This window comes from Microbulbifer sediminum, from assembly GCF_021729035.1.
GTDB lineage: Bacteria > Pseudomonadota > Gammaproteobacteria > Pseudomonadales > Cellvibrionaceae > Microbulbifer > Microbulbifer sediminum.
On the sequence record NZ_JAJSAP010000002.1, the window covers coordinates 519045 to 572920 of the forward strand.

At 61.2% G+C, this 53876-nt stretch carries 51 protein-coding genes; 17 read left to right on the top strand and 34 right to left on the bottom strand.

Going from position 1 to position 53876, the window contains the following annotated elements:
- Positions 1 to 307: 307 nt before the first annotated feature.
- From LVD11_RS04930 to LVD11_RS04965, 8 genes are all read right to left on the bottom strand, one after another.
- Positions 308 to 700: a glycine zipper family protein gene (locus LVD11_RS04930; RefSeq protein ID WP_237056948.1), complete on the bottom strand. Its 393-nt coding sequence runs from the start codon at positions 698 to 700 to the stop codon at positions 308 to 310.
- 247 nt (positions 701 to 947) lie between these two features.
- Positions 948 to 1652 (bottom strand): hypothetical protein, encoded by a 705-nt coding sequence (locus LVD11_RS04935; protein ID WP_237056951.1) that lies wholly within the window; start codon positions 1650 to 1652, stop codon positions 948 to 950.
- A complete protein-coding gene (locus tag LVD11_RS04940; protein WP_237056953.1) occupies positions 1645 to 2160 on the bottom strand; it encodes a DUF2878 domain-containing protein in 516 nt (171 codons plus the stop codon). The genes LVD11_RS04935 and LVD11_RS04940 overlap by 8 nt, the downstream gene beginning before the upstream one ends.
- Before the next feature lie 24 nt (positions 2161 to 2184).
- On the bottom strand, positions 2185 to 3450 hold the full coding sequence (locus LVD11_RS04945) for an SAM-dependent methyltransferase (RefSeq protein WP_237056955.1): 1266 nt from the start codon (positions 3448 to 3450) through the stop codon (positions 2185 to 2187).
- A complete protein-coding gene (locus LVD11_RS04950) occupies positions 3447 to 4238 on the bottom strand; it encodes a DUF1365 domain-containing protein (protein ID WP_237056957.1) in 792 nt (263 codons plus the stop codon). Before LVD11_RS04950 ends, LVD11_RS04945 begins: the two co-directional genes overlap by 4 nt.
- Complete coding sequence (locus LVD11_RS04955) at positions 4238 to 5488, bottom strand: NAD(P)/FAD-dependent oxidoreductase (protein WP_237056971.1); 1251 nt, start codon at positions 5486 to 5488, stop codon at positions 4238 to 4240. Before LVD11_RS04955 ends, LVD11_RS04950 begins: the two co-directional genes overlap by 1 nt.
- A gap of 158 nt (positions 5489 to 5646) precedes the next feature.
- Positions 5647 to 6426 carry an SDR family NAD(P)-dependent oxidoreductase gene (locus LVD11_RS04960; RefSeq protein WP_237056973.1) on the bottom strand — a complete coding sequence of 260 codons (780 nt, stop codon included), beginning with the start codon at positions 6424 to 6426 and terminating at the stop codon, positions 5647 to 5649.
- Positions 6427 to 6447: 21 nt separating this feature from the next.
- A complete protein-coding gene (locus LVD11_RS04965; protein WP_237056975.1) occupies positions 6448 to 6879 on the bottom strand; it encodes a nuclear transport factor 2 family protein in 432 nt (143 codons plus the stop codon).
- 161 nt (positions 6880 to 7040) lie between these two features.
- Here LVD11_RS04965 and LVD11_RS04970 point away from each other — a divergent pair, with 161 nt between their 5' ends.
- Positions 7041 to 7676, top strand: coding sequence for a sigma-70 family RNA polymerase sigma factor (locus LVD11_RS04970; protein ID WP_237056977.1), 636 nt, complete (start codon positions 7041 to 7043; stop codon positions 7674 to 7676).
- The gene (locus tag LVD11_RS04975) at positions 7673 to 8380 is read left to right on the top strand and encodes a ChrR family anti-sigma-E factor (RefSeq protein ID WP_237056986.1); all 708 of its coding nucleotides are present in this window, start codon (positions 7673 to 7675) and stop codon (positions 8378 to 8380) included. The genes LVD11_RS04970 and LVD11_RS04975 overlap by 4 nt, the downstream gene beginning before the upstream one ends.
- Before the next feature lie 106 nt (positions 8381 to 8486).
- Here the strand turns inward: LVD11_RS04975 and LVD11_RS04980 are convergent, their stop codons facing one another.
- Positions 8487 to 12035, bottom strand: coding sequence for an indolepyruvate ferredoxin oxidoreductase family protein (locus tag LVD11_RS04980; RefSeq protein WP_237056988.1), 3549 nt, complete (start codon positions 12033 to 12035; stop codon positions 8487 to 8489).
- Between the two features lie 231 nt (positions 12036 to 12266).
- Between LVD11_RS04980 and LVD11_RS04985 the strand changes: the two genes are divergently transcribed.
- Entirely contained in the window at positions 12267 to 12752 is a 486-nt protein-coding gene (locus tag LVD11_RS04985; RefSeq protein ID WP_237056990.1) for an Lrp/AsnC family transcriptional regulator, read from the top strand.
- Positions 12753 to 12826: 74 nt separating this feature from the next.
- Here the strand turns inward: LVD11_RS04985 and LVD11_RS04990 are convergent, their stop codons facing one another.
- Entirely contained in the window at positions 12827 to 13057 is a 231-nt protein-coding gene (locus LVD11_RS04990) for a DUF2905 domain-containing protein (RefSeq protein ID WP_237056992.1), read from the bottom strand.
- 93 nt (positions 13058 to 13150) lie between these two features.
- On the opposite strand from LVD11_RS04990, the gene LVD11_RS04995 reads away from it, so the two are divergent.
- Positions 13151 to 14821 carry an amidohydrolase gene (locus LVD11_RS04995; protein ID WP_237056994.1) on the top strand — a complete coding sequence of 557 codons (1671 nt, stop codon included), beginning with the start codon at positions 13151 to 13153 and terminating at the stop codon, positions 14819 to 14821.
- Positions 14822 to 15005: 184 nt separating this feature from the next.
- On the opposite strand, the gene LVD11_RS05000 is transcribed toward LVD11_RS04995, so the two are convergent.
- The 8 genes from LVD11_RS05000 to LVD11_RS05035 all read right to left on the bottom strand — a co-directional run bounded on the left by LVD11_RS05000 (position 15006) and on the right by LVD11_RS05035 (position 24733).
- Positions 15006 to 17243 (bottom strand): M3 family metallopeptidase, encoded by a 2238-nt coding sequence (locus LVD11_RS05000; protein WP_237056996.1) that lies wholly within the window; start codon positions 17241 to 17243, stop codon positions 15006 to 15008.
- Between the two features lie 389 nt (positions 17244 to 17632).
- Entirely contained in the window at positions 17633 to 18685 is a 1053-nt protein-coding gene (locus LVD11_RS05005) for a glycosyltransferase (RefSeq protein WP_237056998.1), read from the bottom strand.
- 13 nt (positions 18686 to 18698) lie between these two features.
- The gene (locus tag LVD11_RS05010; protein WP_237057000.1) at positions 18699 to 19391 is read right to left on the bottom strand and encodes a YrbL family protein; all 693 of its coding nucleotides are present in this window, start codon (positions 19389 to 19391) and stop codon (positions 18699 to 18701) included.
- The gene (locus tag LVD11_RS05015) at positions 19388 to 20428 is read right to left on the bottom strand and encodes a glycosyltransferase family protein (protein ID WP_237057002.1); all 1041 of its coding nucleotides are present in this window, start codon (positions 20426 to 20428) and stop codon (positions 19388 to 19390) included. Before LVD11_RS05015 ends, LVD11_RS05010 begins: the two co-directional genes overlap by 4 nt.
- Before the next feature lie 332 nt (positions 20429 to 20760).
- Positions 20761 to 21450, bottom strand: a complete 690-nt coding sequence (locus LVD11_RS05020; RefSeq protein ID WP_237057004.1) for a glutathione S-transferase family protein — start codon at positions 21448 to 21450, stop codon at positions 20761 to 20763.
- 30 nt (positions 21451 to 21480) lie between these two features.
- Complete coding sequence (locus LVD11_RS05025) at positions 21481 to 22872, bottom strand: class II 3-deoxy-7-phosphoheptulonate synthase (protein WP_237057012.1); 1392 nt, start codon at positions 22870 to 22872, stop codon at positions 21481 to 21483.
- Between the two features lie 96 nt (positions 22873 to 22968).
- Entirely contained in the window at positions 22969 to 24159 is a 1191-nt protein-coding gene (locus LVD11_RS05030) for an amino acid aminotransferase (RefSeq protein ID WP_237057014.1), read from the bottom strand.
- 79 nt (positions 24160 to 24238) lie between these two features.
- Positions 24239 to 24733, bottom strand: a complete 495-nt coding sequence (locus tag LVD11_RS05035; protein ID WP_237057016.1) for a MarR family winged helix-turn-helix transcriptional regulator — start codon at positions 24731 to 24733, stop codon at positions 24239 to 24241.
- Positions 24734 to 25577: 844 nt separating this feature from the next.
- Here LVD11_RS05035 and maiA point away from each other — a divergent pair.
- The 3 genes from maiA to LVD11_RS05050 all read left to right on the top strand — a co-directional run bounded on the left by maiA (position 25578) and on the right by LVD11_RS05050 (position 29141).
- Positions 25578 to 26207, top strand: a complete 630-nt coding sequence (gene maiA / locus LVD11_RS05040; RefSeq protein ID WP_237057018.1) for a maleylacetoacetate isomerase — start codon at positions 25578 to 25580, stop codon at positions 26205 to 26207.
- A gap of 501 nt (positions 26208 to 26708) precedes the next feature.
- Entirely contained in the window at positions 26709 to 27812 is a 1104-nt protein-coding gene (locus tag LVD11_RS05045) for an NADH:flavin oxidoreductase/NADH oxidase (RefSeq protein WP_237057019.1), read from the top strand.
- 147 nt (positions 27813 to 27959) lie between these two features.
- A complete protein-coding gene (locus tag LVD11_RS05050) occupies positions 27960 to 29141 on the top strand; it encodes an MFS transporter (protein ID WP_237057021.1) in 1182 nt (393 codons plus the stop codon).
- Between the two features lie 120 nt (positions 29142 to 29261).
- Here the strand turns inward: LVD11_RS05050 and LVD11_RS05055 are convergent, their stop codons facing one another.
- Positions 29262 to 30263: a mechanosensitive ion channel family protein gene (locus LVD11_RS05055; RefSeq protein ID WP_237057023.1), complete on the bottom strand. Its 1002-nt coding sequence runs from the start codon at positions 30261 to 30263 to the stop codon at positions 29262 to 29264.
- 138 nt (positions 30264 to 30401) lie between these two features.
- Entirely contained in the window at positions 30402 to 31571 is a 1170-nt protein-coding gene (locus LVD11_RS05060) for a dipeptidase (RefSeq protein ID WP_237057025.1), read from the bottom strand.
- Positions 31572 to 31672: 101 nt separating this feature from the next.
- Between LVD11_RS05060 and LVD11_RS05065 the strand changes: the two genes are divergently transcribed.
- Positions 31673 to 32149, top strand: a complete 477-nt coding sequence (locus LVD11_RS05065; RefSeq protein ID WP_237057027.1) for an LEA/WHy family protein — start codon at positions 31673 to 31675, stop codon at positions 32147 to 32149.
- A gap of 167 nt (positions 32150 to 32316) precedes the next feature.
- On the opposite strand, the gene LVD11_RS05070 is transcribed toward LVD11_RS05065, so the two are convergent.
- From LVD11_RS05070 to LVD11_RS05085, 4 genes are all read right to left on the bottom strand, one after another.
- On the bottom strand, positions 32317 to 32703 hold the full coding sequence (locus LVD11_RS05070) for a hypothetical protein (RefSeq protein WP_237057029.1): 387 nt from the start codon (positions 32701 to 32703) through the stop codon (positions 32317 to 32319).
- Positions 32696 to 33250, bottom strand: coding sequence for a sigma-70 family RNA polymerase sigma factor (locus LVD11_RS05075; RefSeq protein WP_237057031.1), 555 nt, complete (start codon positions 33248 to 33250; stop codon positions 32696 to 32698). The genes LVD11_RS05070 and LVD11_RS05075 overlap by 8 nt, the downstream gene beginning before the upstream one ends.
- Before the next feature lie 12 nt (positions 33251 to 33262).
- Positions 33263 to 34147 (bottom strand): DUF6249 domain-containing protein, encoded by an 885-nt coding sequence (locus tag LVD11_RS05080; RefSeq protein ID WP_237057034.1) that lies wholly within the window; start codon positions 34145 to 34147, stop codon positions 33263 to 33265.
- A gap of 66 nt (positions 34148 to 34213) precedes the next feature.
- Positions 34214 to 34462 (bottom strand): hypothetical protein, encoded by a 249-nt coding sequence (locus tag LVD11_RS05085; RefSeq protein WP_237057036.1) that lies wholly within the window; start codon positions 34460 to 34462, stop codon positions 34214 to 34216.
- Positions 34463 to 34582: 120 nt separating this feature from the next.
- On the opposite strand from LVD11_RS05085, the gene LVD11_RS05090 reads away from it, so the two are divergent.
- The 3 genes from LVD11_RS05090 to LVD11_RS05100 all read left to right on the top strand — a co-directional run bounded on the left by LVD11_RS05090 (position 34583) and on the right by LVD11_RS05100 (position 36481).
- On the top strand, positions 34583 to 35185 hold the full coding sequence (locus LVD11_RS05090; protein ID WP_237057038.1) for a DUF924 family protein: 603 nt from the start codon (positions 34583 to 34585) through the stop codon (positions 35183 to 35185).
- Positions 35185 to 35802, top strand: coding sequence for a LysE family translocator (locus LVD11_RS05095; RefSeq protein ID WP_237057039.1), 618 nt, complete (start codon positions 35185 to 35187; stop codon positions 35800 to 35802). The genes LVD11_RS05090 and LVD11_RS05095 overlap by 1 nt, the downstream gene beginning before the upstream one ends.
- A 361-nt stretch (positions 35803 to 36163) precedes the next feature.
- Positions 36164 to 36481, top strand: coding sequence for a YebG family protein (locus tag LVD11_RS05100; RefSeq protein ID WP_237057041.1), 318 nt, complete (start codon positions 36164 to 36166; stop codon positions 36479 to 36481).
- 144 nt (positions 36482 to 36625) lie between these two features.
- On the opposite strand, the gene LVD11_RS05105 is transcribed toward LVD11_RS05100, so the two are convergent.
- From LVD11_RS05105 to LVD11_RS05140, 8 genes are all read right to left on the bottom strand, one after another.
- Positions 36626 to 37015, bottom strand: a complete 390-nt coding sequence (locus LVD11_RS05105) for an MAPEG family protein (protein ID WP_237057043.1) — start codon at positions 37013 to 37015, stop codon at positions 36626 to 36628.
- Between the two features lie 107 nt (positions 37016 to 37122).
- Entirely contained in the window at positions 37123 to 38421 is a 1299-nt protein-coding gene (locus tag LVD11_RS05110) for an amidohydrolase family protein (protein WP_237057045.1), read from the bottom strand.
- Positions 38421 to 39848 carry an amidohydrolase gene (locus LVD11_RS05115; RefSeq protein ID WP_237057047.1) on the bottom strand — a complete coding sequence of 476 codons (1428 nt, stop codon included), beginning with the start codon at positions 39846 to 39848 and terminating at the stop codon, positions 38421 to 38423. Before LVD11_RS05115 ends, LVD11_RS05110 begins: the two co-directional genes overlap by 1 nt.
- Positions 39849 to 39965: 117 nt before the next feature.
- A complete protein-coding gene (locus LVD11_RS05120) occupies positions 39966 to 40262 on the bottom strand; it encodes a helix-turn-helix domain-containing protein (RefSeq protein WP_237057049.1) in 297 nt (98 codons plus the stop codon).
- 261 nt (positions 40263 to 40523) lie between these two features.
- Positions 40524 to 40820: a hypothetical protein gene (locus LVD11_RS05125; protein ID WP_237057051.1), complete on the bottom strand. Its 297-nt coding sequence runs from the start codon at positions 40818 to 40820 to the stop codon at positions 40524 to 40526.
- Between the two features lie 166 nt (positions 40821 to 40986).
- Complete coding sequence (locus LVD11_RS05130) at positions 40987 to 41547, bottom strand: GmrSD restriction endonuclease domain-containing protein (RefSeq protein WP_237057052.1); 561 nt, start codon at positions 41545 to 41547, stop codon at positions 40987 to 40989.
- A 72-nt stretch (positions 41548 to 41619) separates the two neighbouring features.
- Positions 41620 to 43095, bottom strand: coding sequence for a M14 family metallopeptidase (locus tag LVD11_RS05135; RefSeq protein ID WP_237057054.1), 1476 nt, complete (start codon positions 43093 to 43095; stop codon positions 41620 to 41622).
- 111 nt (positions 43096 to 43206) lie between these two features.
- Positions 43207 to 43842, bottom strand: coding sequence for a TetR/AcrR family transcriptional regulator (locus LVD11_RS05140; protein ID WP_237057056.1), 636 nt, complete (start codon positions 43840 to 43842; stop codon positions 43207 to 43209).
- Positions 43843 to 43996: 154 nt separating this feature from the next.
- Between LVD11_RS05140 and LVD11_RS05145 the strand changes: the two genes are divergently transcribed.
- Positions 43997 to 45247 carry an NADH:flavin oxidoreductase/NADH oxidase family protein gene (locus LVD11_RS05145; RefSeq protein WP_237057064.1) on the top strand — a complete coding sequence of 417 codons (1251 nt, stop codon included), beginning with the start codon at positions 43997 to 43999 and terminating at the stop codon, positions 45245 to 45247.
- Here the strand turns inward: LVD11_RS05145 and LVD11_RS05150 are convergent.
- A complete protein-coding gene (locus LVD11_RS05150; RefSeq protein WP_237057069.1) occupies positions 45240 to 46013 on the bottom strand; it encodes a L,D-transpeptidase family protein in 774 nt (257 codons plus the stop codon). The genes LVD11_RS05145 and LVD11_RS05150 overlap by 8 nt on opposite strands.
- A 200-nt stretch (positions 46014 to 46213) precedes the next feature.
- On the opposite strand from LVD11_RS05150, the gene LVD11_RS05155 reads away from it, so the two are divergent.
- The 5 genes from LVD11_RS05155 (at position 46214) to LVD11_RS05175 (ending at position 52790) form a co-directional block, all read left to right on the top strand.
- Positions 46214 to 46609 (top strand): DUF1622 domain-containing protein, encoded by a 396-nt coding sequence (locus LVD11_RS05155; RefSeq protein WP_237057070.1) that lies wholly within the window; start codon positions 46214 to 46216, stop codon positions 46607 to 46609.
- A 97-nt stretch (positions 46610 to 46706) separates the two neighbouring features.
- Entirely contained in the window at positions 46707 to 47579 is an 873-nt protein-coding gene (locus tag LVD11_RS05160; RefSeq protein WP_237057071.1) for a DMT family transporter, read from the top strand.
- A gap of 94 nt (positions 47580 to 47673) precedes the next feature.
- Positions 47674 to 48330 (top strand): NAD-dependent epimerase/dehydratase family protein, encoded by a 657-nt coding sequence (locus LVD11_RS05165; protein WP_237057072.1) that lies wholly within the window; start codon positions 47674 to 47676, stop codon positions 48328 to 48330.
- A gap of 182 nt (positions 48331 to 48512) precedes the next feature.
- A complete protein-coding gene (locus LVD11_RS05170; RefSeq protein ID WP_237057073.1) occupies positions 48513 to 49628 on the top strand; it encodes an efflux RND transporter periplasmic adaptor subunit in 1116 nt (371 codons plus the stop codon).
- A 3-nt stretch (positions 49629 to 49631) separates the two neighbouring features.
- Positions 49632 to 52790 carry an efflux RND transporter permease subunit gene (locus LVD11_RS05175; protein WP_237057074.1) on the top strand — a complete coding sequence of 1053 codons (3159 nt, stop codon included), beginning with the start codon at positions 49632 to 49634 and terminating at the stop codon, positions 52788 to 52790.
- Between the two features lie 112 nt (positions 52791 to 52902).
- Here the strand turns inward: LVD11_RS05175 and LVD11_RS05180 are convergent, their stop codons facing one another.
- Entirely contained in the window at positions 52903 to 53745 is an 843-nt protein-coding gene (locus LVD11_RS05180) for a S1 family peptidase (protein WP_237057075.1), read from the bottom strand.
- Positions 53746 to 53876 lie beyond the last annotated feature (131 nt).

Genomic DNA, 53876 nt, shown 5'->3' on the forward strand with positions numbered 1-53876 from the left:
GGGAAACCGCCGCCTGCGGCGCCCCCGGGAATTCATTCACGATCGCGGCCAGCGACCGCTGGCCGCGATCGTTTTACCCTGCCTGCCTTCATTTCTTCACGGTCACAGGCCGCCCCTGCATCACCTCCGGCGATTGCACCGCACCTTTGTGGGAGAGGCCCCTGGCCAAAGGGGATTGGGCGACAAGCCAACTTTCCCGGCACATAAAAAAAGAGCCGGGCGACTGCCCGGCTCAAGCCAAGTCCTGTGAGATTGCCGAATATCAACAGGCTGTGATGAATCTTTGACCGCCACTAATCGAAAAAGATCAATTTAGGACGCGATATCCGCGACCGCGCAGACAATTCCTGACAATGCGCCCTTCCTCGCTGTAGGAGCTGCCCACGCCGGAAACCCCACCCAGCAGGGCACCGGCGCCGGCGCCAGCTGCCGCCGCGCTACTGGAATCCCCGACAATTGCGCCCAGGGCACCACCCAAAAGTGCCCCACCCGCAGCCCGGGTCACTCCACGGCGCCCGGCATCGGCTCGGGCGTAATAGGCCGTCGAACGACAATCCGCCAGGTCAAGCTGGTACTGACGCATATTTACACCATAAGTATCAATCACGACTCCGCCGGCCCCGGGAACCTGTTCCTGGGTAACACACCCAGCTGCCAGCATCGTGCTGAGCCCTACGGCAGAAAGAAATGCAGACTTCATCGCGTTACCTCAATTGAAGAGTTGATGCCTGCCACCGTGCGCCGGGTTCAGCCCCTGCGACGCGGCCAGTGCAAACATGTCGCCTCTTTCTACTTAGGTTTAGCTGTAAGTCGAAGTTCGCGCCAGTCAGCACAACAAAAAAATTGCCTGCCTGGTATCGGAAAAACGGGTTTCGGGTGAAATTGGCTTGTCTGTAACGGCAGTGCCGCCACCTGCCAGGAATCGCCTTGCGGAGATGCCCACCAGCCTATTGGTAGAAGTAGTCAATACGCAGGCGCTGGCTCTCGCCACGGTCATCCAGAAGATTGACGATGCCTTCAAACCGCTGCAGCTGGCGCTGATCTGCTCCGTAAACGAGGTAGAGGTGTCCTGCGAACATCCGCAGCAGCGCCTGCGCCAGGTCTATCCGGAGGCACAGGTTTCCCTGGGCCTCGCCCTGGCACTCCGCCTTTCGCGCACGCAGGGTGACGGCACGGCCATGCAGGGGCGAGGCAAACTTGAACTCCACCGATTCCCCTGCCGAAAGCCGGTCCCAGTTGTTCCTGACAAATGGATCGAAACCGGCATCGATCACATCGATATCATTACCATCGACACTCTCGGTCTCCCAGCCTGAGTCCCGGCTCTCGCGGTAGCGCATTTCCCACTGGCCGTCCCGGCGACGAACAATACGCTCCTCACCATGGCGGTAATCGCGCTGGATTACTTCCGGCCGCGGTGTATTACGCGGCTCTTCGCCGGGGCGGGTAACAAGGGACTTTTCCGCAATGCGATGCCCGCGGGGATTGTAGTAGAGAACCCGGGTCCGGTTATTCCGGGTCGGGAGGTAGTACTCGCAGTAGACGAGCTGATCGCGGCCGGGCTCGCGGGCCAGGCCGATGGCCTGTACCTCGCCCTGGTAACCGCAGTGCGCCGCCGCATTCACAGCCATTGCCGCCAACAGACTAAGCATAACCAGCCTCGGTAAAAATCCGGCGCCGCGATAACCAGGTGGTAAACGGCAGGAACAGTACCCAGATACATACGAGGACGAGCACAGGAACGATCACCGGCTGGCTGAACTCCACCGTGCCATTGAGCCAGGCGCCGGTCCAGTAGCTGAACGGCCCAAATATGCCGCCAAGTACTGCCGCCAGCCATCCGCTCTTCTGCAGGAAAAACATGCTGTACCGGAGCGCCGTGGCAAAGTTTACCCAAAGTAATAATAGCCAGGCAGGAGGAAAGGGTGAGCCATTATCATTGCTCAGCAGGCCACTGGAGAATACCAGCGTATCCACACTGGCTCCGCAGAGCCAGACAGTGGCAACCCAGAGCCATTCATTGCGCTTGTTGGCAACGATTCGGAGGTGAAAAAAGAGATTGGCCGCGGTGAACGCAACAATCACCCAGACACTGTTCACCAGCACACACAGTGGCCACGCAACGTCGAACAGCACGGCGTTCGCAATAATCCGCCACATGGCCAGCTCCCGTGCGCTGCGCAATCAGCCCGGTAGCGCCCGGCAGCGCGGCTTGGCAAAGACAAACTGGGCCGTGCTGATCACGCGCTCGAGGAAGCCTCCTTCGCAGTAACAGAGGTAAAAATCCCACATACGGATAAAACGATTGTCAAAGCCCTGGCGGCGAACCTCATCGATACGGGCGAAGAAAGCATCGCGCCAGGCACTCAGCGTGCGCGCGTAATGAAAGGTAATGTCCTCAAGGCCGACAACCTGCATATCCGTATTCTCAGCGATATGATCCGCCACCACCTGGTTGGACGGCAGGCAGCCACCGGGGAAGATATAACGCTGGATAAAATCCACCTGCTTGCGATAACGATGGTATCGCTGGTCCTGGATTGTAATGGCCTGCATCACCATCAACCCGTCTTCTTTCAGCAGGCGACTGCAACGGGAGAAGAAATCCTTGTGATACTCATGGCCCACAGCCTCGATCATCTCGATGGAAACCAACTTGTCGTACTGCCCCTCTAGGTCTCGATAATCCTTCAGCAGCAACGTGACCTGTTCCTGCAGTCCCTCGCGCTCCACCCAGGCGCGCGCATGCTCGTACTGTTCCCTGGAGATGGTTGTGGTGGTCACGCGGCACCCATAGTTCTTGGCCGCATAGACCGCCATGCCACCCCAGCCAGTGCCGATCTCGAGCAGGTGGTCACCCTCATGGAGCTGCAACTTGTTACAGATTCTTTCCAGCTTGTTCAGGGATGCCTCTTCAAGGCTCGCTGATGAAGACGGAAACACCGCCGATGAGTACAGCATGGTGGGATCGAGAAACAGCTTGAAGAAATCATTGCCAAGATCGTAGTGGGCGGAGATATTCTTACGAGAGCCGGCGCGGGTATTGGCATTGAAGCGGTGCAGGATACGCAACGCAAATTTCTGCAGGAAACTCCAGCGGGAATCCATATTCTCCAGCATGGCCATGTTGTTGACCATCAACCGGATAACATCCACCAGGCAGGGAGAGGTCCAGGCACCCTGCATATAGGCCTCACCCGACCCGATGGTGCCATTGAAGAGTACGTGTGTATACGTCACCTCATCCTGGACGCAGATCCGGGCGCAAACCTCCGCGTCCTGCTCCGCCTCGCCAAAACGGTATATTTCACCGCCCTCTTCCACCACCAGGTGTCCGCGCTTGATCCCAGCGAGCTTGCCCAGCACCAGCCTCCGGGCGAGCTGCGTGGTCCAGTTCGACTGTGCGGAGTCTTCAATTGTACCGGGCTGGCCCGCTTCAACAGATTTCATTGGCGTTTTTCTCCTGCATCGGCCCGAACGCTGCGATTCGGATGGGTGAATATCGGCACGCGCTTGAGCCACAACCTTAATGCCTGCCAATAAATAGCAGTGATGACCTTTACGGTCATCAGTGGATATTGGATTAGCGTGAGATTCAACGTGCGCGGGGAGAGCTCCTCGCGTTTAAGGCTCAGGGTGGCGTCAAAAACAGGCTTACCGTCCTGCAGGTTCTGCAGGAAAATCGACAGGCGCTCCCCCGGGGTGACACTGCGCCAGCGGTATGCCTGCTCCATAGGCATGAACGGGGAGACATGAAAATCCTTGTCGAACTCCCCCTTCTGGACACTCGATGACCTGCCGCGTATCCCCCCGTCGCGACAATCAAGTACATAACTGTGACGCTCATTCCAGGGCGTGTTGTGCACATCCAGCATCACCCATTGAACATCCTTGCCACTGCGATCAAAACAGTAATAAGTACTGATCGGGTTCATGTTGTACCCAAAATACCGCCAGTTGGCTAACACCCGCACTGGCCCCTGCGGACGCTCGCCGGTTTCCTCCTGCACACGACGACGCACCGCCTCGTCGACACCGAGGGCCGGATCACCGAAGAAGTCCTCACGCCGGAAACGTGCCGGTGCCCACCGACTGCGCGACCACAACGGGCTCATGGCCAGCACCTGCTCCAGCTCTCCCAGGTCGAGATATACCATGAAAACACGGTAGCGAAACCGGTGCCCCCGCGGTGCGAGGCGACGGTGCTGCACCCAGCCACTGTAGATGGCACTCTCCATCAGAGCGTTACCCCGAACGCCTCGGCAACCCGCATAGCACTGTTCACGCCATCCTCATGAAAGCCGTTATCCCAGTAAGCACCGCAGTACCAGGTGTGATTCTGCCCATTGATCGACTCCCACTGTTTCTGTGCCTGCATCCCCGCCACCGAAAACTGGGGGTGGGCGTATTCGAACCGCCGGATCACCTTCTCCGGATTGATCTTATCGTCCGCATTCAGGGTGACACAATAAGTCTGCTCACACTCCAGTCGCTGCAGGATATTCATGTTGTAAGTCAGCACAGGCAGCCTGTCCTTGTCCCCCTGGAGGCGATAATTCCAGCTGGCCCAGCTCCGTTGACGCCGGGGCAACAGGTCGGTGTCGGTATGTAACACCACCGAATTCTCGGCGTACGGAATGGCTCCCAGAACATCGCGCTCTGCGTGCGTCGGTGTATCCAGGCATGCCAGGGCCTGGTCGGAATGGCAGGCCAGGACCACGGCATCAAAATCCAGGGCCTCACCAGCGGCCGTGTGCACGGTCACTCCATCAGAGCCACGAATGACACTGGCAACTGGCGTGGAGAGCCGGATTCGCCCGGTAAACTCCTTCACCATGGGCCCGATATATTTCCGCGAGCCCCCCTTGATCACCCGCCACTGGGGCCGGTTGGTGATGTTCAGCAGGCCGTGATTGAAAAAGAAGCGCACGAAAAAACTGACAGAGAAATCCAGCATCTGTGACATGCTGGCCGACCAGATGGCCGATCCCATCGGTACCAGGTAGCGGTCGGTGAATTCGGCAGAGTAGCCGTTGTCCCGCAGATACTGCCCCAGGGTTAATTGGTCGCCGAGCCTGCCGTCGCGCCAGTCGCGCACAGCTGCGCGATTGAAGCGCACAATATCCCGCAGCATTCGCCAGTGCCCAGCACTGAACAGGTTACGGCGCTGGGCGAACAGGCTGTCGAGGTTGTTGCCAGCGTACTCAAAAGACTCCCGGTCGGAACAGACGCTGAAGCCCATGTCCGTGGGCTGGGAATCCACGCCCAACCGCTCCATCAACTTGATGAAGTTGGGGTAAGTCCAGTCGTTGAAAACGATAAAGCCGGTATCGATGGCCAGGCGATGATCGCCCTCATCGACATCCACGGTGGCGGTATGCCCTCCCAGGCGATCCGCAGCCTCAAACAGGGTGATGTCGTGCCTCTTGTTCAACAGGTAGGCGGCGGTCAGGCCGGAAATACCGCTGCCTACAATCGCTATGCGCATCCAGGATTCCTTATTATTCAACCAGCCACCACCGCCATCCCCGGCTGCGCTGACTTCACGTCCAAAATACAAGCGCAGGAGTACCTGCCCTCATGCGAAGCAGGCCGGCCTGCAGCCGGCAACGAAGCATCCCTGTTCCGCAACTCCCCATGACTCTGTCACTGCCGCGCCGCCAGGGATCTGATCCGGGTCATCCTGGGCGCGGAAAAACGAAACCAGAGGGAACGGAAAAAGCCGAAAAACCGCAGTGGCCAACTGAGCCGCCAGGGAAAATCGATTGTGCTCTTGCCACGCAACAGGCCCCTCTCGATGCACTCAGCAGCTTCTTCCGGGGTCATCAGGAAAGGCATCTCGAAATCATTGCGCTCTGTCAGCGGTGTATCGATAAACCCCGGACGGATATGCACCACTTTCAGGCAGGTGCGGGACAGGTCTGCACGCACGGCGTCGAGGAAATAACCCAGCGCCGCCTTTGAAGCGCCATAGGCTTCGGCCCGGGGAAAACCAACCACTGACGACAGGCTCCCGACCGCGGCGAAGACCGGCGCCTTGCTCCGGGCGAGCAACGGCAGGGCCTGACGGAGGGTGTTGATAGCCCCAAAAAAATTGGCGTCGAAAACCCGCCGGTAGCTGGCGCTGTCGAGCCGCAGGCCATCGTCGTATTCGCAAGTGCCGGCACACGCCACCACCATATCCAGGTGATCGGTGAGCTCTGCCAGCTCTGCGCCCACACGGTCCATACCCTCATCGTCGCTCACGTCACAGGAAAGCAGGCGAATCCGCGTGGGTGCTGCCTTCTGAACCTCCGACAGGGACTCCTTGCCGCGACTGCTGATGATGACAAAGTTGTTATGTTCCGCCAGGCGCCGGGCCAGGGCCTCACCGATTCCGGAGCTGGCGCCGGTAATCCAGACAGTTTTCCCTTCTATTGCGGTCAAAAAAACCTCCTGTCGCTAACGTCAGCCGGCCGCACGGGCCATGCGCGCCTTGATGCCTCGCACAAGGGCACCAACTACGGGCACACGCTCGTACACCATGGCGCCGACATCGTAAAAGTCTTCGTGGTAGTGGATACGCTTACCGAAACGCAACAGGCTGCAGCCCCGTAATTGCAGCGGCCGCCCACCATTCAGCGAGTGGTGTGCGTAATGCATCACCCACGGCAGGCAGGCACTATCATCGGCATCGACAACCTGCCCGAACTCGAACCGGCAGCTCTTGAGCCCCCGGCTCATACCGTCGAAATACGCCTGCAGTGCCTCCAGTCCCTCCACCCGGTGTATGGGATCACAGAACACGACCGAAGGGTCATAGATCTGGCCCAGATCTCCTGTATCCGCCTCGAGAAAGTCCCGGTAAAACGACTGCAGCTCCCCGATCAGGCCGTTCATGCTGTCACCCTGTTGATATTTCCGGAATAGTACGCCGATGGCCACTTATCGGATCATCACCGAACTGATAGCCGATTTAAACGGAAATTCCCATATAAACGGTGATCCACCCGCCTCCACCCCACGTATCCGGGATCGACAAACGCGGAAAGACCGATAAGATGGCTCTAGCAACACGGAAAGACACCAACACCGGAACCACTGTGCAGCAGACCCAGAATCGCGATGATGACTGGAGCAAATTGCTTGTACTGGTCGGCACCCGCCAGGACCGATCAGCTTTCGAGCGCCTGTTCCATCATTACGCTCCCCTGATCAAGGGCTTCCACTACAGTCGCAGCGCCCAGGCTTTCTCCTCAGAGGCAGCCGACGAGCTGGTGCAGGAAGTCATGTTCCGGGTCTGGCGCAAGGCGGCCAGCTTTGACCCTTCCCGGGCATCGGCCAATACATGGATTTACACCATCATGCGTAATTGCCGGATCGACATGCTGCGCCGCAACAGCCGGCGGCAGGATGCGGATGGCTGTGATGTGGAAGTGGACGATATCTGGGACGAGTCGCCGGAAAGCCAGCCACTGCTGGTGCTGCAGCACAGGCGCAGCCAGAGGGATATCTCTGAAGGCCTGCGCAGTCTCCCGGCCGAGCAGAGTCACGTGCTGGAGAAGGCCTATATGGAAGGCAAGTCTCACAGTGAAATTTCCACTGAACTGGGACTACCGTTGGGTACGGTCAAATCCCGCGTAAGACTGGCTTTAAAGAAGCTTGAAGCGATCTTGAGCAAACAGGGTGCATCATGATTCGACACCATCCCGACAACAACCTGCTGGTTGAGTACGCCTCCGGCAGCCTGCCCTGGGCCATGAGCCTGGCAGTGTCAGCGCATCTGCAGCTGTGTCCGCAGTGCCGGAGGGAGAACGAGCACCTGAACCATATTGGCGGCGGCCTGCTGGAAGGGTGCGAACCCCAGGAAACGACAGGCGATGCCCTGGATCGACTGATGCAGCGCATCGATGCCGAGCCGACTGCCGGTGGCGCCACGGGGCCCGAGCGGGCACCAGAGTCGCCAAAAAGCCGCTCACGCAATACCCGGGATGATCGCGACCCGGCCCTGGCGCGCCTGCCCCGGGTAATCCGCAAGCTGATTGGCGACAACCGACCGCTGAAATGGCGCCGCGTGTCCCCGTCCCTGAAGACCACACGGCTAACGACCGGGCAGGACCGCTATGAAGTAGCGTTCCAGCGTATCTGCCGCGGCGGTAAGGTGGTCGAACATGACCACCGGGGGCGCGAGGTTACCCTGGTGTTGTACGGCAGCTTTTCCGATGCCGACGGCGTCTACACCCCCGGAGACTTCCTCCTGCGGGAGCCCGGCGAGGTACACCAGCCCATTGCCACCCAGGACCAGGAATGCCTGTGCCTGTCGGTGGTGGAGGCTCCCGTGCACGTGAAGGGGCCCCTGGGCTGGCTGGTGAACCCACTGCTTTCCTTCCGACCTGCATAATGGCCTGCGCCCGGGATTAAGCCATTTCCCGGGGGTAAAAAGGCAACAAAAAGGGCGGGCCGCGCAAGCGGCCCGCCCTTTTCATTCCGCCGATCACTATTTCGCCCTATGGTGACTTTTCCGCCTCGGCCGGGGAACGGGTCATAACCGTGGCACCACCCCGGGCCTGGTGTTTACCGGAAGTGAACTGTTCCAGCAGCTGCTCCCAGCGGCCACGCACAGCGGAGAACTTTCGCTCACGCACATGGCCATAGCCACGCACCTGTTGCGGCAATGACAACAGCTCGAGGGCTGTATCCAGGTTATCCGCACGCAGCTCCTGCGATACCACCTTCACCGCCCGCGCCACCTGGCGCGCCCAGCGGCGCTCCTCGCGGCGCTCACGGGTATAGCCGAAGATATCGAATACCGTCCCACGCAGCACACGTCCCTTCGCCAGCAGTGGCATCAGCTTGCCCACCCAGGGCCCCAGCACCATCTTTTGCACGCGCCCGGCACTGTCCGGCCGCGCCAGCAGTGGTGGCGCCATATGAAAGCGCAACTTGTAGTCGCCGGTAAACGTCTCCCGCAGCTGGCGCTGGAAATCCTCGCCACTGTAGAGCCGGGCCACCTCATACTCGTCCTTGTACGCCATAGCCTTGAACAGGCTGCTGGCCGCCGCGCGGGTCAGGCGCCCATCCCCCTGGGCCATCGACTGCTCGGCCCGGCGCAGCCGGTCCAGGGTACGGGTGAAAAACGCCGCGTAGGATTCGCTCTGGTAGGCAGTCAGCTCAGCACTCAGGCGTGCCAGCAGCGCGTCCAGGCTCTCTTCCGCTTGCTGGATCTGCACCGGTTGCTCGGGCACCAGCAAACGGTCGATGGCCCCGGGGTTGGCCACCAGCAGGCGGCCTGCCCGGAAGGCCCGCAGGTTGTTTTCCACCGCCACACCATTCAGCTCGATGGCACGCTCCAGGGCCGCATCGGCAATCGGCAGCAGGCCCTGTTGGCAGGCGTAGCCCATCAGCATCAGGTTACTGGAGACGGTATCGCCAAACAGTGCCTGGGAGTAACGGTTGGCATCGAAGGCAAAGTATTCGGCGCACAGCGACTCGATACTCTGCTGGGTGGCATCTGCCGGGAATGCCAGCTCGTTGTCCCGCACGAAAGCCGCCACCGGCACTTCGGCAGTATTGACCAGGGCTCGCACCCTGCCCTCGGCCATCTTGGTTCGCTGGCCGGCAGCAGTCACCATATCGCAACCCAGCACCAGCTCGGCGGCGCCATCGCGAATACGCGCGGTGGTAATGTCCTCCGGCCGCGCCGCCACTTTCACGTGCGCCACAACGGCACCGTTCTTCTGGGACAGACCGGTAAAGTACAACGTGGTACTGCCCTTTTCTTCCAGGTGCGCGGCCATGCCCAACAGGGCCGCCACCGTAAGCACCCCGCTGCCACCAATACCGGCCACGAGGATACTCAGGGGTTGCTGCAACTGCGGCTGCGGCGCCTGCGGCAGGCGGGCGATTTCCGCGTCCAGGGATTCGGCCAGCGACTGCACCGGAGGCTTTTTCAGTTCGCCGCCTTCCACGCTGACAAAGCTGGGGCAGAAACCGTCGGCACAGCGCATGTCCTTGTTGCAGCTGGACTGGTTTACCTGGCGCTTGCGGCCATAGGCTGTCTCCAGGGGCTCCACCGCAATACAGCTGGATTGCTCACTGCAATCGCCGCAGCCCTCGCACACCCGGTGGTTGATCAACAGGCGGGTCGCCGGGTCGGGCATCTGCTTTTTCTTGCGCCGGCGGCGCTTCTCCGCCGCGCACACCTGCTCGTAAATAATGGCGGTAACGCCCTCCACTTCCCGCAGGCGACGCTGGACCGCGTCGAGGTCCGCGCGGGGCACGACCTGCAATGCACCCGGCAACTCGCTCCTGTGCTCTCGCCAGTGGTCCTCGTGCTCGGTGACCAGCACCACTTCCCCGACACCCTCCGCCAGCAACTGGGCTGCCAGCGTGGGCGCGGTGACCTCTCCATCAGCCGGCTGGCCACCGGTCATGGCCACCGCGTCGTTGAGCAGGATCTTGTAGGTGATATTGACCTTGCTGGCCACCGCCTGGCGGATGGCCAGCAGGCCGGAATGGTTATAGGTGCCATCGCCCATATTCTGGAAAATATGATTGGCACTGGAGAAACGGTGCAGGCCCACCCACTGGGCCCCCTCGCCGCCCATATGGGAGTAGGTGTCGGTGCGCAGCCCCTTGCCCAGCGCCATGATATGACAGCCGATCCCGGCACTGCCCAGGCTGCCCTCCGGCAGCTTGGTGGAGGTGTTGTGCGGGCAGCCGGCGCAGAAAATTGGCTCACGGGCCAGCAGCCCGGCGGCTTTCGCCGGGGTATCAGCACCCAGTTTCTGTGCCACCGGCAGCAGCTTCGCGGCCAGCTCGGTATCTCCCAGCCAGCGGGCGATGGCTTTAGCCACCTGGTCCGGGCCAAACCCCCAGATCGCCGGTAGCAGGTCATTGCCGGCCAGGTCTTTCTTGCCCACAACCTTTGGGCGTTCTCCGTCCGCCCACCCGTACATCAGGTTCTTGAGCTGGTCCTCAACCAGCGGGCGCTTCTCCTCCACTACCATCAGGCGCTCCATGCCCGCGGCAAACTCACGCATGCCACGTGGCTCCAGCGGCCAGCTCATGGCCACTTTGTAGATGGAGATTCCCGCCCGCTGCAGGTCCGCCTCGGTCAGGTTCAGCAATTTCAGCGCCTCCAGCAGGTCACCGTGGGCCTTGCCCACAGTGACGATACCGAAGCGCTTGCGCGCCGCTTCCACTACGGTCTTGTCGAGGCGGTTGGCATAGGCGAAGGCCTGCGCTGCCGGCAACCGCTCCTCCAGCATACGGCGCTCGTATTCGAGCCGTTCCGCCGGCCAGTTCAGGTGCGGGTCGTAATTGAGCCCATGGGGCGGGACAGTAAAATCGTTGGGTAAGACGAATTGCGGCAGGTCAGGCACCAGCAGTGAGGCACCGCTTTCCACCGTCTCGGTGATGGTCTTGAAGCCCACCCACAGCCCTGAGTAGCGCGACAGGGCAATGCCGGCCAGGCCGAGGGTCAGGTATTCGTCTATGGTTGCCGGGAACAGGAGCGGCATCATCACCGACTCGAAGATCTGGTCGGTGTTGTGGGAGAACATTGAGGACTCGGCCGTGTGGTCGTCGCCGCAGAGGGCCAGCACACCACCGAGACGGGATGTACCCTGGACATTGGCCTGGCGGAAGACATCGGCACTGCGGTCCACACCGTGCCCCTTGCCGTACCAGATGGCAAAGACCCCGTCGCGGGTAGCCTGCTGGCGATAGTGGTCCAGCAGCTGGGTTCCCCAGATATTGGTGGCCCCCAAATCCTCGTTGATACCGGGCTCGAAATGGATGTCGCGCTCCGCCAACAGCGCCTTGTGGCGCCAGAGGGCCTGGTCGTAGCCGCCCAGCGGAGAACCGCGGTAGCCGGAGATATAACCGGCGGTGTTAAGACCCGCCTGCTCGTCCAGCTGCTTCTGCATGATCGGCAACCGCACCAGCGCGTCTATGCCGGTGAGAAAGACCCGCCCCTCGTCGCGGGTAAATGCCGCCTTGAGGGAATACTCGCGATCGAAGCCCAGCTCCTGGTCGCTCTCTACCATTGCCATGGGTACACCTGCTTATGATTATTACTATCGGCACAAAATTAACACCGCCCCCATAAGCAGGTCATACCAAATTGAACAGGAATACGGCATAATACAGCCACAAGTCACCAAAGACTGTCGAGTAGCTGCAACAAATCATCAATTTAAGGCGCTTAACGGACACTTGCGAAGACACTGGAGACAGACTACCGCAGGCCGGTCGCGCCCCCCGGAGAGAGAATCAGCAACACCATGGCCTACGTTCTGGACGCCATCGACAAGAAGATCCTGGAGATACTGCAGGAAGACGCCACCATCCCCAATATCGAGTTGGCGGAAAAAGTGTGCCTGTCCCCTTCCCCCTGCTCCCGCCGGGTAAAGAACCTGCATGAACAGGGCTTTATCAAGCGTGCAGTGACCCTGCTGGAACCGCAGATGGTGGGCCTGCCGGTCAGTGTATTTATCCAGGTGACCCTCAACCACCAGGTCAAGAAAGAGCTGCAGGACTTCGAGTCAGTGATCGAAAAGTGGCCCGAGGTCATGGAGTGCTACCTGATGACCGGTGATTTCGACTACCTGTTGCGGGTGGTGGTACCGAACCTGCAGGCATACCAGGAATTCCTCGACAAGAAGCTGACCGAATTGCCGGGTATTGACCATATCAAGAGCAGTTTTTCCCTGAAACAGGTGCGCTACCGCACCGAGCTGCCGCTGGAACAACTGCTGGAACAGGAATAACACTCCCACCGGGCCGCCCCGCTGCGGCCCTTCCCTTTCCTTACTTGCGGGCCAACAGCATCGCCGTCCCACGCTCAGCGCCGGAACAGGTTGAGCAACAGGCTCAGTACCACACTGATGACAATCATCGATGTGATGGGAATAAATACCCGACTGCGCCCCGACTCAAAGCGGATATCCCCGGGCAGGCGACCGAACCAGGTGAACAGCCCCGGCGCAAAATGCATCAAGACCCCAATCACCAGCAAAATACAGCCGGCAACAATAAACCAGCGCGACATCATTTCTCCCGTATCTATGGCCATGTCCTGTCAGGCTCCTCCGCAATTGCCACGTAAAAGCAGCCATTGCTACTATCGGACACACCCACATGCAGGTCAAAAACAAGGCTAATAACCATGCACCGATCCCGACCAATCACCGCGATGGTGGCTGCACTCGCGCTTACTGCCATCTCCGGCGGTACTTACGCCACCACCCTGATCCACAATGTCAGCGGCTACCAGGCCACCGAGCATAAACTGGAGCGTTTCGAGGCGCTCGCGTTCGACGAGGGCAAGGTCCTGGCAACCGGGAATTACTCAGCGCTGGCAAACCGCTTTCCGGACGCCGACAAGATTGATGGCCAGGGTAAGACGCTCATACCGGGCCTGATAGACGCCCACGGCCACGTGCTGGAACAGGGCCTGCTGCAGCAACGGCTGGAACTTCGCGATCTCAGGCTTGAAGAGACTCTCGATGCAATCGTGGAATTCTCTAAAGGCCTGGAGCCCGGAGACTGGCTGATAGGGCGCGGCTGGAACCAGGTGCTCTGGCCCGGCAAGACGTTCCCCACCCGTGCCCAGCTCGATGCGCTGGAAATCGACAACCCCATATGGCTGCGCCGTATTGACGGCCACGCGGGCTGGGCCAACAGCGCGGCACTGGAGCTGGCCGGTATCGACCGCGACACCAGGGCGCCAGACGGCGGCGAAATCCACCGACTGGAGAATGGTGAACCCAGCGGCATACTGGTGGACAACGCCATGGCCCTGCTGGAGCAAGCCATCCCCGCACCATCACTGCAGGACAAGAAAGCCGCACTGTCCGAGGCGTTCGAGCTATCGCTGTCTTTGGGCCTGACGGGTATCCACGATGCGGGCATCGACCGGGAAACCCTGGCAGCGTATCGCCAGCTGGCAGCAGATGACGCGATTCCGCTCCGCGTCTACCCGATGATCTCCGTGGAAAGCGACAACCTGCGCGAACTGCTGGCCGCGGGCCATATCGGCAAACCCGAGGACCGGCTTTACGTGCGCAGCATCAAGCTGTCAGCCGACGGCGCCCTGGGCAGCCGCGGCGCAGCCCTCCTGGAGCCATACCATGACCGCCCCGGCGAGAAGGGGCTGCTGCTCTACCCGGAGAGTGAAATCCTCTCGCTCCTCGAGCTGGCCACCAATAATGATTTCCAGGTCAACGTCCACGCCATCGGTGATCGCGCCAACCATATTGTGCTCGACCACCTGCAGACGCTGCACAAAAAACGCAACCAGAAACCCTTCCGCCACCGTGTGGAGCACGCCCAGGTACTGAAGCTGGAGGATATTGCCAGGTTCCCCGCCCTCAACCTGGTTGCCTCCATGCAACCAATCCATGCCACCAGTGACAAGAACATGGCTGGGGATCGCCTGGGCGAAAAGCGTCTGGAGGGCGCCTACGCCTGGCAGAAATTCCTGGACCAGGGCACCCGTATCGCCTCAGGTTCTGACTTTCCGGTGGAACCGGTCAACCCGCTTTACGGTATTCACGCCGCTGTGACACGCCGGGACCGGCAGGGCCAGCCGGCAAAAGGGTGGCGCATGGAGGAAGCGATGGACCTGGAGGAGGCCCTGCGCTCATTCACTCTCGACGCCGCCTATGCCAGCCACCAGGAAGCGCTAACCGGCAGCCTTGAGCCCGGCAAGTTCGCCGACTTTGTATTGCTCGAGCAGGATATTTTCAAAATCGACCCGCAGGATATCTGGCAGGTGAAAGTCGCAGAAACCTGGGTGGAGGGCGAGCGGGTTTATCGCCACAACAAGCAGCAATAGAACACAACGCAGGTAAGCGCAGCCCGTAGCGGCGATCAGCCCACTGCCTCGATTCCACTCATTCGCGGCCATGGGCCGCGCCTACAATTGTGGCGGAGCTGTTGCCGGCCCCCTCCTGAGACGGGCGCAAAAAAAAGCCGCGGCGCTTGCGCACCGCGGCTTTTTTGGGGCGGAATACCTATCCTCAGTCTTTTACTGCAATGGTGGTATTTTCCTTTTCAGACTCCTTCCCCGGCACCGGGAAACCTCGATCGCGCATCAGCGCGCCGATCTCGGCGTCGCGGCCGCGGAACGCGCGGTAGGCTTCGGCCGGATCGACCGCGTTACGCGGCGCGAACAGGTGCTTGACCAGCTTGTCTGCCACTTCCGGATCGTAGAAACCACCTTCGGCTTCGGCGAAAGCCTCTGCCGCATCGGAGGTCAGTACGTCAGCCCACATGTAACCATAGTAACCGGCGGAGTAACCCTCACCGGAGAAGATATGGCCAAAGTGCGGGGTACGGTGACGCATTACCAGCTCGTCCGGCATGCCCAGCTCTTCCAGGGTCTCGCGCTCAAACTTGTCCGGATCGATACCCTCCGGGTCTGCAGTGTGCAACTTCATGTCCACCAGCGCGGAAGCCAGGTATTCGGTGGTGGCGAAACCCTGGTTGAACTTGGAAGCCTTCTTGATCTTGGCCACCAGTTCCTCGGGTATCGGTTCACCGGTCTTGTAGTGCACCAGGTAGTTATCAATCACCTCGTCGGTGGACAACCAGCGCTCCAGCAACTGTGACTGGAACTCGGTGTAATCGCGCACGCCACTGTTCAGCGTCGGGTAGGTGACGTTGGAGGACAGGAAGTGAAGCGCGTGACCGAACTCGTGGAAGAAGGTCGAGGCATCGTCCCAGCTCACCAGTACCGGCTCGCCCGGGGCACCCTTGATAAAGTTGGAGTTATTGGATGCAAGGACATTGGTCTTGCCATCGAAAGTGGTGTGGTCGCGGTACATGGTCGCCCAGGCGCCGGACCGCTTGCCGGCACGGGCAAACGGATCCAGGTACCACAGACCGATGTGTTCACCGGAAGACTTGTCGGTTACTTCCCAGACTTTTACGTCCTCGTGGAAAACCGGCACGCTGCCCTCTTCTACCGGGCTGAACTCAAAGTTGAACAATTCGCCGGCAACATAGAACATCGCCTCGCGCAGCTTGTCCAGCTGCAGGTACTGCTTCACTTCGTCAGAGTTCAGGTCGTACTTGGCCTTGCGTACTTTCTCGGCGTAGTAACGGTAATCCCACGGCTTGATGGTGATATCCGCACCGGACTCGTCAGCCAGCGCCTGCATGTCGGCCACTTCTTCCTCGACGCGGGCCACTGCGGCAGGCCAGACGGCCTCCATCAGCTCCATGGCACGCTGTGGGGTCTTGGCCATACGGTCCTGCAGGCGCCACTGGGCGTAATTCTCGAAGCCCAGCAGTTCCACACGCTCATCGCGCAGCTTCAGGATCTCGGCAATGATCGCGTTGTTATCGTGTTCGCCACCATTGTCACCACGGTTGTAGTAATTGCGCCATACTTTCTCGCGCAGTTCGCGGTTCTCCGAATAAGTCAGGAACGGGTCCATTGAGGAGCGGGTATTGGTGATGGCGTACTTGCCCTTCTCACCCTTCTCTTCCGCCAGGGCCGCCGCAGCTTTCACAAAAGATTCCGGCAGGCCCGCCAGCTGGTCATCACTCAGGAACAGGGTGTAACCCTCTTCGTCGGCGAGTACATTATTGGCAAACTTGGTATGCAGCTCAGCCAGGCGCTTGTTGATTTCCGCGTAGCGTTCCTTCGCTTTTCCATCCAGGGTCGCACCATTATTGGCGAACTGGTTGTAGGTCAGCTCAACCACACGCTTTTGCTCGCTATCCAGGTCAGAATCATTACGCGCATCGTAAACAGCCTTGACCCGCTGGAAGAGCGCATCATTCTGGATGATCTTGGACTGGAAAGAGGCCAGCTTTGGCGCCAGCTCACCCTGCACTTTGCGGAACTCCGGGGTCGACTTGTTGGCCGCCCAGATGCCGTAGTAGGCAAAAACGCGGTCCAGCTCTGCACCGCTGCGCTCAAGCTCGGCAATGGTGTTCTCAAAGGTGGCCGGTTCCGGGTTGGCGGCAATGGCGTCGATCTCGCGCAGGTTTTCCGCCATGGCGAACTCCATCGCCGGCTTCAGGTCCTCGACCCGCATCTTGTCGAACGCCGGCACACCGCCATAGGGCCCGGTCCACTCGGCCAGCAGCGGATTGCTGGCAACCACAGAGCTCTTCGCGTCGGCAGCTGCACTCGCCTGGACCTGTGCATTCTCGTCGACTGCCGGGGCCTGTGCGGCCTCCTTGCTACAACCCGCAGCAGCGGCAATGGCTGCTGCGACGGAAAGCGCGATCAGTGATTGGCGCATCGGCTAAATCCTCTCTTGTTAGAATACCGTCACATGTAAAGCCTCGAGTTTAACCGGATTTTTGCGCCAGCCGCCATTCACCCGGTCGCGATCCCCCTCCCGGCGCGCTAAAAGGACACTTTTTCAGGATGACTCCCCCTGTGGTGGCAAACAATTGCGCAGGAGGTTTGTTTCGGCGTTAGTTGTGTCTTATGATAACGACTTAACAAGTGCCTATATAAAGGGTTGCGCATAAAGGCTGCGAGGGCCCACCGTTACAGCCCTGGCTCCATCCAGCGGGTTGCTGGCCAGGTAACCCGGTACATTAGTGCCCCCGAGCCAGCTTCCTGACTCGAGTAAAAGACCCGGTAAGCCTGGCAGTGCATCACCCGGCTCCCAGCCGGGCCCCATCACGGCCTGAGCTTCAGCGTACTGAAGAGTTCCAGGTACTGCCTGATAATCACCTCCCGGCTGAACTCTTTCGAGTAGCGCGAGAGCCCCGCCTCTGAGAACTGTCTACGCGCGGCCTCATTCCTGATCAACCCGTTAATTGCATCAGCCAGGAGGCGCGGTTGATCCACAGGGGTGATAATGCCGGTCTCCCCGGACTCGATTAACTCTCCCGGACCCTGTGAGTCGGTGGCAATTACCGGGCAGCCATGGGCCCATGTCTCCATAATCACGGATCCCAGTCCTTCGTATCGTGAAGGGCAGACGAAGATGTCGGCGGTCCGCATCAGCGCAGTCACATCCTCACGCCAGCCAAGGAAACGGACTCGCTCACTCAGCCCGAGTTGCCGGCTCAGCGCCTTCAGCGACCTTTCCTCCGGACCGCCCCCGGCCAGCCAGAGGATGGCATCCGGCACCTCTGCAAGTGCCTGCAGTAACGTGTCGAACCCCTTGTTGACATGGAGGCGGCCGGCGGCAAGCAGTAGCGGTCGATCAGGGGGCGTATCAAAACTGTCCCGTGGCAGCGCCTTCACCTCCCCCTCATCCGCGAAATTGGGGATATGGAAGACACGATCCGCAGGCACCCCACCACGAACAAGGTAATCGCATATCCCCCTGGAAATACCGACCCAGTAATCACAATGACGATAATATTTCAGGTTGTAGTAGTGACCGAGCCTACTGACAAGGGTGTAGTCGCCCCGGGGGGTCAAGTTGGTGGCACGGCTCATCCAGGTGAGCACAATATCCGGCCGGAAGGCATGCAATGCCCGGCGGAACCGAAAACGGTCAAGCTGGTGAAGTGGGCCACCAAAACGGAAGCCCTCCGCGCTCACGCCGCCACTTCTCAGTGCCTGCAGGCGGTGATCGTGACCCCGGATAAAGGCTTTCTGGGTAATCGCGCCCGTTTGCTCCAACCCCCTGGCCAGGCGCGTAAAGAAGTTTTCAGCCCCGCCCTGGTAGGCTCCCGCAAGAGCCTGGGCAATGCGTAGGGGTTCCTTGCTTGCAGCCATGTAGATATCCGTATCATCGGGTAGACAGGCCATCGTGCATCAGCAGCCCGTGATATCCGGGAAACCTGTCCTGGTGCCGCTGGCCAAGTAATGTCTCGATGCGTCCGTGCATGACGGCCACTTTTTTTTGTATTTTTTTCCGCTGGAAAACGGTTGGTAGCAAGCGCATCGGCACCAGTCCCGCGCTGCCCAGCCCATCAATGACAACCAGCCGCCTTATGCGGCCCTGGTCGTCTCGTTGCACCACAATATTGTGGAGAAGGAGATGCCTTGAAGGCACAAGGTTTTTCTCCCAGAAAACAGCCAGGGCCTCTACTGCCCCACGGCATTCTTCAGTCAACCCTTCATCCCAGATCACCTTTTTCAGGGTCTGGGAAATTGCCCCATTCGCATCCCGAATCAATTCCGAGACCAACCCCGGCCCCATGTCGGTCTCGACAAACCCGAAGCAGCGGCTTACATGCCGGAAAACAAGCTCACCGTATTGCTTCCGCAGAGCAGTCATCACCCGCATTTCCTCAAGGTTGTCATCAAAAGAAGACAGCGGCTTGAGATTTTTAGGAAAACCTTTCTTACGCCGGCGATCTGCCAGCGTGAAATCCGGGCGCCTGACCTTGATACATCGCGAGGCGTCCCCGGGGTGAATAAAGCACAGGCGGTTACCGCCCTGGGCGAAAGGTTTTTCAGGAGTCAGCAGGATGCTCATTGAGTTGCCGCTCCCGGGATGATATCGCGGGCCCACACATAATCGTGGGAAAATGGGCGCAGCAGGGATGCCTCGACGATATATTGCGCGTACAAGCGGGAATTCATCTCCGTATGGAAGAAGTCCCGTGCCCGCGCGGCCCAGGAGCGCCGCTTTGCGTCATCATTGTGGAACTCCCGTACCTTTCTCAGCAGATCCTCACGGTCATCAAAATACACAACAGACTCCGCGGGCAATAGCTCATCGAAGCGAGGGCTGCTATGGGTGAACTGGAGAATACCATTACCTGCCAACTGGGCCATGCGGGCAGAAGAATACCAGTAATGCCCCTCCTGCCGGTTCAGGTTAAGGCCCATCCGGGTGTTTGCCAGCGCCCGGTCGTAGTCGCGGCCCCAGACCGGTGGTTCGCCGAAACTGCCATACGTCCTGAAATTCAACTCACCCTGAAGGGAGTCCCTGAGCCACTTCACCAGCTCCAGGCGCTTCGTAAGGTTGGTGCTATTGCTACAGAAAAGCAGGTCAGTTCCGAGGTCCGCCTTAGCGGCGTTATTCATGCCTTCTTTCGCCGGGTCCACCGGGTTGGGCATATGGTAGATCCGCGCCCCAAGGCCTTCGAACTGGGTGAGCTCCGGGCGCCCGGTAGACACGAACACCGCATCCACGATCCGGGCGCGATGCCTGATGCGCTCTACATTGCTGGGCACAAACAGCGGGTCGTTATTGCAGTGAGCGATGGCCACGGAGGAGTTACGCTTACGAATTTCAGCCAGCGTGTCGTTGGTGATAATGTCGCAATGCCCGGCAATTACCAGGTCCGGCTCGACCGCTTCCACGGTCTCCAGCAGTCGTCGGTTCGCCCTGCCCTTGCCCAGGTCACGAATGCCCATGGGCGCCTCGAAGGCGGCAACATCACGATCACTGAAGGTGTGGACGAAATGATCATTCTTGATCAGGCCATTGGTAAGCTTCTGCGCCCAGCTGACTCGCGTCCTGCCGTAACGACGCAGTTGCTGGTAGGCGATATGGAGCACGCGCATAAACCGTGGTCCCTGTACGGTGGAAAACGTAATCCTGGCACTGATTTAACCGGATTCTTTCGCAGAATGCCACCTGTCGACCGTGTCACTCCGCCACTTGCTGCCAATCCAGCCCTTGCTGCGCGCCTTTTTGTCAGAACCGCTGGCTGGTGGCAGGTTTGCCACAAGAGGGGGGGGTGCTGCCTGATCACCCTGCATGATAACGACTTATCAAGTTCCTTAATAAACACACTGGTCCGCGGGGATGCACTATCCAGGAAGTTGCAGTGAAGTCTCTTTTCGCAGGGCGGAGGATACGCCGGCGCCCGGACGGGCGCCGGCCCGAATCGGGTTCATGCCGGCTCGATGCGACGGTCCTCAACCAGGGTGCCGGACTGCAGCAGCTCCTGTTCGTGGCCACTTTCACGCCATGGCTCCTGCAGGGCCTCCGCCACCCACTCCCCCAGCGCAGGCAAGTCCAGCAGGCGCCGGGCGTAGGCCGCCGGGGCCTCCGGTAACGACAGGCGGAACCCCTGCACGCGCAGGGCGACGGGTGCAAAGAAGGCATCGACCGCGGTAAACGTTTCCCCGGCCAGGAAAGGGCCACCAAAGCGCTGCAGCCCCTCTTCCCAGAGTTCCGCGATACGAGCCAGGTCTTTTTCCAGTGACGCGGTCATGGCATCCAGCTCAATGGTCACGCCACAATTCATCGGGCACTGTTCACGCAGGGCGGCAAAGCCGGAATGCATTTCCGCTGCGGCACAGCGGGCCCACGCACGGGCAGCGGCGGATTCCGGCCACACGCGGGGATAGCGCTCAGCGATGTATTCGACGATTGCCAGTGAATCCCACACAGTAACCTCGCCATCTCCCAGGCAGGGCACCAGGCCATTGGGGGCAAACTGGCGGAACTTCTCCCAGCTACCACCTTCATCGAAGGGTACCAGCTGCTCGTCGAAGGGAATCCCCAGCTGGCGCAGCAACACCCACGGCCGCAGTGACCACGAGGAATAGTTCTTGTTGCCAATAAAGAGCCTGTACATACCCTCCTCCCTGGTTCCAGTTTTATGATTTCAGCTGGCCCGGCCGCTGCGCAGCCAATCTGATACACGGAAGGCCAGCTCCAGTACCTGGTCGGCGTTCAGTCGCGGGTCGCACTGTGTTTCGTAACATGTGGCCAGGTCGTCCTCGGAAATTTTCCAGGCACCACCGGTGCACTCGGTGACATGCTGGCCGGTCATCTCCAGGTGGATACCGCCGGGATGGCTGCCCTCGGCGCGATGCACCGCGAAGAAGTCGCGGATCTCCCGCAGGATTTTGTCGAAGTCCCGGGTCTTGTAGCCGCTGCTGGCCTTCACAGTATTGCCATGCATGGGATCTGTACTCCAGACCACCTTGCGCCCTTCCCGCTGCACTGCCTGTACCAGGGCAGGCAACTTGTCCCCCAGGGTATCGGCTCCCATACGCGTAATCAGGGTCAGCCGCCCGGCATCATTGCCGGGGTTGAGCCGGTCAATCAGCCGCAGCAGCTCATCCGGGTGCATACCCGGGCCCACCTTCACTCCAATGGGGTTCCACACACCAGAAAGGAATTCCACATGGGCACCGTCAAGCTGGCGGGTGCGTTCGCCGATCCACAGCATATGGGCAGAGCAGTCATACCACTTGCCGGTCAGGCTGTCGGTGCGGGTCAGCGCCTGTTCGTACTCGAGCAACAGCGCCTCGTGGGAGGTGTACAGCACCGTTTCACGGATCGCCGGAGTGTTCTCGGAAGTCACGCCACAGACCGCCATAAACTCCAGGGCATCCTGCAGCCGCTCAGCTAACTGGGCATAGTTTTCCCGCTGGGGATTGTTCTCAAGGAAGCTCAGGTTCCAGCCGTGCACCTGGTGGAGGTCAGCCAGACCACCCTGGGCAAACGCACGCAGAAGGTTGAGTGTGGCCGCCGACTGGTTGTAGGCCGTGAGCATGCGCTGCGGGTCCGGCCGGCGGGCCGCCGCACTGAAGTCAATGCCGTTGATAATATCGCCGCGGTAGCTGGGCAGCTCGACGCCACCCACCACCTCGGTATCCGATGACCGAGGCTTGGCGTACTGTCCCGCCATACGCGCCACTTTCACCACCGGCATATTGCCGGCGAAAGTGAGTACTACCGCCATTTGCAGCAACACCTTGAAAGTGTCGCGAATCCGGTTGGCGTTGAAATCGGCAAAGGACTCGGCACAGTCGCCGCCCTGCAGCAGGAATGCCTTGCCCTCGGCCACCTGCGCCAACTGGCGGCGCAGCTCACGCGCTTCTTCCGCAAAGACCAGTGGCGGGTAACCGGACAGCTGGCCGGTTACCTGGCCGAGTTCACCGGCAGATTCATAAGTGGGTTGCTGGTGGGCGGTAAAGTTGCGCCAGCTGTCGGGATTCCATTCTTTAGCTGCTGACCGGGACACTTTTGACTTTACCTCCACTTCCATTGCCTACCTCACTCCAGTACAACTTATCCGGTTTGCCACGACCATCGGGTGACGGTCCGCCGGGCTGTGCCAGAAGCGCAGCCCGGACACCGGATATTACAGCACGCTGGCGACTGCTTTACAGAAGTATTCCATATTGGACTGGCTCAGGCCGGCAATACTGATGCGGCTGGAATCCACCATGTAGATGGAATATTCCCTCTGCAGGCGCTGCACCTGCTCCGGGGTGATACCGAGGAAGGAGAACATTCCCTTCTGTTCACGGATAAAACTGAAGTCGCCTGCTGCACCCGCCCCGGCCAGGCTCTCCACAACGCCTGCTCGCAGGCCGTTGATGCGCTCGCGCATCTCCGTCAGCTCGGCCTCCCAGTTCGCTCGCAGGCTGGCATCGGTGAGAATCGATTCGACGATAGCCGCCCCATGCGAGGGCGGCATCGAGTAATTGCCCCGCACCGCGCTCAGCATCTGGGTCTGGCCGGTTTCGGCAGCCGCACTGTCATTGTAAATCACCATGGCCAGGCCGACGCGTTCGCGATAGAGCCCGAAGTTCTTGGAACAGGATGCCGCCACCAGCAGCTCCGGCACCGATTCCGCCATCAGGCGCAGGCCCCAGGCATCGTCATCCAGTCCGTCGCCAAACCCCTGGTAGGCCATATCGATAAACGGCGTGAAGCCCTGCTTCTGCGCCATTTCCACCAGGACCTGCCACTGCTCCCGGTTCAGGTCAGCACCACAGGGGTTATGGCAGCAGGCATGCAGCAGCACCACATCGCCCTCACCCACGTTTTTCAGGGTTTCCACCATGGCATCAAACTGGAGGCTGCCGGTGTTACGGTCGTAGTACGGGTAGCTCTTGATCTCGAGGCCGGCATTGCCCAGCAGCGGCACATGGTTGGCCCAGGTAGGATCACTCACCCAGACTGTAGCGCCGGGCTTGGCGCGATTGACCAGTTCTGCCAACACCCGCAGGGCGCCGCAGCCACCGGGGGTCTGGGCAGAACGCACGCGGTTTGCCACCAGTGCCGGGTGACCGGCACCCAGTACCAGCTCCTGCATCGCGGCATTGAAACCCGGGGTTCCCGCCGGGCCGATATAGGCCTTGGTATCTTCGCTCTGCAGCAGCCGTGTCTCGGCCTCCTTCACGGCCTGCAGGATGGCAGTATGGCCCGCCTCGTCCTTGTATACACCAACACCCAGGTCAATCTTGTTCGGGTTCTCATCGGCGCGGTAACTGGCCAGCAGGCCCAGGATAGGGTCCGGCGGCAGGCTGCTCAGGTGTTCAAACATGCGGGTACTCCTCGGGTACTTTGATGTCTCGGTTACAGGCCCCCGGCAACCCAGTCGCCAGGGTGCGATTAGTAGTAATTCAGTCGATCAGGCCGCGTTCGGCCCAGGCCTGCGCGCGCTCCATCAGCTTGTCGATAATGCTTTCCAGCTGGGCCCGCTCGTCGGGAGAGAGAGAGGACATCAGGTCGTCCTCATACTGCTGGGCCAGGGGCACGATGCGCTCATAGACATCCCGCCCCAGCTCGGACAGGTTCAGCACCTGCCGGCGGCGGTCGGCGGGGTCTTCACTGCGGGTGATGTAATCGTTGCGCATCAGTACGGACACCGCGCGGCTGATGGCCACCTTGTCCATGGCGGTCTGCTCCACCAGTTCGGCGGCGGAAAGATCCGGGAAACGCCCCAGTATCGCCATCACCCGCCAGGCCGGGATGGTCAGGTCGAAGCGGCTGCCGTAGGCCTGGGCAATGGCATTACTGACCCGGTTCGAGAGCACCGACAGGCGGTAAGGCAGGAACTTCTCCAGGTGCAGGTCGTCCCGCACCGCGTCATCAGCCTGGGTCTTCTCGGTTGTCATACGGCTAGTCCACCTGCTTTTGCCATGGATGTTACAAATGTAACTAAAATTGGTTTCAATTGTAACCGCCTTCCCCGGATTCGGGTAGCTGGCAGGACGGGCAACGGCGTCCCGGCGCCACCGGGTACGGGCGTGACAACCGGTTCACCATCTGCCCGCCCGGTAACAGCCAGGGCGGTACTGATGTGCTGCAAAACCGCACGGCATTATAAAGCCATGTCATTTTTATTTGGTATCGGGCTGCTAACATGGGCGCTTATGCAGGGAATTCCTGCGGGCAAGCGACATTTTCCAAGCAGGACAGACGTGAAGGTCCCACCGGTGCGCGGGCACATTGACACGACGCCCAGCACCGATGCTTTTGAGCCTGGGGGATGTTTGGCCGCAGCCGCCACGCGCCCTGTTCGCATGCGTCGGTGTTCCTCCACAGCCAGGGCCGCATAGACTGTACCATCAGTGCAGAGCCGGTAGCAGTTGCCATGCAGCATGCCCGGGCGACGAATACGAAAAACTGGCCGCATGGTAAAAACGCACCGCGTGGACAGCATTGCGGCTGGAGCCAGTATTCCTGAACACTGCGCCCCACCGATGAACCGGGACTGCCGATACAGATTTTCACCCGCAATATACCCGGCGCGATCATTTTCAGGTTCTTCCATCCCAGGGGCCACCCAGAGCTCCGGGGAGTCCGCGAAGGTGATCCGGGCTGAAGCCACGGCCGGGCCACTTCACTGGCGCGGGCCCGCGACAGATGTTGAAATAGCCTCGACAAAACTTACTACCCAGCCTTCCGGGAACTGCCACAATAGTGGGTGCCCGGCGGTCTCATCGATAAAGGTTATTTATGGAACTACACGGTTATTTTCGCTCTTCAGCCACTTATCGCGTACGTATCGGCCTCAACCTGAAGGGACTGCAGTACGATTACCGCCCGGTTAACCTGCTGAAAAACGAGCAGCGGGAGGGGGAATACCGGAAACTGAATCCACAGGGCCTGGTGCCTGCGCTGGTAGAGGGCGACACGGTTCTCACCCAGTCGCTGGCGATTCTCGAGTGGCTGGAAGAGACCCACCCGGAGCCCCGGCTGCTGCCCTCTGACCCCGTACAACGCGCCCATATCCGCGCCCTGTGCCATACCAGCGCCAGCGATATCCAGCCACTACACAACCTGCGCGTACTGCGGTACCTGCAGGGCCAGCTTGGCCTGTCAGACGAGCAGAAAACCGGCTGGATCCGGCACTGGATTCATGAGGGGTTCAGCGCCCTGGAGCAGCAACTCAACCCGGCCCCCTTTGCCGCTGGGGAGCAACCGGGGATGTTCGAGTGTTGCCTGATGCCACAAATCTACAGCGCGGAGCGCTTTGGACTGGAAATTGCCGAGTACCCGGCCATTCACCGGATCATGCTGGCGTGTAATGAAATTCCCGCGTTTATTGAGGCACGCCCGGAAAACCAGCCGGACAGCACGCTCTGAGTCTTGCAGCACCCCATACCCGGAAGCACGCCCTGACGGGTTTCCGGGTATGAACCCACACCCGCAAATGCCACGGTGCTCACCCCCAGACCACCTGAACCAATGTGGGCAATAGCCTTACAACCCACCTGACTGGGAAAATGCCATCGGGGTGCCCGGGCGCCTCCCTTTGTCCCTTACCAGATTAATAAGCGACCAGAGTAATCAGTGTCGGAAGCGGTCAGGCCGGGCGCCACACAAGCGGGTGTTCAGGGCTCGCTGATTCCCGTGCAAAAAGAAGACTCTGGGCGCCGTGGCACCCCCAAAATGATGCAGAGACATTGCGCCCCGTCCCTGACCAGGTCATTTCACAGTCACTCACCAACAATTCGTATATCGACAGTTTCCGGTGGCCAAAGCAGCAGCTTTGGGCAACCGCCCCGCAGGTTTCGTCATGGCAGGACGCTCCCATACCCCTTACGCTATACGGAAACCATTTAGCCGTTTACTGAGGAAGGGGCCATGCCTGCACCAAAGCTTTTTGAACCATTGACTGCGGGCCCGCTGACACTCCCCAACCGGATCGTGATCGCCCCCATGTGCCAATACTCGGCCGAGGATGGCTGCATGACCGACTGGCATCTCATCCACCTGGGGCAGCTGGCCCTTTCCGGTGCCGGGCTCCTCACGATCGAGGCCACCGCAGTTATGCCGGAGGGGCGCATCAGCTATGCCGATGTGGGCCTGTGGGACGACAAGACCGAGGCGGCGATGGCCCGTACGCTGCAATCAGTCCGGCGCTGGTCGGACATGCCCATTGCCATCCAGCTGGCGCACGCCGGTCGCAAGGCGTCAACGGACCTGCCGTGGCTGGGTGGGCAACAGATCCCTCCCGGGGAAACCAATGGCTGGCAGACAGTTGCGCCGTCGGCGCTGCCTTTCGAGCAGGGAGAGCAACCGCCAGAGGCAATGGACCGGGAAGCAATGGCGCAGGTGCGTGATGCGTTTGCGGAGTCCGCACGCCGATCGGTGCGCCTTGGGATCGACGCGATACAGATCCATGCCGCCCACGGTTACCTGCTACACCAGTTCCTCTCCCCGCTGTCCAACCAGCGCGATGACGATTATGGCGGCTCACTCGAGCACCGGATGCGCTTCCCCCTCGAGGTCTTCGAGGCAGTGCGCGATGCCGTGCCGGACGATTACCCGTTATCGGTCCGCGTCTCAGGCACCGACTGGGTAGCGAACGGCTGGGACCTGGAACAGACCATCACCTTCGCCCGGGCTCTCGAGCAGCGCGGCTGCGGGGCGATTCACGTATCCAGCGGCGGCCTGGACCCGGCGCAAAAAATTCCGGTGGGACCCGGCTACCAGGTACCCCTGGCCCGCGGCGTGAAAGAGGCGGTCTCCATACCCGTGATTGCGGTGGGACTGATTACGGATTACGACCATGCCGAGGCAATCGTCAGTACCGGCGATGCCGACCTGGTGGCCCTGGCACGGGGAATGCTTTACGACCCGCGCTGGCCCTGGCATGCCGCGGCGCACCTGGGAGCCTCGGTGAAGGCCCCGAACCAGTACCTGCGATCACAGCCACGGCAGTTTCCCGGCCTCTTCGATGAGTGATCGGCGAAATACCACACGGCAATGTGACTGTATCCCAGTCATTGCCCGGAAGAATTCGCCTCCGGTTAGCGAGCCCCGATATTACCCAGGCACCAGCTTTCGCGCCCCACCGGCACCAGGGGATGCGAAAGTATTGGGTGGACCCCGGTGATAGAGGCCAATACCAGTACCTTCTGGCGCGCCACGGTCGCGCTCAGCATCGGCTCTTTTATGGTGTTTGCCAATGTATACCTGACGCAACCATTGTTGCCAGAACTGGCGCGGGAATTTGGCGTCAGCGCCCTGCAGTCCAGCTGGACATTTACCGTTACCACCCTGACGCTCGGCCTGTCGTTACTCGCTTACGGCGCACTCTCCGATGCCCTGGGGCGTCGCAACATCATGGTTCTTACCCTGGTGGCCGTGGTGGTCCTGGGAATCGCCCTGAGTGTTGTCCGGGGTTACACGGGCCTGCTGGTATTGCGCGGGCTGCAGGGCCTGATGCTGGGCGGTCTGCCGGCAATCGCCATCGCCTATATGAGCGATGAGTTCTCGCCCCGCGCCCTGGCGCTGGCCGTTGGACTCTATATTGGTGGAAATACCCTGGGCGGGATCAGCGGGCGCCTGATTGGTGGATTTGTCGGCGAGTGGCTCGGCTGGCAGGGTGCTTTTATCGCAATGACAGCCATCAGCGCGCTGTGTGCCAGCGCGTTTGTCCTGCTCCTGCCCCCATCCCGGCATTTCGAAGCCAGGCCCCTGCACCCGGGGGCGATGGCCGGGGCCATTGTCAGACACCTGCGAAACCCCGTGCTGCTGGTAGCGTATATCATTGGCGGCCTCAACTTCTTTATCTTTATCAACCAGTACTCCTACATCACGTTCGTGCTGGCGGATGCACCCTATTCCCTGCCCGCCAGCATGCTGGGCCTGCTGTTCCTGACCTACCTGAGCGGCACTTTTGGCTCAGTGGTCTCCGGTAAGGCCGCAGATCACCTGCCGCAGCCCCGCGCCATGAGCCTCGGCATACTGGTGTTTATCGGCGGTTCACTGATTACCCTGGGCGAGTCATTGTGGTTGATTGTATTGGGCCTCCTGCTCAACAGCCTTGGATTCTTCTTCTGCCACTCAACCGCCAGCAGCTGGGTCAGTCGCCAGGCAACATCGGCCAGGGCCAGCGCCTCATCCCTGTACCTGGTGTTTTACTACCTGGGAGCGAGCACGGGCGGCTTTTACCTCGAGCCTTTCTGGGCTTCCTGGCACTGGCCGGGCGTGGTACTGGGCTCCGTCCTGGTGTTGCTTTGCACCCTGGGCTTCAGTATCCACCTCAACAAATACACTGAGGTTCGCTGAGATGGGCGCGGGCCCTGCCAGCGGGTGCAGCTCCACCGTCCGGGGCGATCTTCTCTGGAGGTGAGGATTTGCCACCCGCGCAGCTCCTCCGGCAACAGCCCGAGACTGGCACACCGGGCGCTATTCCACAGTCCCTGCAGAGGGAGCTTCCCCCTCCACGCGCAGGGAATCCTTGAACGTCAGCGTACGGTAGGGGAACGGAATCTCGATACCGGCTTCGTCCAGAGCCAGCTTGATGGCGGTAACCACCTCGCCCCTGGACTGGCGGACATCAAAGGGCACCGAGCCGGTCCACCAGGTGACCTCGATATCGATGCTGCTGTCACCGAAACCCGCGGGAAACACTTGCACCGGGTCCTCCTGGCGAACTGTCTTCAGGGGTTTCATGGCCTCCTCAATCACTTTCACCCCTTCCCGTACATCCTCGCCATAGGCGATACCCACGGTGATGGTGACACGGCGCTTGATCCGGTTGGTCAGGATCTCGCAGGGATTCTTGAACAGGAAGAGGTTGGGCACGATCACCAGCTCGCCGGTGAGCTTGCGTATCGTCGTGTTACGCACTTCCACCGACTCCACGCGGCCACAGACCCCCTCGCACTCGATGACATCCCCCTCTTCGAACGGGAAGCGCCACAGGATCAGGATGCCGGCAAAGAAGTTCTCGAAAATATCCTTGAAAGCCAGGCCAATCGCCACTGACAGCAGGCCTACCGCGCCCAGCGCCCTGGCCGGGGTAAGCCCGGGGAACAGTACCATAGCCGCAAACAGCAACCCCAGGAGCCAGATGACAATGGTCAAAAGGCGGACCATCAGGTCCTGGAGAGATTTTTTCGCGGCAAACCGGCGAAAGATACGACTGCCAAAGTGTCGCACCGTCAGGACAATCAGCCAGGTGACAAACAACACCATGAAACTGGCAATTACAAAGGGGGTATGGTTGAGGAAATTACCCCAGACCGTGTCCAGGGAACGGACTACGGTCTCTGCCGCCTCGGATACCGGCTCGGGTGTGATTTCCTGCAGGGCGGGCTTCTCTTCCGTTCCCTCACCAGCCTCCTGCACCAGGAGCGGGATCGGGGAGTTCAGCACCTGGCTGAGAATAGATATGAGGCCGGTCACGGGCAGCACGCAGCTCCGGTTTCAGTACACCACCCCTTTTTATAGTTGAAAGACCAAATCCCCCGCGTCCCACCGCGAGCCACCGCGACGGAAAGGCATGTACCTCTACCCCACCATCGCGATAAGTGGAAAATGACGTCATGAAGCGGGCAAATGCGCCAGGAAGAAATCCCGCAGGTTCTCGCCCATGACCCGCCGGATTTCATGCTCACTGAAGCCCTGGCGCAGCATCTCCTGCGTCAGCACCCAAAGCTCTCCCGCGTCGAACGCAACTTCCACAGTGCCGTCGTAATCCGAGCCCAGCGCCACATGCTCCACCCCCAACAGGTCGATGGCATAACGCATGGTGCGCACAATATGTTCCGGGCTGGGATCACAGACAGCCCCACCCCAGTAGCCGATGCCCACCAGGCCACCGGCCGCCGCGACAGCCTGCATCAGCTCGTCACTGATGTTCCTCGGCGTATCGCACATACCCTTGAGCCCCGTATGGGAAACAATCAACGGGCGATCCACCAGGGCCAATACATCCCGGACAACCGCCTCCGAGGAATGTGCCACATCAATAATGATCGAGCGGGCCGCCATCTCTTTCACCGCGGCGCGCCCGAATTCACTCAGGCCTGCCCCGCTCTGCCCATGCAGCGAGCCGCCCAGCTCATTGTCAAAGAAGTGTTGCAACCCCATCACCCGGTATCCCGCATCGTAGAGCCGGCCAATATTTGCCAGTCGGCCCTCGAGTGGATGGGCGCCCTCGATACCCAGGATCGCCGCCAACTGCCCACTCCCATCGGTCCGGGAAGCCATGACCTGGCGCAGGTCACCGGCACTGCGAATCACACGGATCTGTCCCGGCACATCTGAGGCCAGGGCGTGCACCCTTCCGGCGTGGTATAGCGCCCGCTCAAGCAGGCTGTCCCAGGTACGGGGTGGCCAGGCCTGGGCCACGGCCAGCAAGGTGATATTGTCCGGCGCATCACTGGCATTGCTGGCGTAATTCTGCCCCCGGGGCGACTTGGTCACCGCGGTGAAGACCTGTATCGCCAGGTTACCGTCCCTGGCTCGCGGCAGGTCCACATGGCCGTAGTCGGCGCGGGCGTCGAGATCCCGTGCCCAGAGGAAGCTGTCGGCGTGCAGGTCGCCAACCACCAGTGATTCATGCAGGGCACGCGCCCGCTCCGACAGCACCGGCAGCGAGGCGCCGGTACGGGTATTCATGCTTTTTTCCACTCCCGGCAACAGCAACCACTTCCAGGCTGTGAACAAAACCAGCGCCACGGGGGTCAGGATAATGAGAAACTTCTTCATAAGGATTCCCGGAATTCCACGTTATTATTCCTGTCCGCAGATTATTCCACTATCGCGGACCTGCATCACCGTCCCAAGGGGACAGAACCGAGGAGCTTTACGTGCAGTTTTTGCAGTCATTCAATCGGATTGTTGCTTTATTGTTGGTCGCGGCCCTGTTCCAGGGATGCACCGTACTCACACCGGACTTCGAGGAGCCATCGGTCCAGGTAACCGGCCTGGAGCCCCTGCCGGCCAACCGGGCCGGAGATCTGCGGTTCCGTATCCACCTGCGCGTGGACAACCCCAACGCCGTTGCCCTCTCCTTGTCGGGCCTCTACTACACCCTGGACCTGGCCGGCCACAAAGTGGTGACCGGCACCGCCAGCAACCTGCCGCAGATTCCCGCCTACGGCGGTGACGATATCTCGGTCGAGGCCTCTGCCAACCTGATGGGTTCGTTCATGGCCGCCGCGGAACTGATGTCCATGCGCGGTGACACCGTGCCCTACTCGCTGGAGGCGAAGCTGGGCCTGGAACGCACATTCCCGCCCTCCATCAAGGTGCGCAAGAGCGGTGAGATCCGCCTTAACCGCTGACTACGCGTTGCCCGGGCGCTGAATCGCCCGGGCAACCCACCGGGGCCCGGACAGGATTGTTTATGGGCAACAGCGGTTACCGGTGCGGGAAGACGGGAGCGTGGAGTGAACTGGATCGGGGACCGGGAGGCCCCCAACAGGAAAGAAATTCAGTAGTGGTGCACGGCTCAGCGGCGTGCGGCAACGATACCACCGAACATGGCAGCGACTGAGGACAGCACTCCCAGGCCCAGCAGGCTGTAGAGGCTGATTGACTGGCTGGCCGCCTGGGACACCACCTCAGCGAAGGGGAACTGCCAGGCGACAATGGCAGAGGCCAGCACCACCGCAGCATACTGTGTGTGTGTCACGCGCTTCTCGGAACGCCGGGTGGGCGCCGGCAGCCGCTCCATGACACCGTCACAGAAGCCGTCATCATCCAGGTAGGGCTCGCTGAACTGAAGCTGCTGCCCCAGCCAGGCATCGAAATCCGGATCACTGTTGCGCAACTGGGCTTCACTCAAGGTTCCAAACCCCTGTCCCCGATTCTGGGGATCCCGATCAAACTTATCCACTTACTACCTCCTCGCGCCACGCCTGCAACAACGTCTGCAACTTGGCCCGCGCGCGGTTGACGTGGGACTTTACCGTACCGAGTGGCAGCTTCATGATACTCGCGGCCTCCTCATGTGAAAAGCCACGCTGCATGCACAGGTGAATGGCCTGCCGCTGCGGCTCGCTGAGTTCCTGCATGGCTGTATCCAGGTCCCGGGCCATGCCGAGCTGCTGGGCCTCCTCCACCGTCTCCTGGGCCTGGGCCCGGTCAACGGCCTCCTGGTCCACCTCCGGCGCGTTCTTGCGCCGGTGACTCATGACGAGATTGTAGGCGATCCGGTACAGCCAGGTGCTGAAACGCGCATCCCCACGAAATGCCGGCAGCGCCTTGTAGGCCTTGATAAAGGCCTCCTGCGCCATATCGTCGGCGAGGGCCTGGTCACCATCGCACAGCTGGCGGAGCGAGAAACGCAGCTGTGACTGATAGCGCCGAACCAGCTGGGCATATGCCCGCTGGTCCCCGTCTTCGACGATACGCCGGATCAAATCCCCGTCATTGAGGTCCATAAACCGCTGTCCCTAGCCTGCCCGGTTAACTTCCTGGTGTTCCAGCTTCCAGTTGATAAAGCGCGCGATACCGATGAACAGCGGGATCAGGCCCAGGCTACCCACACCCACGCCCACGGCGAGGGAAAGCCAGATAAAGAGCGCCAGGCCCACAGCGATCAGGGTGAAACCGCGGTCTTTCAGGTTGCTGGGCGACTCGCCCTGCATGGCATCCAGCAACTCCGGCGGGATATCACGCCCCTCGGCCACCATACGGTTGATGTTGTCCATCATCAGCTGCTTCTTGCGGTAGCTGTTGCGGGTCACCAGCCACACGATCAGGATCGGCATGCCGAAGACGCCGAGCACCGCGATGAGGCCGATGGTCAACTCCATGGAATCGTCATCGCCGCCACTCCGGTGTTCCCAGTGGCGGCCGCCATTGCTGCCGAATTCCCTGGCCATATCGCGGGAGATGTCGCGGGAAATATCCCTGGAAATGTCCCTCGACATACTGATCTTGATGTTATCCGGGATGCCCTCCATCGCTTCCTCGATGACCAGGCCGGACTCGTCGAGAATGCCCTTCTTCTCCAGCTTCTCGTAGATTCGCCGGGACAGGGCCCCGCCGAACTCCTCACCCAGGTCCACTTCAACTTCGGAACGCTGGCCATCGGCGTCGCGGGTCTTGATCCGCAGGGTACCGTCCTCACCACGGATAATACGCACCTGCTTCTCAACGCGTTCTTCAACTTCCTCTGCCTGCGGTGGCTCGGGTGGAGCCGGGGGCTTCTCGCGACGGGCCTCCGGCGCGGTTGCCGGCTGCTCCGCCGGCGTCTCCTGGGCAAAGGCCAGGCCGGTGCCCAGCACCGCGGCCAGTCCCAGTACCAGGGGGGATATCAGGTTTCTCGCTCTCATTAGTGACTCTCTGCTTGCTGTCAGTATTCTTTTAAGTCGCGTTGCGGTAACTGTCGATGGCACTTCTCAGAAGGCCACCATAGGGGACCCGGTCAGCGAAGGGCCGGCGATACGCACCGGGTAGCGCACCTCTTTTTCTTCCTCGCGGGACTCCCGCTCCCGGCACTCGCGGAGCTTGTCAGACACCGCCCGCTCGGCTTTCTCGGCCAGTTCCTGCTGGACCCTGGCGATCGGGAGTTCCGGCGCCTCGCCAGACATGGCCGGGGCCGATGCCAGGATCGCAACCAGTACGACGTAAAATTTAACCTTTTTCACACATCCTGTCTCAGGGGTTACCATGGTAGCCTCCAAATAATTTCCGTATTCAGCCTTAAGATGCCGCCGGGAGGGCCAATGGATGCACCGGCGTGCAAAAAAATTTCGGAGACCCCGCTAATGACGCAGCCCACTGAAGTCCTGCGCTTCTGGTTTGGCAGTGAACACCTGGACGCCGCGGTGGACGACAACCACCGGCAGCTCTGGTTTACCAGTGATGAGGCGCTCGACCGGCAGATCGAGGAAGCGTTCGGCCCCACCGTGGAGGCCGCGCTGGCCGGGGAACTGGATGACTGGCGGACCACCCTGGCCGGAGAGCTGGCCCTGGTCCTGCTATGCGACCAGTTCACCCGCAACATCTACCGGGGCACGCGCCGCGCCTTTGCCGGCGATCCCGTAGCGCGGGAGGTTGCCCTTGCGGTGATCGAGCGCGGCGATGACAGCCGGCTGGGGCTTTACCAGCGGGCCTTCCTGGGGATGCCGCTGGAACACGATGAGAGCCTGGAGATGCAGCAACGGTCGATCGAGTACTTCGACCGGCTGCGCAAGAGCCACCTGGACGGTGCTGAAGGCGCCGCCCAGGCTGAGAACTTCTACCAGTATGCCCTCGCCCACCGGGATGTGATCGAGGAATTCGGCCGCTATCCGCACCGCAATGCGGCACTGGGCCGGGCCTCCACACCCGCGGAACAGGCCTGGCTCGAGAAAGGGGGCGGTTTCTGATGGATCTTGTTGCCTGGCTGTCACTGGCCGGAATCTGTGCCCTGGGAGCCATGTCTCCCGGTCCCAGCCTGCTGATTATCCTGCGCGGGGCCGCCACAGGTGTGCGCCCCGGCATCGCCGCAGCGCTGGCCCACGGGGCGGGGGTGGGCATCTATGCGGTGCTCACGGCCCTGGGCCTGGCGGTACTGATTACCCAATCGCCGCTGCTGTTCGGCATCCTTCAGTGGGGTGGCGCCGCCATGCTGCTCTACCTGGGCTGGAAGGCCCTCCGGGCCAGGGCGCCGGACCCGGACCGCAAACCGGCCGAGGTTGCCCCCCTCAGCAGCCGTCGCGCCGCGTTACAGGGTTTTGGTATCGCCTTCTTCAACCCCAAGATTGCCGTCTTTTTTACCGCACTGTTCAGCCAGTTTGTGGCAGAGCAGCAGGCATTCGGGGTCAAGCTGGGCATGGCTGCACTGGCTGCGGGCATCGATGCCATCTGGTACAGCCTGGTGACCCTGGTGGTATCTGCGGGCCGTCGCCGCAATTGGTCCGGAGGCCCGGTTGCCCACCGCTTACAACAGCTGTTCGGCGTAGTGCTGATGGCACTGGCGGCGAGACTGATCCTCACTATCTAGGGGCACGGCCTTATCTAGAGTCACGGCCTTAAACCGGGCCCGAACCCGCCGCCAATAAAAAAAGGCCCGCCGGAAGGCGGGCCTCAATCTCACACTGCGGGTCTGTTCCGGGCGCTTACTGGGGGGGGGAGGAAGCGCCCGGTTACAGGACTATTATGGCAGTCGTGGACAGCCAGGGGGGCGCTGCATAACGCAGCCCGGCATCGTTTTATCGCAATCCCGCCCCCCTTGGGCCTCCCTGGACTCGCCATTTTCTCCGCCATATTTCCTCTCCAGCGAACCCGGCAGTTGACACTGGACACCCATACAGCTACTGTACGTGCACACAGTATGAATACTTGAACAATAACCGGAGGCACACATGGCCGTAGTTGCTGTTTGGAAATGCGATAGAGACGGAGCTATGTTCGACAACAAGAAAGATGCGGAAGAACACGACAAGATGCTGGAGCTCGCCGCCAATATTACCTCACTGATTGAGCGCAATATTGATGGCATTTCCGAAGCCGCCGGCGAGGAAATCGGCCTGCTGCTGGCAAAACGCCGCGAAGTACTCGCCAAGGCCTGCAAGGGCAAGCCCGAAATGCTGCTGGAAGCAGAAGAAGAGAAGGCTGGCGAGAACAACCAGGAGCAAGGCGAGGCCGACGATCGCGTGACTCCGCTGGCCGCAAACCAGTAACTCCCGTGAAGCAATAGCTTCCACAAGGAAGAGTTTCCCGCAGGAATCCCCCCTGGGGGGTTCACGCAAACCATCCCTGTACTGTGCCCGGTATCGACCGGGCTTTTTTTTGCCGGTTCAGGAATGGCCAGAACCAGGGGCCGCTCAGAATGCCCCGATGATATTGATCAAGGCGTAGGCAGTGATCACGATCCAGGTCAGCGTCGTACCCCAGAAGCGGCCGTAGTGGTAACCGCCCTTGCCTGCCGTCAGGCCCCAGGCGTGCAGGAAGCGACCCAGCACCAGCAGGCTGCCCAGGATGTGCAGCCAGAAAGCCGACAGGCCATTGATTTCCGCCACCAGCATCATCAGCAGTGCAATGGGCACATATTCAACGGCGTTGGCATGAGTACGGATCAAAACCTCGGCATAGTGCTTGCCGCCACTGCCCACCCCCACCTTTTCGCTGCGGCGAAATCGCACCACACGAAAAGCCAGGGCCAGGATCAGCAATGCACAGAGGCCGCCATACAGGCCTGTAAGGGGAACCATCATTGGAAAATCTCCATTAAAAAGGGCGAAACTCGGTCCCGCCCTACTCTTTTATCGATATCAATTTTGCCCGGTGAAACTTACCGGCAAGTCCATCCCTATCGACAGGCTCAGAACCTGTACCCCATTTCATGGCCCTGCTCGGGCTTCAGGTAGCGGTCACGCAGGCGCGTCGAGCGGTTCACCAGGGACTGAGGCTGGCCACCGATCAGAACCTGCTCCGGGTAGCTGGTGACCTCCAGGGGATCGCCGTTCCAGACGACGATATCGGCGATGACGCCTGGCTGCAGTACCCCGCCTTCCAGCCCGAAGATACGCGCGACGTTGGCAGTGATAGCCTTGAGCGCCTCCTCGTAGGGCATTCCGTGGACAACCGCGTTGCCAGCAGATTGCCGCGCCAGGTGCACCAGGTGGGTGGATCCGTAGCCGGGACCACCGATCGCCACGGTGACGCCGGCACTCTGCAGCCGTGCCGCGTTGTCGGAGCGGGCCCCCAGGCTCTCGAAACTGATCGGCAGGTTGTTGACAGCGTCAATCACCACCGGCACCTGGGCCGCAGCCAGCTCATCGGCCACCATCCAGCCTTCGGCCGCGCCCTGGATAATCAGGCGCAACTCGTATTCCCGGGCCAGTTCCAGCGCCTGCAGGATATCACTGGCACGGTTGGCCGTGACGATCAGTGGCTGCTGGCCCTGGATAACCGGCTGGAGTGCCTCCAGGTCAGCGAGGGAATGGCTCAGCTCACGCCAGTTGCCGCGACGGATTGCCTCACGATTGTTGAGGTACTCGCGGGCTTCACCCAGCGCGTTCTCGATCCGGGCATAGGCGTTGGCGCGACTGCCGCCGGCCAGCTGGCTGCCCATCTCACCCAGGTAGGCTTTCTGCCCCAGTCCTTCGGCGACCACACTGTCGAACCCACCGTTCAGGGTGATGGCAAAGCCCTGCCCCGCGAATACGCGATGCAGTTTACCGGCGTCCTCGCCCCAGGTGCTGATTGACGGGAATACCACTGCGCGGGTTACCCCGTGGGCACGGTTGTAGGGAATCAGGGTCGATTTCGGGTTATAGGCCGGGCGCGGGTCAAAGCCACTGCCGATACTCTCGCCACTGACGGCGTGATCGTTGGTGGAACTGGCGGCACTGATCTCGGTCAGGCCCAGCTCCGATTGTGGCGCGATGACGCCAGGCGTCACCACCTTGCCGCGGGCGTCGATCACCCGGTCTGCGCGCTCATTAATGGCGGGGGCCACCGCCTGCACCTTGCCGTCGCGCACCAGGACATCCCCCTGGGCCAGTGTGCCGATGCCGGACAGGGTATGGACCTTGCCCCCCTTGATCAGCACAGTCTCTGCATGGACCGGGCCCGCCAGCAGGCCGAGAAACGCCAGTTGAATCAGGAATCTGGTCATCACAGTCGCTCCCCCTCTGCCTCAATTATCCCCAGCTCGAAATCCGATCGCGGCTGGCGCGCGGGGTCGTCGCGATCGTACATCAGCTCGCCATCGATAAAGACTTTTTCTGCTTGTGCATAGACGCTGAACGGGTTGCCCGACCAGACCACCACGTCCGCCATCTTGCCCTTTTCCAGGCTGCCGGTGCGATCATCGATGCCCAGGGCCTTCGCCGGATTCAGGGTCATCCAGGTGACGGCATGCTCAGGCCCGATATCAAAGCCCGCGCGCTGTCCCGCCGCCATCGCCTTGGCCGTTTCCTCGTTCAGGTGCTGGATCCCCACCGCGGAATCAGAGTGGATCATGGCACAGGCCTTGGCCTGGTCGACGATGGCAATATTGGCCTCGGTCATATCGAAGGCTTCGTGCTTGAACCCCCACCAATCGGCCCACATGGCCGCACAGACATTGTTCTCCGCCAGCAGGTCCGCAACCTTGTAGGCTTCCACTGCGTGATGGAAGGTGGAAATCTGGAAATCGAACTCTTTGGCGATATCCATCATCACCGCCATTTCCTCGCCGCGATAACAGTGGTTGTGCACGAGGATATCCCCGTTCAGTACGCCCGCCAGGGTCTCAAGCTCCAGGTCGCGCTCCGGCTGCTCTCCGCCCACCTCGGCATATTTTTCCCACTTCTCCTTGTACTTGCTGGCTGCGATCCAGGCCTTGCGGTAACCGGCCACATTACCCATCCGCGTCGAGGGGGCCTGCCCCTTGCCGCCGTAGACCCGCTTTGGGTTCTCGCCACAGGCCATTTTCAGGCCATAGGGTGCGCCCGGGAACTTCATATCCTGGACGCGACGCCCGGGTACATTCTTGAGCGTCACACTGCGACCGCCGAACAGGTTAGCCGAGCCGGGCAGGATCTGCAGCGTGGTTACGCCACCGGCCAGGGCCAGGGGGAACTGCGGGTCCTGGGTCCAGACCGAATGCTCGGTCCAAACCTCGGCGGTATTGGGGGAGGTCATCTCATTGCCGTCCTGGGACGACTCGATTGCCGGCGCGGGGTAATTGCCCAGGTGGGAATGCACATCAATGATCCCCGGCGTCACCCACTTGCCCTCGCCGTTGACGACCAGTGCATCACGCGGGGCCTTGAGACCATCGTCGATACGCGCGATCTTGCCGTCCTTGAGCAGTATATCGGTGTTTTCCAGCATCTCGCCGGTACCGGTAAGCAGCGTAGCCCCGGAAATCAGTACCGGCCGGGACTGCTCAACAGAATAAGTGGACGGGAAGGCGTCGAGGCGGGCGAAGTCCGCGGCATCTTTTTTACCTGCGGCATCGTCACCACCACAGCCTGTCAGCAGGAAGGTCGCGGTAAAGGCGGCCGCGAGAGCGCGCGGCGACAGGAGCCCCCCGCGGCAAAGTGCGTGCAACTGCATAGCGATATTTCCGTTGTTATCCGTTGCGGGTAGAACTGGTTTAATCGCTTATGCTATCAGGCCGGAATGCTTTGCACACGTCCGGGGAGGAGCGACAGTCTCCCCCCGGTGGGTTTTTCAATCGACCGGGGTCTCTTCGATGGACTTACGCGGCGCTGAGGCACGTCGCCGATCGGTCATGATGTCGTCGCTCTGCTGTGTCGCCTCACTGGCCAGATGGGCGAGAAACTGTTCCAGCCGGCCGGAATATCCCAGCGCTGCGAGCAACTGCAACATTGCGGACAGGTTGCAACCGCGGCCATTCTCCAGCCGCTTGACCGTACTCAGGCCCAGGCCCGACTCCACCGCCAGTGTCTCCTGGGGAATATTGCGTGCGAGCCGCAGGCGCCGGAAGTGCTCCCCGAGTTGTGCCAAAGATTGTCTTTGATCAAACGTACTCATTTTACCGTGACCAGTTTCCTTCCAATTTGACGCAGGTACGGCACAGGTGCCCACACCGTGGTTGAGCACTGTACCCCGGGCTCCCGCTGGAGAGCTCTGTCGGAACTGCAGGCTGAACATTACAGGCCCCGTGGGCGGGAGGACCGCCGGCGCCCGGTGACTGCCAACGGTGGGGTATACGCAGGGGTATCCGGATTGGATGACCTGTCGGCGGACGAGCCTCTACCAGCTGGCTCAGTAGTGCAGCAACTTGATAATGGTCTCACCATTATCGCATTCGCCGACGACTTCCGGTTCGCGAATCTTTGAACCCGCCTGGATCACCTTGTTGGAGGGGTAGGAAACAAAACAGGCGAAGTTGAAGTTCACCGCCCAGTTGCAGCGCAGCAGGCCGTCATCCTCCTCATAAAAGCGTTCCTGGCAGAAACTGAGGTACGGGCTGCCCGATGCGCCCTGCTCCGGACCGATCGTAATCTGTGTATCGTATGCCACCGGCAGCATCAGCCCTGTAGCCAACACCCACTGCCACATAGCGCCTGCCTCCTGTTCGGGAGCTTCGCGGGGCCCCGTGGACAACCCCATGCATCCCCGGTTACCAGGGAAAGGCCATGGATTTGTTTGCAAGTCCCCCTCAGTCTAGCAGCTTCTGGCGCCTCTTCCCTCTTGATCAAACGAGGACCGGCAGTGACCAGCCCGGTCAGCCACCATCCCGCAGCCCCGCTGCCAGCGCGGCAAAGCGTTGCGCCTCGGCGGCAGTGGGCCGGAGGCCGTATTTGCTCACGATTGCCGTAAAGCGCTCTACATAGATCTCTGCAACCGGGCCGTAGGGCGGCATCCACTGGTCCGGGCCCCGCTGCCCCTTGCTCTGGTTGCGCCCGTCATCCACCAGCCACAGGTTTTCCGGGTCCTCGGCAAACTGGCGCTTGCGCGCGCGGCTCCAGCCCGCCCCGCCATGGTCATGGGCCCACTTGAGCGGGACGATATGCTCTACATCCAGGTCGGAAGCCAGGGTGTAGAAATTGCCCGTATAGGGATCGAGCCAGAGGCCGGTTTTGACCCGGCACCGGTCCGGACGGGTATAGGTCACCGGTGCCAGGGAGTAGCGCTCTAACAGCTCATGGCGGGTATCCTGGCAGTCGCGGTCACTGTCTGACCAGCGGGGCAACCACTCGTCGCGCTGGTAATCGGCAGCACTGGCGGCTGCACACAGGAAAAACGGAAGGCAAATCCACAGGGGAATGAACGATCGACTACGCATACTACTCCTACCAATCGTCTGTACAGGTTCTGGTCTGGTTGCCAGCGGGCGGTGACACCCACCGGCAGGGAATCAGCGGGCTTGCCCCGCGACGGCCTCGGGCGGCGCCTGCAACTCAACCAGCTGGCCGTTGATCACAGCCACCCGCATACCGGCGTCGTCACGCAACAGGAAGGTGGCGTCTCGATGGCGCAGGGGCCGCTGCCGCTGTGGGTTGCGCGGGTTGATGGCAACTGGCAGGTCCGTCTCCACCCGCAACAGCGCCGGGTCACCGACAAAGTAGCCGTACCCCTCCCGCAATAACTCGCGGTAGCGGCTGTCGTCCAGGGTCAGGATGGAGTTCGCATCCAGCTGGAACGGGCGCGGAGGCTGGTAAAGCCACCGGCTTGCGTCGAGGGTCTGCGCCCCCGCCAGGTTCGACAGGTCTCCCGCATCCACGACCCGAGCGCGATCGCCGCGGTGGTTGATGGCAAGGTCGGTGACGTATTCACTGTCCCCCTCCACGGTGGTCAGGCGGGCGATCTTGATATCGACAATCGCATCGTCCTCGTTGAGGGGAATCGCGTCGTACCGTGCCGGCGACACATCCCGGTAGCTGCCCGCCGCGATACTGTCGATCGCGGTCACCAGCATCTCGAAATTCATTCGCCGCGCCACCTGCCGGTTGGGATCACCGGGGTGCGCGCCCGACTCTACCAGGATGGTGCTGATGCCCATCCCGGAAAAGGTGTCGCCAAAGGCACGGTAGGCATAGGTATCGTCATAGCGGGCGATATGGCCGCCCACAAACGGCTCGATCGACTTCGTCATCACGCCAATCAGCTGCATGGCTCGCGCGCGGCTGTCGTTGATGTCGCGCGCGCGGTTGTATGCGGGGGCAAGCACCGAGATGGTGGCCATCCTGCCCGTGTCCCCCACACCATAGTGGCGGTCCTGGTCGTGCAGGTTAAACGCGAAATGGGGCTCGAACTCCCTTGCCAGCGCCATCAGGGTGCGCCCCTCCGGGGATTGCAGGGCCCTGGCATCGCGGTTGATGTCGAAACTCTGGGCGTTATGGCGAATATTTCGCTCTGCACCATCCGGGTTCAACATGGGGACCAGTACCAGGGCAACCTTGTCCATCCAGCCGGCCCGCCACTGCGCCTGTTCGGGGGCGGTGATGAAATTGACCAGGTCAAAGATCGCGGGCGTCGCCGTGGGCTCATCCCCATGCATCTGTGACCACATCATCACCCGCACCGGGCCACTGCCAATTTGCAGGCGATAGATGGGCCGGTCTTCGTAGGAGCGGCCGATTTCCTTCACCGACACCAGCGCAGACTCCCGCAAGTGGTCAACCAGGGGCAATATGTCTGACTGGCTGATGGCCGGCTTGTTGAGTCCCGGCTGGCGATACTGCTCATAGGTTTCCGGGGCTGTCGCCGCCATGGAGGCACTGCCGGCAGCCAACAGCACTGCTATCGCCACCGTCTTGAACCAGGACGGCACCGGGCTCCCGGTGGTGCGGGGAATGGTGGAGCGCAGGGAATCGGTACAGGAGTTCGGCATGGCCGGGCCCGGTTGTTATCGGTTTTACCATTCGCCGTGGAATAACCTCAGCTAATAAAATATTCCACAGCCGACACCGGGCTTGCAATCAAAATTTTTTGATGATGTTAACTAGCTAACAGTGATGAACCCATCCACCAGCAGTGCCAGCTGGGCGTCGGTACCACGACAAACCCGGATGCCTGCTGCATCGAACTCCCGGTGCAGCGCCAGGCCATCCACTGCCGCCAGGGACAACTTGGCCGCCACCAGGGTATCCAGCCCCGGCCGGAAATCCCCGCTTTCCACCCCCGCAGCTAGTGTTCGCCGCAATACCGCCACGGCGCCATTGAAGAAGTCCCTCACCAGATCCCCCCCGTACTGGTCGCGGGTCACCGACTCGGCCAGGGTTACAATCGAACCCGCGCTGGCGGCGCTGAGGCCGGCCTGCAGCCGCCGCAACTGCTCCAGCAACCGCTCGCGCACCGGCAACACCTGCACCTGCTCGTGCTCCAGCGCGAATCGCTCGAGCGCCGTGAATTCAGCCAGCAGCGCGGCACGGATAGCCTGTTTGGATTCGAAGTGAAAGTAGATACCACCCTTGGTCAGGCCTGCCGCGCTGGCAATATCCTGCACTGAGGTGTTGCCAAAGCCGCGACTGTTAAAGCACTCCCGCGCCGCCGCCAGGATGGCCCGGCGTCGCTCCTCCTCAGGCAGTTTTTTCCAACCCCCGCGGACCCGGGGTGCTTTTGAAACGCTCGCGGACATAATCTCCACCCTCGTGGTCTAGTGGCCTGGCAGGCATCATAAACTGATTGGCGCCGCCCTTTAAATAAATACCTACTGGCCGGTATTTATTGACGCCCCTCCCCGGCCCCCCCTATGATTCCGACCAGCTGGTATTTATTGTCAGGAGGTAGCGATGCTGGCGACTCCCATTACACTGCCCAACGGCCTGTTATTGCCCAACCGGTTCGCCAAATCCGCGATGGAGGAGGAACTGGGCCACCTCGGTGCCCCCACCGCCGCGCATATCAACCTCTATCACCGCTGGAGTGCCGGCAACCCCGGGCTGCTGGTAACCGGCAATGTGATGGTCGATCGCCGCGCAATGACCGACCCGGGTGCCGTTTTCCTCGAGGACGAATCCAACCTGCAGCCGTTCCGCGCCTGGGCCAGTGCCGGGCGCCAGGGCGGTAACCTGTTCCTGATGCAGATCAACCATCCCGGCCGGCAGATTCCCAAATACCTGAGTGAGCGGCCGGTGGCGCCGTCGGCAATCGGGGTAGAGGTCCCCGGAGGAAGGGGCCTGTTCAATACCCCTCGCCCGCTCTCGGACGAGGAGATTCGCGAGCAGATACAGCGTTTTGCCCGCACTGCCTCGCTGGCAGTGGAGGCCGGTTTCGACGGAGTGCAGGTACACGCCGCCCACGGTTACCTGATCAGCCAGTTTCTGTCACCGCTGACCAACCGCCGCGAGGACCGCTGGGGAGGCTCAGCGGAAAATCGCGCCCGCTTCCTGTTCGAGGTCCTGGCCGCGGTACGGGCAGTGCTCCCCCCGGGCAAGGCGCTGTCAGTGAAACTGAACTCCGCCGACTTCCAGCGTGGCGGGTTCACCGAAGAGGATGCGCTCCAGGTAATCAGGCGCCTGGCAGACTACCGCGTCGACCTGCTGGAAATCTCCGGTGGTAACTACGAGTCGCCGGCAATGATGGGGGGAGAGAACGCGGACCGGGGCAGGCGCACCGCCCAGCGGGAGGCGTTTTTCCTGGACTTTGCCGAGAAGGCCCGGGCAGTTGCCCCGATGCCACTGATGGTAACCGGGGGCTTTCGCTCGCGCCGCGGCATGGACGCGGCCCTCAAGTTCGGAGCCGTGGACGTGATTGGCATGGCCAAGCCTTTTTGCCTGGAACCGGAACTACCCCGGCGCATGCTGCAAGGGGACCTGGAGGAGATTCACTACCCCACCCGCAGACTGCGCACCCAGGCCATGAGCAGCCTGGGCGTGATGGCCTCCGCCCGCACCCAGATACGCCGCATCGCCAACAACCAGCACCCCGACCCGAAGCTCAATATCCTGCTGAACCTGGTAAAGGATTTTCTCGGCACGCAGCTCCATGCCTGGCGCTACCGGCGCTGGCTGCGCAAGAATCCGGGGCCGCAGGTTACCTGAGGTCCCGGTCCACGCTGTCGCCACCGGAAGCCGGTAAGGCCGGCAGTGACCAGGGCTGCCGCAGGCGCTGGTACTCGGTGCGCGGCAATGCCACATACACCGGCCTGGCGCCTCGCTGCAGGCGCGCCAGCAGTCGATCCATCTGTGGCTCGGCAAGAGCCGTGCAGCCTGCAGTGGGCACACCGGGCGCTTTCCATAGGTGGATAAAGATACAACTGCCCGCACCGGGCTCGTTCTCCGGGTTGTGGGCGACGAATATCCCCTTTTTGTACAGCTGGTCACCGTAATGGATATCCCGGCGCATCCCCTCGCTGGAGCCCTCAACAGCGGCGCGCCCCACCTCTTCCGTATCCACCGTGCGGTTGTACAGGGGGGATTCCGGGACGTCGATGCAGAAATGGGTTTCCTTCATGGGCCAGTAAGCCAGGCCTGTTGGCACCGCTGGCAGGTAGCCGAAGGCATCGCCCAGGCGGAAGATGCCGGCAGGCGCCTTGCCGTCCCCCTCCCGCTTCTGCGGGCCCTGCTGTTGCGGGTGCAGGCCGATTCCCCAGGCCAGCCCGGTGCGGCCGATATTGACCGGCACCGGCTCCGCCACGCTTTCCCAGCCCCCCTTCTCCCGCTCGAACTGGTAAAGCACACCGGTATCCGCCTCCCAGTCTTCGGTGATGGTGAGCAACAACTGGGATGAAGCTTCGGGAATCTGGGCCAGGCCAGCGAATGGCGCCAGCGCGCCCACCAGGGCCGCAATCAATCGGGAAACTCGCACGGGCTTCGGCTCCTTCTATCTGTTTTTCACGCCAGAGGTTACTCCTTCGCGGACCATCGCAAAAGTGCCACACGCCGGGAGCCCGTCAGTAGCGGGGGAGTTGAGAAACCCACCGCTGGTACCTACATTGAAACGGCCGGGCCGGGATTTTCGTCCCACTCGTTCCGGTTTCCCCGGCATGGAGAGAATCAGGCAACAGAATGCGCACGCAATTCCTGCAGGCGATTGAGGTAACCGGCCTGGCCATCGAGATTTTCGGTGTGCTGGTAATCCTTGTTGGCTGCTGCTTCTCCACCGGGAAATTCCTCGCCACCTACCGCCAGCTCCCGGGCGCGGAATCCTTCCGCAATTTCCGCCAGCAACTGGGGCGGGCCATTATCCTGGGTCTTGAATTCCTCATTGCCGGTGACATTATCCGCACGGTGATAGTCTCGGAATCACTGGAAAATGTCGGCATCCTGGCCCTGATCATCCTGATGCGGGCCTTCCTCAGCTTTACCCTGGAAATGGAGATCGAGGGACAACTGCCATGGTCCAGGGCCCCGGGTAAACGTGAGCCGGCAACGCCCGCAGCCAACCCGGGGCGCAACAACTGATACAATTCCGCGCCAGTGCCGGCGACAAGTCCGGCAGTATCGACAAATAAGCCCCTCGCACAACCGAGCGCCCAGGGGCCGCCGGACAGCCAGCCTTATGCCCTCACTGCGGATCCTGCTCCTAACCACCCTGGCGATGATTGCCTTCGCCGGCAACTCGATCCTGTGTCGGCTGGCCCTCAAGGAAACCGGTATCGACCCGGCCAGCTTCACCTCCCTGCGCCTGCTTTCCGGCGCCGTGATCCTGTGGCTGGTATCGCTGCACAAACCGGTTGTGAAAACCACTGACACCAGGCGCAGGCACCACGGCAACTGGACCTCGGCCCTGGCACTTTTCACCTATGCCGCCGGGTTCTCGTTCGCGTATGTCAACATGAACGCCGCTACCGGCGCGTTGCTCTTGTTCGGTGCCGTACAGGTCACCATGATCGGCCACGGCCTGTGGCGCGGCGAGAAATTAGGGCGGCTCCAGTTGACCGGCACCACCATTGCCATCGCCGGCCTCGCCGCCCTGCTCCTGCCCGGCGCCACCACCCCGCCACCGCTGGCATCCGCGCTGATGCTGGTCGCAGGCGTGGCCTGGGGTGTCTATTCGCTGCGCGGTATCGGCCAGGAAGACCCGACCCGGGTAACCGCCGGCAACTTCATCCTCGCGACGCCACTGACCCTCGGCCTCAGCCTGCTCCTGCGCAACCAGGTTGCATTCGACCCTGCCGGCGCGGTCTATGCCATATTATCGGGCGCCGTCGCCTCTGGAATCGGTTACGTCATCTGGTACGCCGCCCTGCCCGCCCTCAAGTCCACCACCGCTGCCACCGTGCAGCTGAGCGTCCCCGTAATCACCGCAGTCGGCGGGGTGCTGTTTCTCCATGAGTCTCTGGACCTGCGCATGGTGCTTGCATCTGCGGCGATACTCGGGGGCATTGCACTGGTGATCGTGACCCGCAACAACGGGGAAAAGCTTCGGTAACCCGCCAAGTGGCAAAAGTGGCAGAACGAATTGACTGTGGCCGGAAAGCACGTGGTAGATTGCAGGAAATCTGTAGCATCATGCGCAAGCCCCAATGAACAGAGCAATTGTAATCGGCGCTACCGGACTGGTTGGCAGCGCGCTTGTCGACCGCCTGGCCCGCAGTGAATCCATCCAGTCAGTCATTACCATTACCCGGCGGCCCGCGCCGCATCCGTCGGACAAAGTCGACAACCGCGTGGTGGACTTTGAGCAGCTGGCGGCCCACCCGACCCTGTTCCAGGGGGATATGCTGTTCTCCTGCCTGGGCACTACCCGCAGGCAGGCCGGCTCCCTCCAGGCGCAGCGCCGGGTTGACCTGGATTACCAGTTTCAGGCGGCCGAACTGGCGGCAGCAAACGGTGTCCGCCACTATCTGCTGGTGTCGTCCAGCGGTGCCAATGCGGAAAGCCGTAGCGGTTACCTGAAAATGAAGGGCGAGCTGGAACGGCGCGTGCAGCGGCTCGCTTTTCCCCGCGTCAGCATCTTCCAGCCGTCACTGCTGCTGGGTTCACGTGATCACCTGCGTATGGGCGAACAACTGGCGGCGCTGGTCCTGCCAGCCCTGTGCCGCCTGCCCGGGTTGCGCCGCTACCGGCCTATCCGCGGCGAGCAGGTGGCGGCGCGAATGCTGGAAGTGGCCCTGTCGCCCGGCAGTGGCGTGCAGACGTTCACCCTGGACGAAGTATTTCCCTCCTCTGACACCGCATAAAACCCGTTGCGCTGATCCAGCAGGCAGAAGTCCCGGTAGACTATCCTATAGGGTCTCTCGGCCAGCCTGAGGGCCGGCCCCTGGATTGGATTCGCAGGCAAGTGAATGCCCATTTTTCTCCAGCCTCGTAACGCCTTGGGCCACACCCCAATAACAGCGACAAAGGGTCAGTGAGTCTGTCTATGCGCCACCATTGCGCAAAGAGGTTCCAACTGCTGACGGTACTGGCAGGTATCGCCGCAACACTGGTGACACACGCCCAGGAGGCGGGACGGATTACCGTGGAGGCCGTCAGCGCCAGTTCCCGCCCCATTGTCGAATCCATCCCCGTAAACGGCACCCTGACGCCCCCGCGGCTGGCACTCCTCTCAACAGAGGTGGCGGGCCTGGTCAGTGAGGTGCATTCCGATGTGGGTGACCGTATCCAGTCCGGCGAACCCCTGCTGGAACTGGACCCGGAGCTGAACATCATTGCCCGCAATGCCGCCCTCGCGGATGTGGAACGCCGTCGCGAGCTACTGTCCGATGCGCGCCGACGACTGGGTGAGGCCCAGCGACTGGTGGGCGACAATTACATTGCCGAAAGCGAAGTGGACAGCCTCACCTCACAGGTCCAGGTCGCCCGGGCTGAGCTGCGGCTGGCGGAAATCGAGGCCCAGCGCCAGGGCGCCCTGCTTCGCCGGCACCAGGTGAACGCCCCCTTTACCGGCATCGTCAGCCGCAAGCTGGCGGAAAAAGGAGAGTGGGTGGAGCCTGGCGCCGAACTGTTCGAGGTGGTATCCACCGAGCATCTTTATGCCGACCTGGAGATTCCCCAGCGCCTCTATGCCCGCATCCGCGAGGAAACACCCCTGCGCCTCAATTTCGATACGGGCGATGACCGCACCTACCGCGCCAAAGTGCTGAACAAGGTACCCCTGAGCCGCACCGGCGCCCGCACTTTCGTATTGCGTACCGAAATCGTCGACAAAAACAAGCCGGCACTGATTCCGGGGATGTCGGTCTCCGCCGAACTGCAACTGGGCACCCAGCGCAGGGGCGTGGCGATTCCCCGTGATGCCCTGACGCGCTATCCCGACGGCCGCATTACCGTGTGGGTCGCAGAGAATTTCAGCGGCTGGAACAAACCTGCCCGGGTAACCGAACAACAGGTAACCACCGGCCTGGGCTTCGGCGGGCTGATCGAGGTCCGCACCGGCCTGGAACCCGGCGAGGTAGTAATCACCCGTGGCAACGAGAGCCTGCGCCAGGGCCAGGAAGTGCTGCTCCGCCAGGCGCAGGCGGCCGGGGAAACCTAGGCCATGTTCGAGGGAATTATCCGCAACGGCATCCTGGTTACGGTCAGCGTACTGATCGTCACCATCCTGGGCGTGGTTGCTGCCCTGCAGGTGCCGGTGCAGATGATCCCGGACCTGGAAGTGCGTACCGTTACCATCCAGACCCGCTGGGCCGGTACCACACCGCAGGATATCGAAAAGGAAATCCTGATCGAACAGGAGGAGTACCTGCGCAATATCCCCTACCTGCAGGAGCTGCAGTCCACTGCCGACCTGGGTTCGGCGGAGATCGAGCTGGAATTTCCCTTCGGGGTGGATATCACCGAGACCCTGATCCGGGTCAACAACGCCCTCACCCAGGTACCCTCCTACCCCGAGAACGTGGACGAGCCCCAGGTCTACGCCACCTCGTTTTCCTCCAACTCCTTTATGTACTTCCGCGTCTCGCCGCTGCCGGGCAACCCGCGCAACCTGGATATGGACATGATGCGGGACTATATCGAGGACAATGTGCGCCCGCGCATGTCCGGCGTGCCCGGGGTGGCCCAGGTGGATGTCTGGGGCGGGGCCGAACGGCAGATCCAGATACGACTGATGCCCGAGCGCCTGGCCCAGCGTAACCTGACCCTCGGCGACGTGCGCGAGGCTATTGCCCAGCGCAACCGGGATATTTCCGGTGGCGAGGTGGAAAGCGGCAAGCGCCGCTACCTGCTGCGCACCCTGGGCCGCTTCGACGACCTGGATGAACTGCGCAACCTGATCCTGCGCCGCGACGGTGACGGCATCGTGCGCCTGGGTGACGTGGCACAGGTGCACCTGGACCACTTCAAGATCCGCAGCAACTCCTATGTCGACGGCCGGCCGGTAGTCACCCTGGCCGTGCGGCGCGAGAGTGGCTCCAACGTGATTGCCATCAAGCGGGCCATGATGAAAGCCGTCGAAAGCATCAACGCCGAGATCCTGGAACCCGCCGGCATGATCCTCGAGCGCACCGCCGACGATGTCGTCTATGTGCAGGCATCGGTATTCAATGTGTGGAAGAACCTGCTGATCGGCGCCCTGCTCGCCACCGCCATCATGTACCTGTTCCTGCGCTCGATCCGGGCAACAGCGCTGGGCGTCACAGGCATTCCCATCTGTACCATCGCCGCCTTTATCGGCCTGCTGGTGGCCGGCCGCACCATCAATGTGATCTCCCTGGCGGGCGTGGCCTTTTCCATCGGCATGACACTGGACAACAGTATCGTGGTGCTGGAGAGCATCGAGCTGGAACGTCGCCGGGGCCTGGACCGCCTGCAGGCGGCAATCGCCGGGGTGCAGAAAGTCTGGCCGGCAGTGCTGGCTTCCACCCTGACCACGGTGATGGTGTTCCTGCCAGTGGTGTTTATCGTCGAGGAGGCCGGGCAACTCTATTCGGATATCGCCATCGCGGTATCCGCTTCCATCCTGGTGTCGATGCTGGTGGCAATCACAGTGATTCCCACCGCCAGCGCGCGGCTCAAATTCGACAGCTCCACCGGCGAGGGCATCGCCCACAGCCGGCTGCGCAACAGCGTACTGGACCGGATCAGCTGGCTGATCGCCACCCAGGCCCGGCGGCTCTACTGTATCGGCATCACCGTAGCGGCCAGCCTGGCAATCGCCCTGTTCCTGACACCACCGGCGGAATACCTGCCCGAGGGCGAGGAGGCCAAGACCTTCGCCACCATGAACGCCCCGCCGGGTTACAACCTGGACACCATGGAGGCCATCGCCAGTGAGATTCAGGAATATTTCCTGCAGTACGTCGGTGACGACCCGGAAGCCTTCAAGCGCGGCGAGACAGACGTACCGGCAATGAAGTACCTCAACCTGCGTGTCTCACCGCAGAGCCTGCGTATCATTTCCGAGACCAGGGATCCGCGCCAGATCGATGAACTGATGGAAGCGATCGTGCGCAAGTACGAAAGCTACCCCGGCATGCGCGCCTTCGCCGCGCGCGGTTCCATCATCAGCAGTAACGATGGCGGCACGCGCAGTGTAAACCTGGATATTTCCGGCCCCAACCTGGCCGACCTCTACCAGGTGGCCCGCGCCGCCTACGACCGCGCCGAGGAGATCTTCGACAACCCCCGCATCCAGACGCGCCCCTCCAGCCTGTCACTGTCGCAACCACTACTGCAGGTACATCCACGCTGGGACAGGGCCGCCGAGGTGGGCATGAGCGCAGAGGCTATTGGCTTTACCGTGGCGGCGCTCACCGACGGGGCCTTTGTCAACGAGTTCTTCCTCGATGACGACAAGATCGATATGTACCTCTACAACCGCGAAGGGCCGGCGGCCACAGTCGACACCCTCGAGAAGCTGTTCGTCTACACCCCCGTGGGCCAGGTACTGCCGCTATCGGAACTGGCCGAGGTGCAGGAGACCGTGGACACCGCCACCGTGCGCCGTGTCGATGGGCGCCGCACTGTCACCCTGAATATTATCCCGCCCCGCTCCGTGGCACTGGAGACCGGCGTGGAGCAGGTCAAATCCCGGCTCGTGCAACACCTGAAGGACTCCGGACAGGTTCCCGCGGGCGTGAACCTGGATATTTCCGGCGCCGCGGACCAGCTGGATGCCACCCGCGCGGCCCTGGCTGGCAACTACATCGTCGCCCTGCTGATCGTCTACTTGCTGATGGTGGCCATTTTCTCCCACTGGGGTTACCCGCTGCTGATCATGACCACCATCCCACTGGGAATCGCTGGAGGTATTGCCGGCCTGGCGCTACTCAACCTCGCCGGTACCATCCTGCGCGGACTGGGATTCGAGGGCTTTCACCAACCATTCGACATGATCTCCATGCTCGGCTTCCTGATCCTGATGGGCACGGTGGTCAACAACCCCATCCTGATCGTGCACCGCGCGATAGCCAATGTGCGCGAGGAGGGGATGGCCGCGGTGAGCGCGGTCGAAGAGGCGGTGAGCTCGCGCCTCCGCCCCATCGCCATATCCAGCATCACCACCATCTGCGGGCTCGCGCCGCTGGTATTCCTGCCGGGGGCCGGCACCGAGCTTTACCGGGGCGTGGGAGTCATTGTGATGGGAGGGATAATCGGTGCGACGCTGGTGACCCTGACCATGTTGCCGGCGTTGACGGTAATAGTTCTGGACTGGCGCCGGAAACCAATTTCGAGACCAGGAAACGCGGAAAGCTGACCAGACAGGGCAAGAGGCCCCCCGTGACCAACCCGCCACGAAGCCCCTCACTCATCACTGGCAACTGCCTTCTGCCAAAACCTCGGTGGGCTGCCAACTGACGATTTTGTAGTCAGCCTCCTCCTGCAAACTCCTCCCGCTCCTTTTCGTCCTCGCCAGACATGGTGCTTTCGATCCACGCGACATAATGAGAAATACGGACATTATTACCGCCGTCCCCGTAACGCGCACCGCGATACATCCGCAAATCCCTTTCACTGGAATCCCAGGAAACAAGACCCGCAAGCTGCCATTGCCTCCCTTCCCGCATAAGAATGGGGCCCCCGCTATCGCCATTACCCGACATACCCTCCAGCGGAAGAGCAGATTCCGGGGGATCAAACGTGTAGGTAATCCAGCGCGTATCAACACTGGAAATGACGTTGAAGGCTCTGCGTAAAGACGTGCGATGTGGACTGCCAGGCTCCATTCCCTCATGGCCATTGCCTGTGGCCCCCTTGCCGACTAGCTGGACACTCCTGCCCAATTCGTCCCTGCCACGATAAAGAGAGATCGTCTTGACATCGGTAACTGGCACTTTCAACTTAACAAGCGCAATATCATCGGACGACGCAAGGAACGCCCTTAACTTAGAGCCGTCACCAGAAGCTAACGCCTCTTTCACAAGCGTTTCAGGGGGCATCCTGTGTCCAGGGTGAACGACTACGGATTCAACCTTTCGTGGCAGGCCATTAATAACAATCTCCCTGACGTGCTGCATACAAACCACATGCGCGACTGTCACCACCCATTGGGGAGAGATCAGAACGCCGTGCCCTTCGCCGGGAAAATCCGCCAATACAGGTATCTCAGAGGCCGGTATTTGATACTTCTCATCTTCAATGTCATCACGAATGATAATGGCGCTGGCCGCGGATGATACGGCAAACAGTGCCAGGAAAAGATATCGCTTCATAGGCTTCCTGTTATTTTTATCCTTAATATGCTCGCAAAGATCGTAAGTCTTAAACTGGTCTTACCCACAAAAAGTAGACACTCTAACTACGCGCATTTGCGCTCATACTCTGCCGGGCTTACATACCCAAT

Bases quoted from the DNA above. Each gene is read 5' to 3' on its own strand.
- LVD11_RS04930 (WP_237056948.1), bottom strand. From the start codon at position 700: ATGAAGTCTGCATTTCTTTCTGCCGTAGGGCTCAGCACGATGCTGGCA.
- LVD11_RS04935 (WP_237056951.1), bottom strand. From the start codon at position 1,652: ATGCTTAGTCTGTTGGCGGCAATGGCTGTGAATGCGGCGGCGCACTGC.
- LVD11_RS04940 (WP_237056953.1), bottom strand. From the start codon at position 2,160: ATGTGGCGGATTATTGCGAACGCCGTGCTGTTCGACGTTGCGTGGCCA.
- LVD11_RS04945 (WP_237056955.1), bottom strand. From the start codon at position 3,450: ATGAAATCTGTTGAAGCGGGCCAGCCCGGTACAATTGAAGACTCCGCA.
- LVD11_RS04950 (WP_237056957.1), bottom strand. From the start codon at position 4,238: ATGGAGAGTGCCATCTACAGTGGCTGGGTGCAGCACCGTCGCCTCGCA.
- LVD11_RS04955 (WP_237056971.1), bottom strand. From the start codon at position 5,488: ATGCGCATAGCGATTGTAGGCAGCGGTATTTCCGGCCTGACCGCCGCC.
- LVD11_RS04965 (WP_237056975.1), bottom strand. From the start codon at position 6,879: ATGAACGGCCTGATCGGGGAGCTGCAGTCGTTTTACCGGGACTTTCTC.
- LVD11_RS04970 (WP_237056977.1), top strand. From the start codon at position 7,041: ATGGCTCTAGCAACACGGAAAGACACCAACACCGGAACCACTGTGCAG.
- LVD11_RS04975 (WP_237056986.1), top strand. From the start codon at position 7,673: ATGATTCGACACCATCCCGACAACAACCTGCTGGTTGAGTACGCCTCC.
- LVD11_RS04980 (WP_237056988.1), bottom strand. From the start codon at position 12,035: ATGGCAATGGTAGAGAGCGACCAGGAGCTGGGCTTCGATCGCGAGTAT.
- LVD11_RS04985 (WP_237056990.1), top strand. From the start codon at position 12,267: ATGGCCTACGTTCTGGACGCCATCGACAAGAAGATCCTGGAGATACTG.
- LVD11_RS04990 (WP_237056992.1), bottom strand. From the start codon at position 13,057: ATGGCCATAGATACGGGAGAAATGATGTCGCGCTGGTTTATTGTTGCC.
- LVD11_RS04995 (WP_237056994.1), top strand. From the start codon at position 13,151: ATGCACCGATCCCGACCAATCACCGCGATGGTGGCTGCACTCGCGCTT.
- LVD11_RS05000 (WP_237056996.1), bottom strand. From the start codon at position 17,243: ATGCGCCAATCACTGATCGCGCTTTCCGTCGCAGCAGCCATTGCCGCT.
- LVD11_RS05005 (WP_237056998.1), bottom strand. From the start codon at position 18,685: ATGGCTGCAAGCAAGGAACCCCTACGCATTGCCCAGGCTCTTGCGGGA.
- LVD11_RS05010 (WP_237057000.1), bottom strand. From the start codon at position 19,391: ATGAGCATCCTGCTGACTCCTGAAAAACCTTTCGCCCAGGGCGGTAAC.
- LVD11_RS05015 (WP_237057002.1), bottom strand. From the start codon at position 20,428: ATGCGCGTGCTCCATATCGCCTACCAGCAACTGCGTCGTTACGGCAGG.
- LVD11_RS05020 (WP_237057004.1), bottom strand. From the start codon at position 21,450: ATGTACAGGCTCTTTATTGGCAACAAGAACTATTCCTCGTGGTCACTG.
- LVD11_RS05025 (WP_237057012.1), bottom strand. From the start codon at position 22,872: ATGGAAGTGGAGGTAAAGTCAAAAGTGTCCCGGTCAGCAGCTAAAGAA.
- LVD11_RS05030 (WP_237057014.1), bottom strand. From the start codon at position 24,159: ATGTTTGAACACCTGAGCAGCCTGCCGCCGGACCCTATCCTGGGCCTG.
- LVD11_RS05035 (WP_237057016.1), bottom strand. From the start codon at position 24,733: ATGACAACCGAGAAGACCCAGGCTGATGACGCGGTGCGGGACGACCTG.
- maiA (WP_237057018.1), top strand. From the start codon at position 25,578: ATGGAACTACACGGTTATTTTCGCTCTTCAGCCACTTATCGCGTACGT.
- LVD11_RS05045 (WP_237057019.1), top strand. From the start codon at position 26,709: ATGCCTGCACCAAAGCTTTTTGAACCATTGACTGCGGGCCCGCTGACA.
- LVD11_RS05060 (WP_237057025.1), bottom strand. From the start codon at position 31,571: ATGAAGAAGTTTCTCATTATCCTGACCCCCGTGGCGCTGGTTTTGTTC.
- LVD11_RS05075 (WP_237057031.1), bottom strand. From the start codon at position 33,250: ATGGACCTCAATGACGGGGATTTGATCCGGCGTATCGTCGAAGACGGG.
- LVD11_RS05080 (WP_237057034.1), bottom strand. From the start codon at position 34,147: ATGAGAGCGAGAAACCTGATATCCCCCCTGGTACTGGGACTGGCCGCG.
- LVD11_RS05090 (WP_237057038.1), top strand. From the start codon at position 34,583: ATGACGCAGCCCACTGAAGTCCTGCGCTTCTGGTTTGGCAGTGAACAC.
- LVD11_RS05095 (WP_237057039.1), top strand. From the start codon at position 35,185: ATGGATCTTGTTGCCTGGCTGTCACTGGCCGGAATCTGTGCCCTGGGA.
- LVD11_RS05100 (WP_237057041.1), top strand. From the start codon at position 36,164: ATGGCCGTAGTTGCTGTTTGGAAATGCGATAGAGACGGAGCTATGTTC.
- LVD11_RS05105 (WP_237057043.1), bottom strand. From the start codon at position 37,015: ATGATGGTTCCCCTTACAGGCCTGTATGGCGGCCTCTGTGCATTGCTG.
- LVD11_RS05110 (WP_237057045.1), bottom strand. From the start codon at position 38,421: ATGACCAGATTCCTGATTCAACTGGCGTTTCTCGGCCTGCTGGCGGGC.
- LVD11_RS05115 (WP_237057047.1), bottom strand. From the start codon at position 39,848: ATGCAGTTGCACGCACTTTGCCGCGGGGGGCTCCTGTCGCCGCGCGCT.
- LVD11_RS05125 (WP_237057051.1), bottom strand. From the start codon at position 40,820: ATGTGGCAGTGGGTGTTGGCTACAGGGCTGATGCTGCCGGTGGCATAC.
- LVD11_RS05130 (WP_237057052.1), bottom strand. From the start codon at position 41,547: ATGCGTAGTCGATCGTTCATTCCCCTGTGGATTTGCCTTCCGTTTTTC.
- LVD11_RS05135 (WP_237057054.1), bottom strand. From the start codon at position 43,095: ATGCCGAACTCCTGTACCGATTCCCTGCGCTCCACCATTCCCCGCACC.
- LVD11_RS05140 (WP_237057056.1), bottom strand. From the start codon at position 43,842: ATGTCCGCGAGCGTTTCAAAAGCACCCCGGGTCCGCGGGGGTTGGAAA.
- LVD11_RS05145 (WP_237057064.1), top strand. From the start codon at position 43,997: ATGCTGGCGACTCCCATTACACTGCCCAACGGCCTGTTATTGCCCAAC.
- LVD11_RS05155 (WP_237057070.1), top strand. From the start codon at position 46,214: ATGCGCACGCAATTCCTGCAGGCGATTGAGGTAACCGGCCTGGCCATC.
- LVD11_RS05160 (WP_237057071.1), top strand. From the start codon at position 46,707: ATGCCCTCACTGCGGATCCTGCTCCTAACCACCCTGGCGATGATTGCC.
- LVD11_RS05165 (WP_237057072.1), top strand. From the start codon at position 47,674: ATGAACAGAGCAATTGTAATCGGCGCTACCGGACTGGTTGGCAGCGCG.
- LVD11_RS05170 (WP_237057073.1), top strand. From the start codon at position 48,513: ATGCGCCACCATTGCGCAAAGAGGTTCCAACTGCTGACGGTACTGGCA.
- LVD11_RS05175 (WP_237057074.1), top strand. From the start codon at position 49,632: ATGTTCGAGGGAATTATCCGCAACGGCATCCTGGTTACGGTCAGCGTA.
- LVD11_RS05180 (WP_237057075.1), bottom strand. From the start codon at position 53,745: ATGAAGCGATATCTTTTCCTGGCACTGTTTGCCGTATCATCCGCGGCC.